We start from the raw sequence: 53,996 nt of genomic DNA, 5'->3' as shown, positions 1-53,996 counted from the left end.
AGCGTTGGTGTTCACCTCTTCCCATTTCGAACAGAGAAGTTAAGCCCAACTGCGCCAATGGTACTGCAGTCAAATGTGGGAGAGTAGGTCGCTGCCAACTTATTATCAAAACCCTTTACTATAATCAGTAAAGGGTTTTTTGTTTTTAGCCTTTTGAAAAAATAAGCGACGGTTTACAAACACTCATAAGCCAAGAAAAAGGCAAAATAAAAACGCTGCTTAAATTAAATCTCTTTAATTCGAAGCAGCGCTTAAACACAGTTCTAAAATTACGGTCAATTAAACTGGTTCTTATAATTTTTCCTCGATTTCTTTCCCTGAACATTCACCTCAGGTATTGAATCGCTTGGTACCACAACATATTTCCTGGTAGATTTTCTATTTGTCTTTTGATCTACCAATGCAATCTCTTGCGTATGTTTTTCCTTTTCTTGTCCTTGATGCCCATGCACCGGATGAAGGTGCTTATAGTCGGGATCTATTTCCTGAGCCACAATTTTACCTACAGAAAACAAAAGCGCAGCTAAAACGTATATTTTCTTCATCTATTAACAGATAATAGATGCAAGTATATAAAAGTGCTAAGTGAAAATACATGGCGGTAAATACTGATATTTAACTACGTATTTATTCATTAAAAATGGTTCGCCGAAAACCTGATTCAATTATTTGTAACGCCTGTTTATCGCTTGTAAAGCTTATTTTAAGTGTTTGTTAAAGTGGATTTATCTGATTAAGTTAACATACATTTTTTTTATATTTCAACAAAGGCTAACAATTATGGAGGAAGTATCGGATTTTTTTTCGAAACTGCTGTGGTCAGAATCATGGCCAGCACGCTGGTATTGCGGAAAATGGACAGATTTTCATGGCTGGCTGTATATCTTTTCTAGTCTGGCGATCTGGGCCGCTTATTTCGCTATTCCTTTCAGTCTATTTTATATGCTCAGAAAGAAAAAGGACGAAATCCCATTTGTAAAAATACTATGGCTGTTTATTTTATTTATCCTGCTTTGCGGCCTTACCCATTTGGTTGATGCAATTATATTCTGGGAGCCAGTATACAGATTAAGTGCTTTAATATTGTTTATAACAGCGATTATTTCATGGATAACCGTATGGGCATTATATAAGGTAATACCGCACGCATTAACACTTAAATCACCTCAGCAACTGGAGATCGTCGTAAACGAAAGAACGCAGCAACTTGCTGAGTCAAATCAAAATCTGGTACGTCTGAACAAGGACATGGATAATTTTATTTATTCTGCTTCACACGATTTAAAGTCACCGGTCAACAATATTGAAGGCTTGCTGCAATTATTAAAAGCAGAAATGAATCCGGAAAATAAAGTTGTAACCAGCCTGATTGAAAAAATTGAAAATTCAACAGCAAAAGTTAAAAATACGGTCATTAACCTTACCGACATTGTTAAGGTTCAAACCAATCCTTATGAAGACATTCAGGAGATCAATATTCGCGAAGTGCTGAAAGAGATATTGTCGGAAAATGAAATTCTCGTTAAGGCGAGTCACGCAAAGATTACGTTTACGTTAAATGTTGAGACAATTATATACAGTAAGCAGGCATTCAAAAGTATTATGTACAATCTTATCATTAACAGCATAAAATATAAATCACCGGACAGGAGCTTGAAAATTGAAATCATGACAGCTCACAATCCTGTAACCAACAGGAATGAAATCAGCGTAAAAGATAATGGATTGGGTATAGATCTTGATTTGTGCAGGGATAAACTATTTAAGCTGTTTAAACGTTTTCATGATCATATAGAAGGCTCTGGTGTAGGACTATATATTACTAATAAAATTGTAGAGGATAAGGGAGGCAAAATTGAAGTAGAAAGCGCGGTAAACGTCGGGTCTGTATTCAAAATAATATTCTAATTCATGAAAAAGTTCAAGTCTGTACTATTAGTTGATGATGATGATACAAGCAATTTCATCAGTGAGATCATTATAAATAAATCAAGTATTACCGATTCAATCAATACAGTTAAAAATGGAAACGAAGCTATGAAATTTGTTTCCAGCCATTGTCTGACGGAAACATGTGATGAAGAATGCCCTCAGTTAATCTTTCTTGATTTGCATATGCCGGTAATGGACGGCTTTGATTTTCTAAACGAATTAAAACTCAAAATGCCTGATCACACAAAGTGCTTTAAGATATATGTATTATCATCATCAAGTAATCCCATTGATATGGATAAAGCAAAGGAATATGATATTGAAGGATATATTCTTAAGCCACTGGACATGGATAAAATGCGCCGCTTATCATTAGCCAGCTAGTGAGACAGTCATAAAATACCTGAAAGCTATGGATCTAAATTAAGTTAAGATCCATAGCTTTTTTTATCAGCTCTGCTGAATTGTGCACTTCCATTTTTTTCATCAGATTAATTCTGTGTGTTTCAACAGTACGAACACTGATATGCAGTTTGTCCGCAATCAGCTTTGTACTTAAACCCATTGACACCTCACGTAAAATCTCCAGCTCTCTTTTGGTTAAAGCTTCTGATAATTGATTCCCTTTGATCAGTTCTGGATTCGCCAGTCCGTTCAGAATGATTGAATAAATATCAGCGGAAAAATATTTTTGTCCGGCACTAACAGCCTTCACCGCTTTTACAATTTCTTCGTGATCTGTATTTTTCAGAAGATAAGACAGCGCTCCTGCCTGAACACTTTTCAATACATATTCAGGGTTATCGTGCATAGAAAGTACGATAAACTTAACACGGGAATTATATTTTTTAACTTCAGTAATCACCTCAATTCCGGTTTTTTTAGGCATGGTAATATCTACGACAACAATATCCGGATCGAGTGTGTCTATAAACTGCACAAGTTCTTCCCCATCGGTTGCTTCACCTACTACTTCAAATTCATCGATCGATTGAAGCAGCGCTTTTATGCCATCCCGGATCAGCGTATGATCATCGGCTATTACAATGGAGATCTTTTTCATATAGTTATCTAATTAGAAGTATAGAGGTACAGTGATCGATACAGTAGTTCCGTTTTTATCAGATTTGATTGTAAAATTACCATCAATGAGTCTGGCACGTTCGCCCATGTTTCCGATTCCTTTCCCTTCGACTTTATTTTTCAAATCAAATCCCACACCATTATCCGAAATTTCCATTTCGATGCTGTCTGCTTTTTCAATCAGTGAAATGCGGATTTCGGATGTATTGGAATATTTAATTGCATTATTGATCGCTTCCTGGGCTATGCGGTACAGACTTACATTAATATCAAAAACATTCTTAGGTTTCTTCTCAAAAGCATACGAATCATATGTCAGCACAATAGGAATATGATATAGTTTTATCGAATATTCAACAAGTGTTTTTAGTCCGGCTGCAAGACCAAAGTCAATCAGCACAGCAGGCATTACGTTGTTTGAAATTCGCCTTAATTCAGTAATTGTATCATCAATGATATGTTGAATATCTTTTTTATTCTGTTGATCTTCTTTCAGCATACCAATGCGCAAACGTATTGCAGTCAGCATCTGCCCGAGTCCATCGTGCAATTCACGCGCCAATCGTTCACGTTCTTTTTCCTGTCCTTCGATAAGCGCACTTGTTTTCTGCTTGGTTAAAAGCTTTTCCTTTATTTTACTTTCAATCAGATCAACGCGCATTTTTAATAATGCATTTCCAAGTGTATCATCAGCACTTACTGCTCTGTAGTCGGCGGACAAATTTCCTTTACCGATTTCATCCGCAAAGGAAGCCGTTACTGCAATATGCTGCTGAAGATTAAGAATCGCATCTTCAAACCTGCCAATTTCATCACCGGAAAAATTTTGTTTCTGAAAGGATTGATTAAATTTCCCAAGAGAAATGGTATCAATCAACCGGGTTAAGTTATTGATCGGATCAACAATCTGTTTTACCAATATAAGCGTCACAACCATCAATACCAATGAAACCAATACTGCTATACCAATCATATAGTTCCGGATAACATTAACGCTTGCCATTGCTTCACTTACATCAATTTCAGAAATAAGCGCCCAATCCATTCCTGGAATATCTATCTTGCTTTGAACGCTGATAACAGGAATGTCTCTGTAATCGTTAATAATAGAGCCTTCTGCAAGTGTTTTACCTGAAAATGCATGCTGTGTTGCAGCAGTATTCACTTTAATTTTGCTTGGAAGCGTGTCTTCATAAAAACGTGATTCACTTCTCATGTAAAGATCGTTGCCAACCAGGTAAGATTCTCCGGTAGCACCCATTCCCGAACGGATTTCAATAATATCATTAATGTATGCGTGATTAATAAAATATATACCCCATACAGACGCACGTTTTAACTTAAACACACAAAGCAATTGTGGATGCTTCACGCCATATTGATTGGTGATATCACTAAAAAATAATTCATTGCCGGTTGCTGCATGATTCTCTTTAAATTTATGAAAGAGATCTTTGATAGCTGTATCAGCGAGATATTTAGACTTATTGGAATGCGCGTGCTTGATAATATTTCCGAGTGAATCCATAAATACTATGTCTTCATACACAGAAAGCATGGAGCTATTGTAAAGCGAATCGTTTGAATTAATGGAATAATTTTGATCAAGTATATGCAGGCCACCGATGATCTGTACCGGAAAATTATTCAATTCAAATTCGTCATCACGAATATCACGAACAACGCCTAATAAAAAATCTTCAATGGATTTCTTCTTGATCACATTCACAGCAACCAACTGATTGGTTGTTTTTTCAATAATAGTCTTTTTGAAAATGTAATATAAAATGGAAGACACTGTAAGCAATGTAACAATTCCTATTAGCAGATAGGAAATAGAAAGCTTCGTGGAAATCGGAAGTTTTTTTAAAAAGCTTATGTTAAAATACGCAGACAAACAGCAGTTTTTTAATTAAAGGTTCAGCAAAAAACCTGCGACTTAGTATATACCTATTTGATAATGAGATTAAAATAAGTATAACTACCGAATCGGAGGTACGGAATTACCTCAATAAAGATAACGAAAATACGCCATAACGCATAATAAAGACTCAGACAAAAGGGAGGTTATAGTCTGGTCAGATCAGCAAATACTGTACATATGCGGCAAAAGTGTTTGAATTAGGAAATGTTTTGTAGATTTAAGCAATCCCATTTTCAACATTGTCCTTATGAAAAAAGACCTTTCAAAATTAGTAAAGTATATCCATACACTTCAGGTTAAACCCAAACAGTCTGTGGATTTGAAGAAGCAGTTTCTAACAGATTATGATCACAAAATACTTACCAAGGAAGAAGGAGAGGAACTGCTGAGCTGGGGAATCGCCAAGCTGTCTGAAATGCAGGATAAACTGTATGCAGAGGGTAAAAAAAGTATCCTGTTAATTTTTCAGGCTATGGATGCTGCCGGGAAAGACAGTACGGTAAAACATATTATGACAGGCTTGAATCCGCAAGGCGTGAAGGTAACAAGCTTTAAGGTGCCTACAAAACTCGAGCAATCACATGATTATTTATGGAGACATTATGTAGCCTTGCCTGCAGCCGGCGAGATTGGAATATTCAACCGTTCGCATTATGAAAACGTGCTCGTTACGCGTGTACATCCGGAGTATATTCTTTCAGAATCTTTGTCTGAAATTGAAAATATTAAACAGATCAACCAGAAATTCTGGAACAAACGATTTGAACAAATTAATAATTTTGAAAAACATTTATCAGATAATGGCACGTTGATTCTAAAATTCTTTTTACACGTTTCGAAGAAAGAACAGAAAAGACGTTTTATTGAACGCATTGATGACCCTTCAAAGAACTGGAAGTTTGCTGTAGGTGATCTAAAAGAACGTGTGCACTGGAAAGATTACAGACTGGCTTACGAAGATATGCTGAGTAACACGTCAACAAAGAATGCTCCTTGGTTCGTTATACCGGCCGATGACAAATGGTTTATGCGGTTGATTGTAGGTAAGATCATTCTTAGTGAATTCGAGAAGCTAAAGCTAAGATATCCGACAGTAAGTCTGGAGCAAAAAGAAGCATTAGAAAAGGCAAAGGCAGAATTATTGAAAGAGAAGGAAGTGAATGAATGAGTTTTGGTTTCTATAGCTTCAAATAAAGAGAAGCATTCTGAATGCTTCTCTATTATTTGATTAGCTGTTTGAAAAATCCTAAGTGAAAAAATTTCAATTTAAAATCTATTCGGTTTTAAATACCTATTCCAAAAATGCCCCATTGAATAAGTGATACAAGATTACGGCATATAATTCATTTTTTCAACTTTTAGTACATGTATTATTTCTTGAAATACAATTACTTAACAATGGTTAACAAAATCGAAAAGTTGGTATTTGATTTTCAAAGGAGGTTTATATGGAAAAAGAATATTAAAAAACTCTTAAAAAAAATAAAAAAAGCCGCATGTAATTACATGCGGCTTTTTCGTAGAAGTAATACCTGAAATTACTTAGCTGCACTATACAAAGCAGCAACTTTAGACCAGTTTACTACATTCCAGAATGCAGCAATATAGTCAGGTCTTCTGTTTTGGTATTTCAGATAATAAGCATGTTCCCAAACATCAAGGCCAAGAATCGGAGTGCCTTTTACTTCAGCAATATCCATTAAAGGATTATCCTGGTTTGGCGTAGAAGTGATTTTCAATTCACCGTTTGATACGATTAACCAAGCCCAGCCAGAGCCAAAACGTGTTGCGCCTGCAGTTGCAAATTGTTCTTTGAATGCATCAAAAGAACCAAAAGCCTTATCGATAGCCGCTGCCAGCTCGCCAGTAGGTGCGCCGCCTGCATTTGGACCGATTACTGTCCAGAACAACGAGTGGTTGAAATGACCACCGCCATTGTTACGGATGGCAGGAGAATATTTACTGATATTTTTGCAGATAGCTTCGATAGATAAAGATTCAGCATCTGTACCCTTGATTGCGTTGTTTAAGTTTGTTACATAAGCATTGTGATGCTTGCCATGGTGAATTTCCATCGTAGCCTGATCGATGTTCGGTTCCAGTGCATTTGGTGCATACGGTAATGCAGGTAGTTCAAAAGCCATAATAGTATATAGGTTTAATTAACAAATACGTGATGAATACATAATTTAGAATTATTTTCTGAGTTTCCGAAAGAATTCAAGCAATAGCTTTTCACTTTCTTCAGAAAAAGGACCTTGTTTAACAATTGTTTTTGGGTGCATGTTTAAACCGTTAATAGAACTATAACCGCGTTTAATATCTTTTGCAGCATAAATAACGCTACCAATCTGCGACCAGGTTAATGCACCCGCACACATGACACAAGGTTCAAGCGTAATATAAAGAGAACAATCAATTAAATATTTTCCGCCCAGATGATTGGAAGCAGCTGTAATAGCAAGCATTTCTGCATGTGCTGTAACATCTGAAAGCAGTTCCGTCTGGTTGTATGCACGTGCAATGATTTGATTATTGCTTACTACAACGGCACCAACTGGAATTTCTCCTTTATCAAATGCTTTCTGCGCTTCTTTCATGGCTTCGCGCATGAAATGTTCGTCGCTGTGAATACTGAGCATTCGAATTTATTTTTTGTTTTTCGTACCTCTTTTTTTCTGGTCTTCCAAAATTTGTTCCGGAGTTACCAAGCCCTTAACAACCGGTTTCTCAGCAGATGGTATGGCGTTGCAGGCCTGCTTTGTATTTACATGTATAGACTGCATCATGGCTCCTGCTATCGGCTGATATTTTTCCTGAAATGCTTTAGAACAATAAAAGTTGAAGATCAATAAATGATTGGCATTATCCGGCGCCAGTTTTTCTTTATCAACTTCAGCTTCGCCTACAGTCTTGGCCAATATTGAAATGAGCATATAGTGATAGCCTTGTGTATTGTCAAAGATGGAGTTGTATTCATAACGTATATACGGACGTCCATTGATTGAAACAATGTCTTCCTGAATAAACATGACTGTATCGTATGAGTCAACAATGGTTGCATGGAAAATACCTTTAAGAATATTCAGGTCAAGCCCTCCCCAGCGTGATTTGCTGATGTTTAAACCAAAATCAACCGTACGGTCTAAATTGGTGTACATGGAAACAGGTTTTTTTGTAGAAGGATATTTATTTGCAATATCATCATCCGACATTTGAGTAAAATCCTTTGGCATCCCAACAGTAATACCATCAACCATCTTCTGAGTAACCAGCTTAGGTCCGCGCGCAGACATCAAAAATAAGGCAAGGCAAATAAATACAATATTTTTCATAGGTAAAGAATTAGCGTAGCAATGTACAAAAAACACTCACGTTGAGCGTAATTCAACAAGCATTTAATCATGGAATTTAAGTAAAAAAATGTTTTCAAAAGCACTGCTTATGTAATGTATTGATTAAGAGGTGTATTTTATAGGGCGAGAAAGGTAAACCGGAAAGGCTTAAATGCAGGTTTTCAACAAATATTCAGGGAAATTTTGTAAAAAACGCCTAACTTGTGAGCCTGTTTAAAATATTAACTAATAGGTATATGCTACGTTCTCATACGTGTGGTGAATTACGGATTTCAGATGTAAATAAAGAAGTAACCCTTTGTGGTTGGGTAGCGCGTGTGCGTGATAAAGGCGGAATGATATGGGTTGATTTACGTGATCGTTACGGAATGACTCAGTTGATTCTTGAAGAAGGTAAATCATCAAATGAAATTTTAGAAACATCCCGTAAACTTGGTCGTGAATTTGTGATCAAGGCTTCAGGAAGTGTCATTGAACGTGTGGCGAAAAATCCTAAAATGCCAACGGGTGATATTGAAGTTAAAATTTCAGCGCTGAATATACTGAACGAATCAAAGACACCTCCGTTTTTGATTGAGGATGAAACAGATGGCGGTGATGAAACAAGAATGAAGTACCGTTACCTGGATCTAAGAAGAGATGCTGTACGGAAAAATTTGGAGTTGCGCCATAAAGTTTCAAGAGAAACAAGAACCTATTTAGATGCAAACAATTTCCTTGAAGTTGAAACGCCTGTATTGATCAAGTCTACACCGGAAGGTGCAAGAGACTTTGTAGTTCCTTCAAGAATGAACCCCGGTCAGTTTTATGCATTGCCGCAATCTCCACAAACCTTCAAGCAATTGTTGATGGTAGCAGGCTTTGACAGATATTTCCAGATTGTTAAATGTTTCAGTGATGAAGATTTGAGTGCTGACCTTCAACCGGAGTTTACGCAGATAGATTGTGAAATGTCATTTGTAGAGCAGGAAGATGTATTGAACATGTTTGAAGGCCTGGTGCGTCACCTGTTCAAAACAGTTAAAGAATTTGATCTGCCTGAAGTGCCGCGCATGCTGTTTGCAGATGCAATGAAATACTACGGCAGCGACAAACCGGATATCCGTTTCGGAATGAAGTTTGTTGAGCTTACAGATCTTGTGCAGTCACAGGGCTTCCAGGTTTTTGATGAAGCAAATCTTGTAGTAGGTATTAATGCTGAAGGCTGTGCAGAATATACACGTAAAGAAATTGATGCGTTAACGGAATTCGTGAAGCGTCCGCAGGTTGGCGCGAAAGGAATGGTTTGGGTACGTTATGCTGCAGACGGCTCATTAAAATCTTCTGTAGATAAATTCTACTCAGCAGATGACCTGAAAAAAATCGCGGAACGTTTTAATGCGAAACCTGGTGACTTAATGCTGATCCTTTCGGGCAACGGAAATAAAGTACGTGGCCAGTTAAACGACTTACGTCTGGAAATGGGCAGCCGTTTAGGTTTACGTCCGAAAGATAAATTTGCAGCATTGTGGGTGATCGATTTTCCACTGTTGGAATTTGGCGAAGAAGAACAGCGTTGGTTTGCCATGCACCACCCGTTCACATCGCCGAAAGATATTGATGCGTTCATGAAGCTTCCGTTTGAACAACTGGGCAGCGTAAATGCAAATGCGTATGATTTAGTAATCAATGGTGTTGAAGTGGGCGGCGGTTCTATCCGTATCTATGATAGAACGGTTCAGAATAAAATGTTTGAAGTATTAGGTTTCTCTGAAGAAGAAGCGAAAGCACAGTTCGGGTTCCTGCTTGAAGCATTTGAATATGGTGCGCCTCCGCATGCTGGTCTGGCATTCGGTTTTGACCGTTTATGTTCAATCTTTGGTGGTGTAGATTCAATCCGTGATTTCATTGCGTTCCCTAAAAATAATTCAGGCAGAGATGTAATGATTGATTCGCCGTCTGTGATTGATGACAAGCAATTGAAAGAATTAAACATTGATGTAAAGCTTACAGCAAAAGCGTAACATTCATATCGGATAATAACATGCGAAAATAAAAGTCCCGTCCTGATAGCTATTGGGATGGGTTTTTTGTTTTTTATGAACAATAAATTAGGCATTGTAAATCAAAGATTACTTCAACAGTAATTTATAAAAAATCTTCATTGAAAATCTCCCTGTTCATACCGCCACTTACGCAGATCAATACACCATACCCTGCAACAGCTTATCTGAAAGGATTTCTGAATGAGACAGCATACAACAACTGCTCTCAGGCAGATCTGGGTTTAGAATTGATCTTAGAGATATTCAATAAAAAAACAATCAGCCGGTTATTTGATGAAGCTGCTTTACAAAAAGACCTGTCTGAAAATGTAAAAGATATTCTTGCACAGCGGTACCGATATGAATTTTGTGTAGATGCAGTTATTCGTTTCCTGCAGAATAAAAACATTACGTTGGCTCATAAGATTTGCGCCAGCGATTATCTGCCGCAGGCATCAAGGTTCAATACCCTCAATGAAGAAGTAGAAGAGTTATTCGGTAGTATGGGTATTCATGACAAGGCGAAGATGCTTTGTACGTTATTCATTGAGGATATCGGCGATCTGATTATAGAATGTATCTCTCCCTATTTCGGATTCAGTAGGTATGCGGAAGATATTGCACGGTCGGCAACTTCATTCGACCCGATTTTAAAATTACTTGAAGCGAACAATAATAGTATAGACGAAATATTAGCATCCATTGTTGATCGTCATATTAAGAATGAGCAACCTGATGTGGTGTTGTTTACCATACCCTTCCCGGGGAATGTTTACGGTGCTTTCAAGGCAGGGCAACATATAAAGAAAAACTATCCGCATATAAAAATCCTGATGGGCGGCGGTTTTCCCAATACAGAATTGAGAAGTTTGTCGGATCCGCGCGTGTTTGATTTTACCGATTTTGTCACGCTGGATGATGGTGAGAGGCCGGTACTGAATATACTGGAATACCTGGAAGGTAAACGTGAGCTCGCATTACTGAAGCGTACATTCATACGTGAAGGTGGGGAGGTAAAATATATTAATGGCTGCAAGGCTCCGGATATCGCACATAGTAAGGCTGGTACTCCTGACTATACAGACTTGTTGCTGGACAGTTATATCTCTATGCTGGAAATGGCGAACCCTATGCACCGGTTATGGAGCGACGGGCGCTGGAACAAGCTGACAGCAGCACATGGTTGTTACTGGAAGAAATGTTCGTTCTGTGACATCTCACTGGATTACATCGGCCGCTATGAACCTGCATCGGCAAGTATGTTGGCGGATAAAATCGAAACAATCATAGCACAGACAGGTACTACCGGTTTCCACTTTGTAGATGAGGCCGCACCACCTCTGGTGATGCGGGATTTGGCTCTTGAGCTGCTGGACCGTAAGCTGGATATTTCCTGGTGGGCAAATATCCGTTTTGAAAAAACCTTCACCGACGATTTATGCAAACTTCTGGCAGCATCAGGCTGTATAGCTGTTACGGGAGGATTGGAAGTAGCCTCTGATCGCTTGTTGCAGTTGATGGAGAAAGGAGTGAGTGTTGCACAGGTTTCTCAGGTTGCTTCAAACTTTACACAGGCAGGCATTATGGTGCATGCGTATCTCATGTATGGCTTTCCCACACAGACGGCACAGGAGACAATTGATTCCTTAGAAGTTGTCCGGCAATTGTTTGAAGCACAGGTATTGCAATCGGGCTTCTGGCATCGCTTTTCAATGACTGCCCATAGTCCGGTTGGATTGAATCCTGAAAAATATCAGGTTGTTAAAATCGGACCGGAAGATGGCACCTTTGCCAATAATGATTTGATTCATGAAGACCCGAACGGTTGCGACCATGATTTATTTTCGGAAGGATTGAGAAGATCATTATTTAATTTCATGTTACAGAACTGCCTGGATTGGCCAGCTAATGAATGGTTTGATTTCACAACACCGAAAACATCGTTGGCACCAAAACTTATTCAATCTTACATTAATGCCAGTGATGGCGATGATGAAGAGAAACTGAATTACAGGATTTGCTGGCTGGGTCGCGTACCAACGTTCACCGTACAAGGGAAAAACTGCAAGGTAGGAATTGAAACACCGCATGGTATGATTACTACCAAGCTTGATTTGAAGTCTGCGAATTTTATCGAACAGCAATTAACGAGAGATCTCGTTTCAATCAAATCATTGATTACGTTGAATGATTTTCTGGAAAAATACACTGAAGAAACCGGGCAGACAAAAGAAAATTTATTGCATTCAGAAACCTGGAGTGCTATACGGAATACGGGTTTGTTATTGCTGCGGTTTTGAATTTGAGATTTCATTCTGTTATAAAGAGTATATAAAATAAAAAGCCTCCCGATAGTTGTCGGGAGGCTTTTTATTTTATCAGCACTGATTAAGCCAACAATTTATCGTCAGCATCTTTTTCAGCTTTAGATCTTAAATCCAACAACATCGGCACCGCAATGAAGATGGTAGAGTAAGAACCGAAGATAACCCCGATCAGCAATGCAAAAGAGAAACCTCTTAATGTTTCACCACCGAAGATGAATAGAATCAATACAGACACCAATACGATAACCGTTGTCATGATGGTACGGCTAAGTGTACTGTTGATAGACGCGTTTAACATTTTCGCCATGTTCAGTTTGTGAGATTCTCTGTCGAATTCACGGACACGGTCAAAGATTACAACGGTATCGTTGATAGAGAAACCTATAATTGTAAGTAATGCAGCAACTATTACCTGGTCAATTTCAAAGTCAATATTGAACACACGCAGGATCGCGAATATCGCAAGAACCATAAGTGTATCGTGGAATAAGGCCACAACACCGCCCAGAGACAACTGCCATTTCTTGAAACGTAAGAAGATATAAAGGAAGATACCGATAAGTGATGCCAGCATGGCTTTCCATGAAGCATTTTTAATATCATCCGCTACCGTAGCACCAACTTTAGAAGAACTTAAAACTTCAAAGCTGTTTTCTTTAGCATAATTCTTAATCCCTTTGTTCAAGGCAGCAACTACTATTGTATCTGCTTCTGCAGATTCGTCTTCAACTAAATAACTTGTCGTAATTTTTACTTTTGTTTCTGAACCGTAAGTTTTCACTTCAGAACCAGCCCCTTCAAAATAATCATTCAAACCAGCTCTAAGGTCTGATGCTACAACCGGATTTTTGAATTCAACGATGTAAGAACGGCCACCCTTGAAATCCACACCAAGGTTCAATCCGCCTTGCATGATTGTAAGCACTAAACCGATAACAAGAATTGATGAAGAGAAGATATAAGCGATTTTACGCTTAGAGATAAAATCGAAGTTCAGGTTTTTAAATGCTTTCTTAGAAATGAATGTGTCAAAAGAAACAGCATCATCTTTTTTGCTGCGAGCCATCCACAATAAAATTACTTTGGTGATGTATACAGCAGTAAAGAATGAACAAAGTACTCCGATTACAAGCGTTGTTGCGAAACCTTTTACAGGACCTTCACCTAAGAAGAATAAGATAACACCCGTTAAGATGGTTGTAAGGTTGGAGTCAAAGATCGAGCTGAACGCTTTGTCATAGCCAAGTTCAATGGCAGCTAATAATGATTTGCCGTTGGCAAGTTCCTCTTTGATACGTTCCATAATCAGGATGTTCGCATCGACAGACATACCGATTGTCAATACGATACCGGCAATACCAGGAAGCGTAAGTACTGAGTTCAGCGATGCAAGGAAGCCCAATGTAAAGATGATGTTAAAGATCAATGCGATATCAGCGATCAAACCACCTTTGTTATAGTACATCATCAATAGCAATACAACAATTGCAATACCTGCAAACATAGATACTAAACCATCCATGATTGCTTCCTGTCCAAGTGTAGGACCAACTACAACTTCTTCAACAATACGTACAGGCGCAGGAAGTTTACCAGCCTTTAAGATGTTTTCTAAATCTTTTGATTCTTCTTGTGTAAAGTCTCCGGTAATGACAGAGCTACCATTCGGAATTTCTACCTGCACAACAGGTGCAGAATAAACAGAGTTATCTAATACGATTGCAATACGTCTTTTCAGGTTTGGATTTTGCGGAGGAGCAGTAGATGCTTCTTTTGTAATTCTTCTCCATGCCTGAGCACCGCTTGGGTTCATCTGCATAGATACTTCGTATCCTTTACCGGTTGGTGAAAGGTAAGATACAACATTTGTAATAACATCACCTGAAAGCGCTGCTTTACCATCGCGACCGATTTTTACCGGAACAAGTTCAATATATCCGATACCATCGTCAGAGATGTTTGCTTTTCTTTCCCAAACAAAACGTAAGTCGTTGCCAATAATAGACTGAACTTTTGGCATGTTCAGAATTTTATTGATTGTTGCAGTATCTTTAGTTTCATAGATCAAGCCACCTTGTGCACGGATCAGGCGGTAGAAGTCTGAAACTTTTGAAGTATCCTGTTTTACAGAATCCGCCTTTGCAGTTTTTGTTGAATCTGTATCTGAGTTTACTAATAATGAATTGTCTGCCTTCGCAGTTTTTGTTGCAGTTGTATCTATAACTGCATCTGCATCTTTTTGTTCTTCAGCAAGTGAAACCAGGTAGTCATTGATACGGTTTGTTTTTTCAGATATTTCATAAATCTGATAAACTTCCATGAACTCAAGTTTTGCAGTTCCTTGTAATAAGTTACGTACACGTTGTGTATTCTCAACACCCGGTAATTCAACAAGGATACGGCCTGTACCTCTGATGCGCTGAATGTTTGGCTGGATGGCACCGAATTTATCGATACGGTTACGAAGAATGTTGAATGAGCGGTCAACAGACAAATCAATTTCGTCGTTGATCATTTTTTCAACTTCTTTATCAGTTGAGTTGATCGTGATTTTATCTTTGTTTGCCGTGTTAGCAAAAATCTTATTCAGATTATTAGCACCTGCTAATGCACGGTATTCATCAAAGAATGATTGCTGGAATGTGTTTTGGCTGTTGCGTTGTTTTGTTTTTGCATTTTCAAGCGCTTGTTTGAAGGTCGCGTTTTCTGCATTCGAGCCTGCCATTGCTTTTAAAATTTCTACCGGAGAAACTTCAAGCACAACGTGCATACCACCTTGCAAATCCAGACCTAAAGCCATTTCGAATCTCTTTACCTGCTTGTAGGTAAATTCTGCACCTAGTAAATTATATACCGGTTTGTCGTAGATTGAATCAAGGTAAGCCTGTTTGATGTTGGGATTTATTTTCCCATCGGCTTGTGTTGCTGCATCAGCCGCATCTTTCTCAATACCTCTTGCTACAAAGGTAAATGAGATGTAAAAGAAGCTCAGTGCAGTAACAATTACTGTGAGCGCGATAATTAAATTCTTATTTCTCATTGTTAGTTAGTAAATATATTATTGTATTGGTAAAACTGGATTGAACCTTTTATGCAAAGGTGCTTACAAGCCATGCCATATGAGCAGACTTATGTAATGTTAAAGCGGGAAATAATACTATGGGGCCTGGGCCGAAATGGCAAAAGGGAAAATATTACTCAGATATGAATTCTGAAAGATTGCTGAAAGAACGCGGTGAACAACTTCAAACGGCAATCCAAAATGAACAAAATCAAAACCGCTGGAAATTAAATCCGTATTGCTTTCAAAAGAAAAAGACAAGGTGCTTGCAACATGCTGTCCGATGGTTATTGTTTGTTCGGCTTTAGTTGCGCTATTATCATCTTTAGGCGCTTTTTCAGCAACAGCTTTTGTATTCGCGTGAAGGATTGGCGAATAACAAACTGCTCCCAGCATTGTTAGAATCAATGCAAAAAGTAGCGTGAAATAATATGATGAGTACTGTTTTTTCATTTTTATAGCCTGCAAAGCTAAATAAATCAGAGCAGAACACAAATTAATAGGCTAAAATCCGATTTAACAATTCGTTGAATGTTTTTTCAAAGGAGTCATCATCGGTGACCTCATAATCCGCTTCCTGCTGATAAGGTAAAACATATTGATTATAAGAATCCCGGGCGTGGTTATCAAACCGGTACTCAATTTCAGACAATTCATAGCCCCGTTCCCTGATATCCCGTTCGATCCGGCGTTTGCGCTTTACATCAAACGGAGCGTCAATAAATACTTTTGCATCAATCCTTTCCCTGATTTCTTTATAATGAAACAGAAAAATCCCTTCTGCAATAATGACTGGCGCGGGTTCAATAATCCGGAAATCCAGCGATGGAGGAGAAATTTTATATTGATAAACAGGCTGTTCGATCGAAAAGCCATTTGTCAGATCCAGAAAATCATAGATCATTTTCTGCGTATTAAGCGCTTCGGGCAAATCGAAATTCAGATAGCCGTTTTCATCTTTTTTTTGCCAGTCGCGGGGTAAATAATAACTATCAAGGGTAAAAGACACAACCTTCCCTTCGGGCGCCCTGGCAAGAAGCATATCTTTTAAATATGTTTTACCCGATGCGCTTCCGCCACAAATACCAATCACCAATGGAGGTTTCATTTTGGATCTGCCAGATAATCATACAGTTTTGCTACAGCCAGAGCCCTGTGGCTGATCGTGTTTTTTTCTTCCATCGACATTTCTGCAAAAGAGGTGGCATAACCATCAGGTCTGAAAATCGGGTCGTAGCCAAAGCCCTTTTCCCCATGCCTTTCTGTTAAAATTACGCCGCTTACTTCGCCCATAAACTGCAGCTGTTGACCATTTAAAACAAGTGTTATACAGGTTTTAAAGGAAGCTTTACGGTTTTCTATGCCTTGAAGGGCCGTTAACAGTTTATTCATATTATCTTCCGGAGAGCAGCCTGGACCAGCATAACGGGCAGAGTAAACGCCGGGTGCCCCATTTAAGGCATCGACTAATAGTCCGGTGTCGTCTGCAAAGCAATTAACATGATATTTCTGAGCAACATACTGTGCTTTTTGGGCAGAATTTTCTTCAATCGTCGGACAGGTTTCCGGTAATTCTTCCCGACAGCCAATATCTTCAAGGGATAAAATAGTTATCTGCGGGTTGATTTTGGAGCGAACCTCTTCGAGTTTATGTTTATTGTTGGTTGCAAAGCAAATCGAAATCATAAGGCAAGGTAAATTTGAGCTCTAAATTCAGCATTTAGGTCACCAATTCCCAGAAAAGCGGACAGAAAACATACAAAAAGTCCCGTGACTGGCTTCGCTAAGAATTTATAGTTTAGCAAAGGCTTGGCAATTGTGGATTAAATCCGTAAGTTTGCGGTTCGTTAAAAATAGATGGACGGGATCCATCGACATGTTTCACAACAAAACATAATTGTTCTATGGCAGTTAGAATTCGTTTAAGCAAAAGAGGTAGAAAAAAATTAGCTCTTTATGACATCGTGGTTTCAGATTCAAGATCTCCACGTGATGGTAAATTCATCCAGAAGTTGGGTACTTACAACCCTAATACCAACCCTGCCACTGTGGTATTAAATGATGAATTAACATTTGACTGGGTAATGAAAGGTGCATTGCCAACAGATACAGCACGTACTATTTTATCAGAGCGTGGTGTTATGTTGAAAAAACACTTACAGGTAGGTGTTGACAAAGGCGCTATCACTCAGGATGCGGCAGATCAGAAATTCAAAGCTTGGGTTAGCAAAAAAGAATCAGCTAAAACTTCTGCGGCTAATGCTTTAGTTAGCAAAAAAGAAGCTGATAAAAAATCTCGTTTAGCAGCTGAAGTTAAAATTAAAGAAGCAAAAGCTGAACAGGTTCGTGCTAAAAAAATCGTAGCAGAAAACCCGGTAGCAGCAGCTGATTTAGCAGCGGCAGCAGATGCACCGGCAGAAGCAGCTGAGTAATTTAATACATTAAAACTATGAATCCGGCAGATAACATCCTTTGGGGAAACATCGTCAAGGTTCATGGGGTAAAAGGTGAGGTACTGGTTCAGGTATTTTCTGACGACCTTAGCGATTACGAAACATTGGAATCTGTTTTTGTTGAAATCAAACAAAAACAGATTCCTTTTTTTTTAAGCTCATTCAACTTTGCTACTCATAAACGTTGCATACTGTCATTTGAAGATATTGTAACGGTTGAACAGGCAAAACCATTGGTAGGAGCAGATATTTACATACCTGTTTCCCAAATGGCGGAAGCCGATGAAGGCAGACTTTCCTATCAGGCAATTATTGGCTTTGAAGTGATTGATTCTGTTCAGGGTAAACTAGGTACTATTTCTAATTTCTTTCAGAAAACCGGCCAGGATTTATTAATGATGGATTACCAGGAGGCAGAAATTCTGATTCCTGTAACAGAAGAAATCGTTCATTCGGTTGATGTCAAAACCAAGCAGGTGTTTACAACCCTGCCGGAAGGCCTGATCGAAATTTATCTTAACGAAGAAGACGCTTCAGAATCAGATGCGGATTGATATTATCACATGCTTGCCGAAATTGCTTGACAGTTTCTTTGGGCACTCCATTGTAAAGCGTGCTCAGGAAAAAAGAATTGCTGAAGTTGTAGTGCATGACCTGCGTGATTATACGCTGTTTAAGCACCGCCAGGTAGATGATTACTCGTATGGTGGTAGCGCCGGCATGGTATTAATGGTTGAACCTATTGACCGCTGCATTACTGCTTTAAAAGCCGAAAGGGGGTACGACGCAGTCATTTACATGACACCCGACGGTAAAACCTTTGACCAGCAGACAGCGAATCGTTTCTCCTTATTCAAAAATATCATTATACTTTGCGGGCATTACAAAGGTGTCGACGAGCGCGCACGACAGGCATTCATTACTCATGAGATCAGCATTGGCGACTATGTACTCTCAGGTGGTGAATTAGCCGCTGCAATCGTTTCTGACGCATTAATACGCCTGATTCCGGGTGTTTTGTCCGACGAAACCTCAGCTCTTACAGATTCCTTCCAGGACAGCTTATTGGCTCCGGCTGTTTATACCCGCCCGGCAGACTATAACGGAATGATTGTGCCGGAAATCCTGCTTTCGGGTAATGAAAAAGAAATTGAAAAATGGCGGTTTGAAAACGCCTTACAGCGGACAAAAGAAAGAAGACCAGATCTTTACGATAAGTTCGTTCGGGGAAATGACCCCGATGTCAAATAAAATTGTCCGGCTTATGCTGGTAATTTAATTTTATTCTTTATCTTTGCAGTCCTTTATTGGAAAAGATACTTAACTACTTACATATATGAGTAATCTACTTAAAATCGTTGAACAGGATTATTTAGCTGTACAAAAAGCACTTCCTGAATTCAAAGCTGGTGATACGATCAATGTTCACGTAAAAATTAAAGAAGGCGCTAAAGAGCGTATTCAGCAATATCAAGGCCTTGTAATCCAAAAAAGAAATTCTGGCAACGGAGCTTCTTTCACAGTTCGTAAAATTTCTGCAGGTATTGCAGTTGAACGTATATTCCCGACAATGTCTCCATTCATCGACAAAATCGAAGTATTGCGTGCAGGTTCTGTTCGTAGAGCCCGTTTGTTCTACCTACGCGACAAGTCTGGTAAAAATGCCCGTATCAAAGAGAAAAAGAAGCCAGTTGAAGCTGCAAAATAATATAACCGATCATTCGGCAAAAAGTCTTCCCGCCAATAGCAGGAAGACTTTTTTATTTACAAGCATTTTCGATCTAAAATAAAAAATCCCGATCCGATAGCTATCGGATCGGGATCGGGAAGATCTATAATAGATTTTTATTTTTTGATTCCGTCGAAGATTTCAAATTTACCTAATCCCCAGCGCTGTAATCTGTATGATACAGAGACACGTAATACACCTAATCCATATTGAACGCTGCGTTTAAAATTAATACTGCTCGCATCGTCAAAGTATTTTGTCGGACAGGTTACTTCACCGATCTCGTAACCTGCAAAGGCAATCTGTCCCAGCATTTCATTATCAAACACAAAATCGTCTGAATTTTTATGTAATGGTAAGCGTTCCAGGATCTCTTTGCTGAATGCTCTGTAGCCTGTGTGATATTCGGCAAGCTTTTGTCCCATCATAACATTCTGGAACAGCGTTAAGAAACGGTTAGAAATATATTTATACATTGGCATGCCGCCGCGAAGCGCGCCTTTGCCTAATATTCTGGAACCAAGCATTACAGGGAATAATCCGCGTGCGATCGGGTAGATCATGGCTTCCAGTAACAAAGGAGTATACTGATAATCCGGATGCAGCATTACCACAATGTCTGCACCATTCTTTAATGCTGCCTCGTAACAGGTTTTTTGATTACCGCCATAACCTTTGTTATTATCGTGGCGAATAACTGTGTGAATTCCTAACTTTTTTGCAACTTCAAACGTTTCATCTTTTGAGTGATCATCAACAAGAATAACTTCATCAACAATATTGAATGGAATTTCTTTGAATGTCTGCTCAACAGTTTTCGCTGCATTGTAAGCAGGCATCACGACAACAATCTTTTTATTATCGATCATGGCACAAGTACAATTAGTTCAAATAAAAAAGCCTTCGGTTACTACCGAAGGCTTCGACTCGAGTGGTGATGAGTGGGATCGAACCACCGACACAAGGATTTTCAGTCCTTTGCTCTACCAACTGAGCTACATCACCTTCCGTTATTAGGAGTGCAAATGTAGTTAAAAATTTTGTTTATTTGCAAGTATGATCCAGTATTAATTCAATATAAATTATGCACGTAGTCGCACAAATTATTTTCATCGTATTACTTTCCGCAGCCGGAGTAGGAATATATTTGAGTATCAGTAGAATCCGAAAAAGTATTTTATTGGGCCGCGACGAAGATCGTAGCGATAATAAAATGGCGCGGATAAAAAACATGTTGCTCATGGCACTCGGACAGAAAAAAATGTTCAAAAAACCGCTGCCCGCTATCCTGCATTTTTTTGTATATGCAGGTTTTTTGATCGTCAATATCGAAATGCTGGAAATTGTAATCGACGGAATCTTTGGTACGCACAGAATATTCGCTCCGTATTTAGGAAGTTTCTATCCGATCGTTATAAATATATTTGAGTTTTTAGCCCTGACGGTAATTATTGCATGTGCCGTATTCTTAATCAGACGGAACATCACACACGTAAAACGTTTCTCCGGGACAGAGATGACGAAATGGCCATTACTAGATGCGAATCTGATTCTGGGCATGGAAATCTTATTAATGATCGCTTTCTTAAAAATGAATGCTATGGATCAGGTGCTGCAGTCAATGGGCAGCGAGCACTACCTGCCAACCGGAACCTTTTATATCAGCTCACTGCTCACAGGATTTTATTCATCTTTCTCTGAGAACTTCCTGATCTTTGCTGAACGAGCCTGCTGGTGGTTCCACATCATCGGTGTTATGTTCTTTGCTAATTATGTATTCTACAATTCCAAGCACTTACATATTTTCATGGCATTCATCAATACATATTATGCTAAACTTACACCTGCCGGTAAGTTTACAAATATGCCTGAAGTAACCAAGGAGGTAAAACTGATGCTGAACCTGCCTGTTGAAGAAGCAACGGCTGATGCAGCACCGGGAAGATTCGGAGCAAAGGATGTAAAAGACCTGACATGGAAAAACTTACTCGATGCATACAGCTGTACCGAATGCGGAAGATGCACACAGCAGTGCCCGGCAAATATTACAGGCAAAAAACTGAGCCCGCGTAAAATCATGATGGATACCAGGGATCGTTTGGAGGAAGTCGGAAAAAATATTAAGCAGCATGGTGCTGATTACGATGATGGTAAATCATTGCTAGGAACATATATTTCAGAGGAAGAAATTCTGGCCTGTACAACTTGTAATGCATGTGTAGAAGCTTGTCCCGTGACAATTGATCCGGTTAGCATTATCATGCAACTGAGAAGATTTAAGTTAATGGAAGAATCTCAGGCGCCAGCATCCTGGAATTCGATGCTGTCAAATATTGAGAACAATATGGCACCATGGAAGTTCTCTCCGGCCGACAGGTTTAACTGGGCAGACAAATTAAAAGGGTAAGTATAATTTGTAATTGAATTTAACAAACTAAGAAACGAAAAGCATTAGGCCCTGGGCTTTCTGCCTTAAGCATAAAAAAAGATATGGAATACAAAGTACCAACGGTAGCAGAATTAAAAGCGCAAGGCAAAGACCCTGAAATCATTTTCTGGGTAGGATGCGCAGGTTCATTTGATGATCGCGTAAAAGCGGTAACAGTTGCTTTTGTTAAAATTCTAAATCATTTGCAGGTAAATTTTGCGGTATTGGGTACTGAAGAAGCGTGTACCGGTGATCCTGCAAAGCGTGCCGGAAATGAATTTCTGTTTCAGATGCAGGCAATGGCAAACATAGAAGTGCTGAACGGCTACGGAATCAAAAAAATCGTTACTGCCTGTCCGCATTGTTTCAATACATTAAAAAATGAGTACCCGGAACTGGGCGGCAATTACGAAGTGATTCATCACTCTCAACTGTTGCAGCAGTTTATCAATGAGGGCAAGATCAAAATGACCGAAGGAGGAGAGTTTAAAGGTAAAAAAATTACCTATCATGACTCCTGCTACCTGGGCCGTGCAAATAATGTGTACGAAGCACCGCGCAAGGTATTGGAAGTGCTTGATGCCGAACTGGTTGAAATGAAACGTTGTAAAACGACCGGTCTTTGCTGCGGAGCTGGTGGCGCGCAGATGTTTAAAGAACCTGAAAAAGGTAATAAGGATATTAATATTGAACGTACCGAAGAAGCATTGGCAACAGGAGCGAAAATCATTGCGGCTGCCTGTCCGTTTTGTATGACCATGCTTTCAGATGGTGTTAAGAATAAGGAACAGGAACACGAAGTAAAAGTGTTCGATCTGGCGGAACTTATTGCACAATCTAAGGGTCTTTAAGCTATGTATGTACCATTCGACAACTTATCTGACCAGTCGAGAGTCTGGATCTATGCTTCACAAACACCTTTTAACCCGAAGCAAACGGCGTTTATTTCTGAAACATTAAAGCCATTCACAGATGACTGGCAAGCTCATGGAACGCCTTTGAAAGCATCTTTTACAATCAGCCATAATCAGTTTATTATTATCGGAGTGGACGAATCTCACCATTCCCCAAGCGGTTGTTCAATCGATAAATCTGTGCAGATAATTAAAAATATTGAATCAGAACTGGGAATTGACTTGATGAACAGAATGGTTGTATACATACTCAAGGATAAGATGGTTCAGACAGCCATGCCGGAGGATCTGGGAATCTTGATTGCAGGGCATATTTTAACGCCTGATAGTCAGGTTTTTGATAATACAATTACGTCTTGTAAAAACTTCCGCAATAGTTGGATTAAGACGGCAAAAGAGACATGGATTCAGCGGTATTTTAAGCAGGAAAACGTTTGAAAGGCCTATTTCGTTAACATAAGTTTATTACTCGATTTTACTTTTTCTACTAGAAAGTTGTATTTTAATGTAAAAAAAAACTTAAATTGCTTTAATTAAAAGCATTTTGCATCCATACTATATCTTATAAGAATATCGTTTCATGAAGAGATTTATTCAGGCAATTTTTATCTTGGGGTTTGTAGCTTTTGTTGCATGTACCCCTAAAAGCGCTAAGTATTTTGCTCAAGCGGAAATTCAATACAAGCAGGCTGAATATCAGCATGCAATTGAAAATTACCAACAATCTTTAAGCGAAGGCGGTGACGTTGCTCAATGTAACTATTACATAGCCGAATGTTACAGACGTTCAAACCGTATTCAGCAGGCAGAACCATATTACCGTAAGGCAATTGAAGCAGGTGTGAAAGACGAAGAAGCACACTTTTTCTACGCAAATGCTTTAAAATCAGTTGGAAATTACGAAGGTGCTGCAACTCAATACAAGCAGTACATTAAAACAGGTTCTAATTTCGATTACATCAACAGAGCAAAAAAGGAACTTGAAAACCTGAAAGCTTTAGAGGAAATCGTTGCAAGACCAACCTATTATAAAATCGAAAACTTAAGTGCATTAAATACTCCTGAAGCAGAATATGCTCCATTCTTCTTCAAGGATAAACTTTATTTTACTACTTCAAGAGATGCTGAAAAAATGCACTCTGCCACAGGTACAGGTTTCACAAACATTTATGAGTTCATCTTTGATGGTGTTGAAAAGTTCTCCGGACAAGCAATGCCGTTACCTGACAATCTGAATACAGAAGGTGCTCACGAAGCATCTTGCATAATCACGAAGGATGGTAAAACAATGATCTTTGCCAGAGGTAACAGCGGTGCGAAAAAAGGTCCTACGGATGTTGATTTGTATAAAACAACTATGGGTTCTGATGGCAAATGGACTGACCCTGTAATGCTTGCTATCAGTGATGCAGATGCTTGGGATGCTTGCCCTGCATTATCACTGGATGAAAAAACATTATTCTTTGCTTCAAACAGAGAAGCTGAAGGCGCTTTAGGAAACGTTGATATCTATAAGGCTACACTGGACGAAAAAGGAGAATGGTCAAACCCGGTTAACGTTGGCGCACCAATCAATACCCGCGGGAATGATATGTATCCATGTGTAAACAAAGATGGTGTGTTTTACTTCTCTTCAGACGGACACCCTTCTTTAGGTTCTCTTGATATTTTCTACATTAAAAACGAAGGCGGGAAATTATCAATCGAAAACATCGGAAAGCCAATCAATACAAGTTATGATGATTTCGGTTTAGTTTGGAAAGACAGCCTGGATGGTTATTTCGCATCAAACAGAGTGGATGATGGGGCTAAAGGTGATGATGATATTTACTTCGTAAAAAATACTTACTGGGACAGAACAGCGAAGTACATTGTTGACGGTACTTCGTTCGGAAGATCTAAAGCAAATCCTAAATACATCCTGCCTGGAGCAACAGTTTACTTGTTTAATGAAGCTGGAGATACATTACAATCAACTGTTGCAGATGCAGATGGTAAGTTTCAGTTTACAGTTGAACCAGACAAGAAATATTTCTTAGTTTCTCACATGGATAAATACTTCTCTCACATCAAGGAAGAGTGGGAGCCGTTTACCATTGCTTCAGTACCATTTAAAGACTTAAAAATCGGCGAGAACGAAATCAAAAAATCTGCAGAAGTTATCCTGATCAAGAGAGAAAAAATTGTATTCGTTCGTAACATTTTATATGACTACGATAAGTGGAACATCCGTGAAGATGCTGCAAAAGAACTGGATGTAATTGTTGAATTGATGCAGGCAAACCCGGATATCCTGATCGAATTAGGGTCACATACCGATGAGCGTGGATCTGCAGATTACAACCGCGTCTTATCTCAGAAACGTGCACAGTCTGCCGTTGATTACATAGTAGCGCACGGTATTGCAAAAGAAAGAATTACAGCAAAAGGTTATGGTGAAGATGATCCTGCAATCAAAGGTGCTAAAACAGAAGAAGATCACCAGGCTAACCGTCGTACAACATTTAAAGTGCTGAACAACTTTAACGACGAATTGCAAATCAAATCACATTAATTTATTTTCAAACATTGTTTTAAAAGTCTCCCGATTAATCGGGAGACTTTTTTATTTTTACATATTCAAAACGGAATTATCATGAGTAGCAGCGACAGATACATGCAGCGCGGGGTTTCATCTCAGAAAGAAGATGTTCATAAAGCCATAAAATCCATAGATAAAGGCATTTATCCGAAAGCATTTTGTAAGATCATTCCCGATATTTTAGGGGGTGATCCGGAATACTGCAATATCATGCATGCAGACGGTGCGGGAACAAAATCCTCATTAGCATATGTTTACTGGAAAGAAACCGGTGATATATCTGTCTGGAAAGGAATTGCACAGGATGCAGTAATCATGAATATTGATGACCTGATCTGTGTAGGAGCTGTAGACAATATCTTATTATCATCTACAATTGGCAGAAATAAAAATCTGATTCCGGGTGAAGTGCTGGCGGCAATCATCAATGGCACGGAAGAAGTACTGCAGATGCTGCGTGATAATGGCATCGGAATTTACAGCACAGGTGGCGAAACGGCAGATGTTGGCGATTTAGTCCGGACAATAATTGTCGATAGCACGGTAACATGCAGAATGAAGCGACAAGATGTCATTTCTAATGAGAATATTAAGGCTGGCAATGTAATTGTAGGTTTTGCATCATACGGACAGACAACCTATGAAACCGAATATAACGGCGGCATGGGGAGTAACGGATTGACATCGGCAAGGCATGATGTATTTAACAATGTGCTTGCGCAGAAATATCCGGAAAGTTTTGATCCGAAGGTGCCTTCAAATCTGGTTTATTCCGGGGAAATGAATCTGACAGATCCTTACCTGAATCTACCTCTTGATGCCGGGAAACTGGTGCTTTCAGCAACAAGAACGTATGCACCGCTGATGAAAGAAATTATCAGCCGGTATAAAGGTAAAATCGACGGTGTTGTTCATTGTAGTGGAGGCGGGCAGACGAAGGTGCTGCATTTTACAGATGAAAAAACACACATCATTAAAGATAATTTATTTGATGTGCCGCCATTGTTTCAGCTGATCCAGGGCCAAAGTAATACACCGTGGGAAGAAATGTACAAGGTATTCAACATGGGACACCGTCTGGAAATATATACCGATGCGGCAAATGCGGAAGGCATGATCGCGATTGCAAAGAAATTTAATATTGAAGCAAAAATAATAGGCAGGGTAGAAGCTCCTGTAGCTGGTAAAAGGCTTACCATTACAGGTCCGCAGGGAACAGAATACACCTACGCATAAGCAAAAGAAATAAATGAATATACCATTTTATAAATATCAGGGTACAGGAAATGATTTTGTATTGATTGATAATCGTACAAATATCTTTGATAGAGAACGCCGGGATATTGTTGCACAAATTTGCCACAGAAGATTCGGAATTGGTGCAGACGGCTTTATTTTATTGCAGAATAAAGAAGGCTATGATTTTGAAATGGTATACTACAATGCAGATGGCAACGAAAGTACCATGTGCGGAAACGGCGGCAGATGTATTGTGCAGTTCGCTTATGATCTGGGTGTAATCGGCGCAGAGACAAGATTTTTAGCTGTTGATGGTCCGCATGATGCACAGGTGAAGAACGGTTTGGTATATCTGCATATGATTGATGTTCATGCCGTGAATGATCTCGGATCTCAGGCATTCTTCCTGAATACAGGCTCTCCGCATTATGTAAAACAAGTGAAACAGATAGAACAATATCCGATTTTCGAACAGGGTAAGTCAATACGTTACAGCGAAGCGTTCAAACCGGGCGGTACGAATGTAAACTTCATGGAAATGCAGAATGAAACCTTGTTTGTACGCACATACGAACGCGGTGTTGAGGATGAAACTTATTCCTGTGGCACAGGTGTAACAGCCGCCGCCATTGCAGCATCTAGAATGGGCGCGCGTGTGCCCGTTACAGTGAAAACACTGGGCGGAGATCTGCAGGTTTCCTTTACACAGGCAGGAGAAAATCAGTACACGGATATATATCTGATTGGTCCGGCCAAAAGGGTATTCGAAGGGCAAATAGAGGTTTCCTTTTAGAGACTAAATCAGTTATAATTCGTACATTTAAAAACGCTATTTGTTTCTTTTAACCATACCTCAAATAGTTACTTAAGTAAGATTTCAATTAAGTTTTATAAATAACATGTTAGGCATTTTAACAAAATTATTCGGCACAAAATCCGGCCGTGATATTAAAAAATTACAACCTGTAGTTGAACAGATCAACGCAGAGTTCGAAAAACTCCGCGCATTGAGCGATGATCAATTGAGAGCTCAGACTGAAAAGATCAAAGGTATTATCAATGCAGACCTGAACGATATTGATAAGCAGATAAAAGGCCATCATGAAAAAGTTGCTTCTAATCCTAATTTGACAATAGATCAGAAGGAGGTAATTTTCCAGGAGATCGATAAATTAGAGCTGGAAAGAAATAAAGAATTAGAAAAGTCGCTGGAGAAAGTATTGCCGCAGGCATTTGCTGTTGTTAAAGAAACTGCCCGCAGATGGAAAGAGAACGGCAAGCTTACGGTTACAGCGACTCCAATGGATATCGCAATTGCTGCTAAAAAGAAAAACGTTCAGATCAATGGCAATACTGCTGAATGGAGTAGCAAATGGATCGCAGCAGGAACAGAAGTTACCTGGGAAATGCAGCATTTCGATGTACAGTTGATCGGTGGTATGGTATTGCACCATGGTAAGATCTCTGAGATGGGTACAGGGGAAGGTAAAACGCTTGTTGCAACATTGCCTGCCTATCTGAATGCATTAGCCGGCAGAGGCGTGCACGTAGTAACAGTGAACGATTACCTGGCAAAACGTGATAGCGAATGGATGGCGCCATTATTTGAATTTCACGGTATCAGCGTAGATTGTATCGACAAGTACCAGCCAAACTCTGAAGCAAGAAGAGACGCATATCGTGCTGATATCACATACGGAACAAATAACGAATTCGGTTTTGACTATCTGCGTGATAACATGGCTACAGATAAGGATGACCTGGTACAACGCGGACATCATTATGCAATGGTCGATGAGGTCGATTCAGTATTGATTGATGATGCGCGTACACCATTGATTATCTCCGGCCCGGTGCCGAAAGGCGACCAACACGAATTTGCTGAACTGAAGCCACGTATACAGCGTGTGTTAGAGGAACAAAAGAAATTGATCAATAACTTCCTTGTTGAAGCAAAGAAATACATTGCAGCCGGTAAAGAAAAAGAAGCCGGACTGGAATTGTTAAGAGCATACAGAGGCTACCCTGGCTATAAACCGTTGATTAAGCAACTGAGCGAAACAGGTGTAAAAGCAATTTTACAGAAAGCTGAAAACGAATACATGGCAGAAAACAATAAACGCATGCCGGAAGCGGATGCTCCGTTGTATTTTGTTATTGATGAAAAACACAATCAGGTTGATTTTACTGAGAAAGGTGTTGACTTCATTACCGGTGAACAGGAAGATGCAAACCTGTTCGTGCTTCCTGATATAGGTTCTGAATTGGCTAAGATCGAAAAAGACAAATCGATCTCTGACCAGGAACGGATGGAGCAGACCGAAAAACTGTTGAGCGAGTATTCCATCAAACAGGAACGTATTCATACACTACAGCAGTTATTAAAAGCATACACCTTGTTTGAAAAAGATACCGACTATGTGATCATGGACGGCAAGGTGAAGATTGTTGATGAGCAGACAGGTCGTATCATGGATGGACGTCGTTACTCTGACGGCTTGCACCAGGCGCTTGAAGCGAAAGAAAACGTACGTGTGGAAGAAGCTACACAGACATATGCAACAATCACTTTGCAGAATTACTTCCGTATGTATCACAAACTGTCTGGTATGACAGGTACTGCCGAAACAGAAGAAGCAGAATTCCAGCAGATCTATAACCTGGATGTAGTAGTGGTGCCTACAAACCGTCCCATTGCACGTCAGGATGAGCAGGATAAAGTATACAAGACAACACGTGAAAAATATAATGCAGTAGCGGAAGAAATTGTTGAGCTTACTCAAAAAGGCCGTCCGGTATTGGTGGGTACAACCTCTGTAGATATTTCAGAGTTGTTGAGCCGTATGCTGAAGATGCGTAACATCAAGCATCAGGTATTGAATGCGAAGCTGCATGCGAAAGAAGCAGATATCGTTGCAGAAGCAGGTAAACCGGGTACTGTTACGATTGCTACCAACATGGCGGGTCGTGGTACCGATATTAAATTAACCGCAGAGTCAAAAGCTTCCGGCGGTCTAGCGATCATCGGTACAGAACGTCACGAATCAAGACGTGTGGACAGACAGCTGCGCGGTCGTGCCGGTCGTCAGGGCGATCCGGGTTCTTCTCAGTTCTTTGTCAGTCTGGAAGACAATCTGATGCGTTTGTTTGGTTCTGATCGTATTGCGAAATTCATGGATCGCATGGGATATAAAGAAGGTGAAGTGATTCAGCATTCTATGATCTCAAATTCCATTGAACGTGCACAGAAAAAAGTTGAAGAGAACAACTTCGGGCAACGTAAGCGTTTGCTTGAATACGATAACGTAATGAACTCTCAACGTGTAGTGATTTACAAACGTCGTAAAAATGCATTGTATGGCGAACGTTTAAAGCTGGATATATTAAACATGATCTTCGATCTGTGTGAAGATATAGTTTTAGGGTCGCAAGCGACGAAAGATTACGACAATTTCAAAATGCGTGCGATAAGTATGTTCGGCGTTATTCCGGATATTACGAAAGAAGCATTTAATCAGTCTGCAGGAAATGTGCTTGTTAAAGCCTTGTACGATGAAGTACTGACTCACTACGAACAGAAAATTAAGCTTATCAAAGAAAAAACAATGCCAACGTTCACGGAGTTGATTACGAGCCGTGGCGACAGCATTGAAAATATTGTGATTCCATTTACGGATGGCAAAAGAAATATTAACATCATTGCTCCGCTGAAAGAGCTTGCGCAGCAGGATTCGCAGACACTGGAACAATCGATAGAACGCTATATCACACTTTCTGTAATTGATTTACACTGGAAAGATCATTTGCGTGAAATGGATGAACTGAAACAGTCTGTACAGAATGCAGCTTATGAACAAAAAGATCCATTGTTGATCTATAAGTTTGAAGGCTTTGAGCTGTTCAAGAAATTTGTTTATACAGTAAATGCAGATATCGTTTCGTTCTTGTTCAAAGCAGACATTCTAAAACAGGATCAGAATAATATTCCTGTAAGAGAGATGAGACAGCAACCTGTACAGCAGCAGCCAAAATATAAAGAAACGAAAGACGAAGCAGGATCTGCATTTGGTGGCGGCAGCGGTGCACAACAGCCGCAGGCGGAAGCTCCGGCGCCGCCGAAAGCTGAACCGGTACGTTCTCAGAAAATAGCTAATAGAAACGATAAAGTTTCTGTTCAATATATGGACGGAAGCGTTAAGCGTGATATAAAATACAAAGCTGTTGAAGACGATTTGTTAAATAACAAATGCGTACTGATAGAAGAATAGTGGTACGTTTAAGATCCGGTATAAAATGAATGCTGTTATGAAAAATTCACTCAACTTCATTTCTGTGGTTTGTATAATTGCGTTGAGCTCTTGTGCAGCGATGTCGCAAAAACACAAAGGAAATGTGGAGCCTTATTATGAAGATTTGAGTGCCGCTCGTCCGACTTTTACCAATCCGGATACGATCAGTGCAAAACAGACAGTTAAAAATCCGGTAGCAACGACGTTTCCAAATGATCTTTCTAAAAAGGCTAAACTCAGATCAGATTCGCTTGCAGTAATTAATAAGAATAATGTTGTGCAGGGATACCGTATTCTGATCTACACAGGTTCAAGCAGTGAGGAAGCATTAAACATACGCAAACAGGTATATGCAGTTGATTCGGACATGAATGTATATACTCAATACAAGCAACCTAGTTTCCGTGTAAAGGTTGGCGATTTTACAGATAGGGTAGAAGCCAGTTATATATTAAGCGATTTAAAGGTGCATTTTCCGAATTCGATGATTGTACCCGATCAGATAAATTTGATTCGTTAAAATGGAAGTTAAACAACGTATACAGCAATTAGCTGCGAGTATTTCAGAAGAGGTTATCGGATATAGAAGATATATTCATGCAAATCCGGAATTGTCGTTTGAAGAATACAATACTTGTAAATACGTTTCGGATCTGCTGACATCTTTTGGCGTTAAGCATGAAGTAGGTATTGCCGGCACAGGCGTTGTTGCGTTGATCGAAGGAAAGAATCCTGCTTCAAAAGTTGTAGCGTTGCGAGCAGATATGGATGCGCTTCCGATCGAAGAAAAAAACGATGTTCCTTATAAGTCTACAAACATCGGTGTTATGCATGCCTGCGGACACGATGTGCATACATCTTCCTTACTGGGTACAGCAAAAATATTAAGTCAGATCACCGACCAGTTTGAAGGGACAATCAAATTAATTTTTCAGCCCGGTGAAGAAAAATTTCCGGGCGGAGCTTCTTTAATGATCAAAGAAGGCGTTCTTCAAAATCCAGCTCCAGCGAATATCATTGGCCAACACGTAATGGCTTTGATTCCTGCCGGTAAGGTAGGCTTTAGAGAAGGCATGTACATGGCCAGTGCCGATGAGATATACATTACTGTTAAAGGTAAAGGTGGCCACGCAGCCATGCCTGATAAAAATGTTGATCCTATCCTGATTGCATCACACATCATTGTTGCTTTGCAGCAGGTGATCAGCAGAAATTGCGATCCGCGGATTCCGGCAGTTTTATCTTTTGGTAAAATTACGGGCATGGGTGCAACCAATGTAATTCCTGATGAAGTGAATATTGAAGGCACTTTTAGAACCTTGAACGAGGAGTGGCGCGCAGAAGCAAAGAAGCGTATCAGAAAGATGGCGGAAGGCATTGCAGAGTCCATGGGCGCAACATGTGAGATTGATATTAAAGATGGTTACCCGTTTTTACAGAATGCTCCTGCGTTGGCGAAACGCATGAAAACAGCAGCAGTAGAATTTCTAGGTGAAGAGAATGTAGTTGATCTGGATTTGTGGATGGCAGCAGAAGATTTCGCATATTACTCGCAGGAAATTGACGCTTGTTTTTACCGTTTAGGAATCCGTAACGAAGAACGTGGTATAACGTCTGGTGTACATACACCAACATTCGATATTGACGAGAAAGCCTTGCAGACAGGCACAGGCTTGATGGCCTGGCTGGCAGTTGAAGAACTGAAGGCATAAACAAACAAAATAAAAAAACAAAAAGAGGGATTTGAATATATTTCAAATCCCTCTTTTTGTTTTTTTATTTGACCATTCTCAGATATAAATCTTCTACCTTTTTTCTTGCCCAAGGAGTTTTGCGCAAAAAAGCAAGACTTGATTTGATGCTTGGATTAATATTGAAACAATTGATATTAATAATCTCACCCAATTCTTCCCAGCCGTACTCGTCTACAAGTTCATTCAAAATCATTTCAAGCGTTTTACCATGCAATGGGTTATTCGGTTGTTCAGATACCATAGATATAATAAGCCTTTAATGATTTTTTTGATGACGTATAGTTAGAGAGAAGGTCAGGCCGGAAGCCTGTAATAACAAAAGCAGGGCGCCCCCCTGCTTTTTTAGATAATACTCTTATTCACAATCGGCCTGCCTATAAAATCAATGGGTTTGTTGATCTCTACCCAAGATTTACAGCCACCGTATTCGGGTAGCAAATCAAGCTGGAAAGATGCGCCAAATTCAAATACCTGCACAATTAACAGATGAATGCTGTTACCCCAGCGCTCAAAGCGTTCTTTAATTATTTCTTCTTTCCAGGCGTGAAAGGGTTGAAGTTTCTTTACTGTTTCCCAATCCGTGAGCACCTGTACATCGGCGACCTGCACGTAGTATTTAATATCCACCTTGTCAGGTATCGTATGAAATCTTGTGTCACTCAAGAATGGCCGCCAATCGGGCTTGATCATTTCATCGGCCTGATGAAACAGCGTAGGGAACAGGATAAACTGTTTTCCTTTCAATTCAAAATCACCGGAGCCTTCTTCATGAATACCGCCCTTGCGCAGTATAATGCTCTGGCGTCCTTTGCCGAGCGCATCTACAATACAGGCCCATTCTTTAAATGCTAAAGCCATTATTTTGTTTTTAAACTTTTTTCGTATTGAACAATGAAGTCATCAATGTTTTCATATCCAATGCGTTTTGCAATAATGATCTTATTCTGGTCCAGTACATATAACACAGGAGTTGCATAGATGTCGTATGTGATTTTGAAGTCGGTATGTGTTTTGGAATCACGTACATTCAACCATTCGCGGATATTTTTTGCACGAATGAATTTCAACCATTCTTCATCTTTGCGCTCAATATTTGCGGCATATACCTGAATGCCTTTTGAACGGTTTTTTAACCACCATTCATAGAGCTTCGGTGTTTCCTGCTGGCAGTGGCCGCACTGAGAGTCCCAGAAGAACAGAATGGTATATTTTGCTTTTACATCGTACAGATATCTGTATGTGCCTGTTGTATCGGTCATGTATAAGTTCGGAGCTTTTTTGCCTAATAGCAACGGGTCCAGAATTTCAACACGCTCTTTTATTTTTTTAACCGTTTCTGGGCTTGCCCAGAAACATTTGCCCTTCAGATAATATTCTTTGCCAAGGTGTACAAATACAGCATCCATGCCCATTACCTGAGAAGTCTCGTATTTGTAAGTGTAATCACGCACAAAGTATTCAAACAGATCTTTTGCATTGGCACATTTTGCCAGTATCATATCAATCTCTTTTATGATTGAATCAGGACGCTGAACAACCAGGTTTTTAAAATAGTTATCTACTTTACTTACCAGTACCGGCGTACGGATCAAGCGGTCATCATTAAAGTTTACATTGTCGAAATAATGTTTCTTGTAATAATGGTACTGCCACGTAGAATCAATGGACCCGTCTGAACGCTTGGGAGCCGGCGGCACATCAATATCTTTGGTTGTGTTTAATATAGAAGTGAATAAGCTTTTTGGATTGTTCTTCAAAAAGGTCTGAATATAATTCAGCATAGTTGAGTCGATCGCAAGTAACTGGCTGGTAATGGATTCTTTTTGCTTTTCAGAAGCGCTTTTCATTAATGCATTTAATGAATCAGCTTTTTCTTTCTGGCGTATGAAAAATTTCTGGTAATCATAAAAGGCTGTATTGTCTGGAGAGTTTTTAAATGAAGCGCCCTTTACAAGATTATCGTCGGCCATATTCAGGCTCATGGAAAAGCTTTTTGGGCTTAAAATAAAATCAAATATTTTTTGACCTGGCAGGAGTAAAAAGTACATGCCTTCTTTTAATTGAGTGGTATCGCTGAACGAAACCATGCCTTTCGCATCTGCTAAAGCGGTATCCTGGTAATATCGTTTATCGGCATAATAACGGGCAAGGTAGACAGTATCGGCTTGTTTGATTCCTTTAATATGAACTTTTATATCGTACGCCGGAGGATTTCCGGAAGCGCCCCAAGAGGCTGAAATAGAACTTAAAATAAGCAATAACGACAATAAAGACAGTTTATACATACTCATTTCAAATAGGGAATAGTTAATAATGTAAAAGTTATTTCAATTTTTATACCAATTATTTAATGGAAGTAACTGGTTATTGAATGCAAAAAGGCAGCCAAGCCGCCTTTTTGCATTCAATACAGTTTCAAATTTTAGAATTTCAAACCTTTCTTCAGAGCGTCTGATGCCGCTTTCTTGGCAGAATCTTCAGAAGCTTTTTTCTTTTGTTCAAGAATCTGCTTCTGTTTTGCCATTTCGGCATTTGCTGCGTCCTGCTGTTTTTTAAGTTCTGCTTCTGCCGCATCCTGTTGTTTTTTCAACTCTGCCTCCGCAGCAGCTTTTTGTTTTGCTGCTTCTTCTTCAGCCTGGGCTTTTGCCTTGTCAACTTCAGCCTGTACTTGTTTTGCCTGTTCGCTGTTTTTGATTTCAGATATAGCAGCGTCTTTCATGGCAGTTTTATCAACTTCACCAAAGTTGGTTTTTACAATAGATACTTTTGTTTTATCATAAGGGCCCTTAACATTCAGGTCAATGATGATGTTTTTAGGCATAGTAACCGCGCTGCTTCCTACAAGGCCGCTTAGTGCTTTGTTCGCTTCAGCACCAAGTGCACCTGAAGGTGTATTCAGCTGCATGTCATAATCAACGCTGCCATCTAAATGATTCTCACCTTTTGTTACCGCAAGCTTCGATTCACCGGTTGCAATGTTGAATGGAGCAACGATTAAAGCGCCGTTCTGGATCGTATAATTAATTTTCAGATCCTTAATCTCCATCGGATCCATGTTCTTCATTTTAGTAAGACTTGCAATTGAGCCAAGAACGGGGTTGCTAAGAATTTTCACAGAGCCTGAGCTTAAAGAACCCTTACCGTTAAGTGTAGAATATACCGGCATCATTTCTTTATCCAGCAAACCATCCATAATAATAGCCATGTTGATTTTTCCTTCAACATAGTGTGCTATCGGAGCCATTTTCTTAACGGTGTTGAATGTCTTATAAGCTTCTTTTGCTTCAACATCTTTCATGTTCATATCCATCTTGAATGATGGTTTGGTGATATCCTGTGTATTGTATTCTCCACCCATCAGGAACGTGCCGCCAACAGAGTTGAAGTTCAGGTTATTCATTTTAACAATGCCATCTTTAACAATGATTGCGCCTTTCATGTTTGTCATATCCATGTTGCTGTACAACACCTGGTCCATCGCAGCATTGAAGGTGAAGTCAATATTCTTAGGAACCTCAACAACTTCCATCGGAACTTCTTCTGCAGGCGCAGCTGTAGCCGGAGCAGGATCATCAGTCATCCATTCATTTACATCAAATTTCCTGGATGCCATGGTCATAACACCATGAATGGTTGAATCCTTGCCGCCAAACATATAGCCCATGTAATTTGACATATAACCAGTGATATCATAATCGCTTTTGCCTAACAAACCTTTCATGGAAGCAATGTTGAAACGATCAGGAGTAAGTGTTAACAAGCCTGATTTCATTGTATAACCCTGAGGTAGATCAGTGCTTTTGTAAACAAGGTCAGAGATTTCAAGGCTACCGCTTGTCTGCGTATTTAAATAGTTGCCAGCCTGCACTTCAGATAAAATACCTTTTGTAGTCATATCTGCAACCATACGACCTGTAAGCGTAGTACCTTCGATCGGATAAATTTTCGTCATCTTTGCTAAATCAATGATACCTTTAAGCGAAGCCTCATAATTCGGGTCATCAAAGTTTTTAACAAAAGCTTTCATTTCGAAAGGTTCGCCGTCTAAAAGCAATTTGAAGTAATCCAACAGGAATGTTGATGTTTTCATATCACCATCACTTGCTGCCACAGCAGAAACGTTGATGTTTTCAATTGGCTTAGGGAATTCAGAAGATTTTACATAACCGTTGGTTAAATCCATTTTAGCAGTAACCATCGGCATTAGTTTAAGGCTATCACTGTATTTACCTTTTGCTTTCACATCCATGCCGAATAAACCTTTCAATGTAGTTCCTTCAATTGGGTAAAACTTGGAAACATCATCCAGTTTAACTTTTGCAAGTATGTTGGCATCGATGTCATATGGATTCATGCCGTTCATTAATACTCTGGCGTCTACAGGGTTCTGACCCATTTCCATATGGAATTTTTTCAGGTCCACGATGGTGTGGTCCATGATGCCGTCTTTGTCGTCAACATGCAGATCCATATTGATATTTTTAACCGCTTCAGGAAGATCAGGGTATTGGAAGAAACCATCTTTGATCAACATGTTCAAGCCAAAGCCCGGCATCGTTGTTTCATTGTAGATACCCTTAACATATCCGTCAAAGCCAATAGTACCGTCTGTTTTAACAGTTTCGAAATCCTTGTTATATACAGCAGGAACAAGTGAAAGCAGATTCTTGAAATTAGTTTCTTTTGCTTTATAAGTAATATCCATTTTGATATCATCCGCTGGCATTTCAATCGCGCCATCAAATCCTAATTTGAAATCGTTGACAGCAAATTCGTTTTCAAGGAATTTGTAAATAGATTTTCCAAGGTCAATGTTCATGGTCGCATCAGCTACAACTGTCTGGCCATTGAGGTAAGTTGTTCCATCATATTCAACCAATACATTTGTTGATTTGGTGTAGGTTTTTAAATCATAGATATCGGCATTGATATCGCCGCTGCCTTTATGGTCAAAATGTTTTAATTCAGCATACATCGGCATGGTTTGGTCGTCATAGATGATGGTGCCGTCTTTGATTTCCCATTTCTCAATGCTGATTTTCATTGTACTAGGCTCTTCCGGTGCTTCAGGAGCTTTTGTAGTTGTATCCGGATAAGTTATATCCCAGCTGAATGCGCCGCTTTTGTCATAGATAGTAACAACCTTAGGTTGATCCAGGAAAACCCCTTTTACTTTGATCTGGTCTCCCGAAATTACACTCATAACATCAATCGTAAGACTGAATTCCTTTGCAGCGAATAATGTGTCGCCTTTGAATGCATATGCGTTAGACATTAAACCAATGTCATTGATAGATACGGTTAGGTTTGGGAAGTGACTGAAAAGTGACAGGCTGAATGATTCGGCATTATACCAAACCTGGCCGTTTATATTTTTTTTGATTTGATCATCAATAATACCTTTGATTTTGTCTTTGAAAAGAAATGGCAGGATGAGCATTGCCAATAATAAGACACCTATGGATATACCAGAGATCTTCAGGAATTTTTTCATACTAGAATTTTAGTTGATGTTAAATAAGATCTTGAAAGAAATATAAAGTCTGTTTAATACGTAATGACAAACGAAATTTAGTAAAAAATCGTGCTTTTATGCTAATAAATAAAGTTTAATTGTACCTGAGGACAGGGTTATTTGTAAAATTCCCTGATTACCACATCGAGCTTTTCTATTTCAGTTAAGAAGCCATCGTGACCATATAATGAATCTATACAGATATAACTGGCACCTGGTATTTGGCTTGCCAGAAATTCCTGTTCAATAACCGGAAATAAAATATCAGAAGAAATACCTACTACAAGGGTTTTGGCAGAAATCTGGCCCAATGCATCAGCTACACTTTTTCGGTTCCGGCCAACATGATGGCTGTCCATAGCCTTGGATAAATACCAGTATGAATGACAGTTGAATCTTTTTACAAGCTTGTCTCCCTGATAATGCTGATAAGTGATTGCTTTATAATCGTCCGTTTTGCTGGAGTCTTCTTCACGCTGTGTCTGTTCGTAGGTTTCGTAACTTCTGTATGAAAGCATGGCAATGGCACGCGCTGTTTTTAATCCTTCACGGCCGGCATCTAACGATTGGTTTCTCCAGGTTGGGTCCATGTCAATGGCCATACGCTGCGATTCGTTAAAGGCAATGCCCCATGGGGAATGAAATGCGTTGGTTGACAACAGGATCAGGTGACTAAAAAGCGAAGGCTTCTGGATAGCCCATTCCATGGCCTGTTGACCGCCCAAAGAACCTCCTACCAATGTATGTATTTTCTTAATCTGCAGATGCTCTCTTAATATCTCATGAACGAGTACCATGTCGCGTATGGTAACCACAGGAAAGGAAAGAAAGTAAGGAGTATTGGTTTCAGGATTCGTTTCGGTTGGTCCGGTAGTGCCGTAACAGGAAGAAAGAATATTGGCACAGATAACAAAATGCTCTTCCGGGTTATATAAGTAATCAGGCCCAACAAGACCTGGCCACCAGGATTCAACATCAGAATTTGCGGTTAGTGCATGGCATATCCAGATCACATTAGAGTCATCCTCTTTGCGCGCACCCAAAGTGGAATATTGTATTCTTACTTCGGGTAGTATCGCTCCTGATTCTAATACAACAGGAGACTTATGCGTATAAATGTGATACTCCATCTAGTGTTGAATAATTAAAAGTTCAACGCATGGAAGAAAATCTGCCAATACACGTGTAATTCTATGAGATAATACGATAGCTTGACCTGCTTCAAGCAAATGTGTTTGTGTCATCATGTAATTAATTTATATGTCCTGTTTATTCAGGTCAGGAATTAGCACCTTTCTGGAATTGCTCCCGGAGGTTGCTAGAGGTTCAAAGAGCCTGTTCTCTCCCCTCTTCTTTATAAATCAATTACCAGGTAATTGATTTTGAGTAGACAAAAATAGGCATGGGATTGAAAAAAACAAACTTTTATTTTGCTGATTACTCAAATAAGGACTTTTTTATAACAGAATAGCCGCGTTAGTCAATTATATCAGGCTATAAAACTTAGACTTAGCCAAATATTACCCAATTGCACCTTCATTCTTACATGTATCAGGAAAGAATGATTAAGGGAACAACTTTACACAATCCATTGCCGTTATAATTAATATATTAAATAATTATGTTGAATTGTTGTTAGAATATTCATTTATTGCAGATTGTATTTCTACGCAGAGGAGTAATAGAGGTGAATCTGGAATTTTAACCGTTACGATACAGAATGATTCAACTCAAGTTAAAAAGTGAAATGACTCAATATAAAAACCCAAATTATTGGTTCTTATTATTATCCGCACTAGTGATGATTGCAATTGGTGTTGCGAGTTATTTTATTCCGGAAAAAATTCCATTGTCTGCTAATAATTTACCAATCAAATTATACAGGCTGAATTATGGGGTGCTGGCATTAATGGCTTTGTTATCTAACAGTCTTGTGATTGTACGCAGTTATCTGATCGTTACAGGATGGATAATGATTTTTTTCGTGGTTTCTACCTGGGTTCATTTTCCTATTGCAGGCATGTTTGAGTTTACGAAACAAGACAATATTCTTCATTCGAATATTGGGGTTATATCTATTTTTATCGGAGTGATTTACGGGGAATCTTCAGACCCGGAAAAATCCTTATAAGATATTCAGGGTCTGCTCTTTGATTTTTTCCAGTTCTTCTTTCATCTGTACAACATAACGCTGAATATTTGCATCGTTTGCCTTAGAGCCGATTGTGTTGATTTCACGTCCAATTTCCTGAGCAATAAAACCAAGCTTTTTCCCACTTGATTCAGGCAAGTCCATCGATTCTAAAAAATAATTCAGGTGACTTCTTAAACGAACCTTTTCTTCACTAATGTCAAGTTTTTCAATATAAAAGATCAGTTCCTGCTCAAACCTGCTTTTGTCAAGCTGTTCGGTTTTGCTGAATTCATCAAAGTGCTGACGGATTCTTAAACGAATAGCTTCTATACGCTGTGGATCAAATGTTTCTACTTTCTCTAAACACTCTCCAATCGTTTGTATATATTCCTTGAATTTTATTGACAATGTCCGGCCTTCATCTTTTCTGAATTCGTTACACTTGGTAATTGCGTCATTCAATACTTTCTGGATAAGCAACCAGTCTTCCGTAGTGTCAACATTTTCAGATTCCGACTCCATAGCCTTTGGCATCTGGAGAGCCAGCTTAAATAAATCTGAAGAGTCAACAACACCAACGGTGTCTGCTGTTTCTTTCAAATCTTTATAATACAAAGCCACTAGTTCGCGGTTAATAAAAACTTTTGGCTTAATGCCCCCTTTTGATTGAACATCAATGCTTAGGCCTACCTTGCCTCTTTCGATGGTATTGTTCAGTAAATTACGGATATCCAGTTCTCTGTCAGAATACTCTTTTGAAAGACGAAGGTTTAAATCTAAAAATTTAGAGTTCAGGGATTTTATTTCTACTGTTACTGAAATCTTATCGTTCTCTGCAGTTTGAGAACCGTAACCAGTCATCGATTTAATCATAAGAATATGTTAAGAGTATTTTGTGCAATATAGTGAAAAGAGAAAAACAATTCTAAAAATCAACAAGAGCCTTAAGGTTGAAAAAGAGAAGGTGCTCAAACGGAGCACCTTCTTGAATAAATTAAACCAATTTATTAGCAACTAAATATTCAGCAATTTGAACTGCGTTGGTTGCCGCTCCTTTGCGAAGGTTATCCGCAACGATCCAAAGATTTAATGTCTTAGGTTGAGACTCATCTCTTCGGATACGGCCAACAAAAACTTCATCTTTATTGTGTGCATCCATTGGCGTTGGGTATTCCAATTTAGACGGATCATCTTTTAAAATAATTCCCGGAGCTTTAGATAACAAAGCTTTTACTTCGTTAACATCAAAATCGTTTTCAAATTCAATGTTTACAGATTCAGAGTGGCCGCCGATCACTGGTACACGAACAGTAGTAGCAGTTACTTTAATGTTGTCATCGCCCATGATCTTGTTTGTTTCCTTGATCATTTTCATCTCTTCTTTTGTATAGCCGTTATCCTGGAATACATCGATATGCGGCAACAGGTTCAAGTCAATCTGATATGGATATGCTTTCTCTCCGTTCATAACACCTTTACGCTCATCAAACAATTGATCAACGGCCTTTTTACCTGTTCCGGTTACAGACTGGTAAGTTGAAACAACTACACGTTTGATTTTGTATTTTTTGTGCAATGGTTCTAATACCACTACCATCTGGATGGTAGAGCAGTTAGGGTTTGCGATGATCTTATCTGTTTTTGTAAGAACATGCGCATTCACTTCAGGAACAACTAATTTTTTAGTTGGATCCATTCTCCACGCAGAAGAGTTATCAATCACGGTTGTGCCGGCAGCCGCAAATAATGGAGCAAGTTCTAATGAAGTACCTCCTCCAGCTGAGAATACAGCAATTTCAGGTTTCATTGAAATAGCTGTTTCAGCAGTTACAACCTTATACTTTTTACCATTGTATTCAACCTCTTTACCAACTGATCTTTCAGAAGCTACAGGAATTAGCTCTGTTATAGGGAAATTACGTTCTTTAAGAACGTTAAGCATTTGGGTTCCTACCAAACCGGTAGCACCAACTACAGCTACTTTCATTTTATTTACTTTAGTTAAATAATTAACACTTTTTAAAAACGGTCGCAATTTACCACTTTTTTTCTCCTAATTTTAAAGATTCAACCGATGTTTTTTAAACTACACAAAAAGTAGTATTAACCTTACTTATATCTGGCTATGAAGGCATTAATTTTTATCATCCTGGGGGTATTTTTTGTGGTCCCGCAATATTTACATGCACAAAGCTACACTTTTACCGAGGGAACAATACCTGTCGACTGGTTTGGTCAAAAAACGTATTTTGAAATAGATACAGATCAGCAGTTGCATCTGAATGCACCATCCGGTACAAAAGATGCACATGTTGCCTGGCCTTTTTCAGGAAAGGAAAACTGCGTGTGGGAATTTTTTCTCCGGTATGATTTTGCTGCATCGACTACGAATTATGCAAGCTTCTATCTGTGTTCAGAACAGGAGGATTTCGCTGCTGCAACGAATCGTTCGTATTACCTGAAGATGGGCGGCGCCACCGGTTCAGCCGATAAAATAGAATTGATTTATCAGGATGGTTCTGCTAAAACTACTGTGCTTGAAAGCCGTGCTGGCATAATGGGAGCGAGCACTGTTGCCATACGAGTACGTGTAAACAGGAGCAACAGCGGCTCCTGGAAATTATATACAGATGAATCCACTGGCAGTAACTTTACCAAAGAGGCGGAAGGGGCACATATAGCTCCATATACTTTTTCATATTCCGGTATTCGTTGCATCTATTCTTCCACACGGAAAGATAAAATGTATTTTGATGATATCAGAATCTATGAACCATTCGCACTTACCGGTTATTCCATTTCAGGTGAACGCAGCATAATCCTGAGTTTTTCAAAGGAAATTAAAATGCCTGCGTCAATGATAGAAATGATGATCGAAGATATATACACGGTTTTTGTGCATGAGAAGCAAATAGAAATAACAGTATCCAAAGATATACAACCAGGCACTTATGTTATTTCCGCCCATACACTCAGCTCAGTTGATGGAGATACTTTGTTGGATTCAATGATTAAAGTGATCAAGCAACCCACGTATTATACCGGGCAAATCCGTTTTACGGAATGGATGAGTGACCCCAGCCCAAGCTACGGACTTCCCGAAATAGAGTGGATTGAACTATTCAATACTTCAGCAGTTCCGGTTGATTTATTCGCATTTACACTTTCGGATCCGTCTGCCGGTATAAAGCTGCCGCAGTACTTGCTTGCGCCGGATGCAGCAGTGATTGTATGTGCGAGTGACGGCTGTAAGCTATTCGATAATGATAATTGCATTGAAGTACCTTCTCTGCCAAACCTGAGTAATACCGCAGATTCATTATTTCTGTATGCGCATGACACTTTGCTGATTGATTATATACATTACGCGCTTACTGATATGCCGGATGATTACAGGAAAAATGGCGGTTACAGCATCGTTCGGGTGCAGTTACCTGCTGCGTGCATACTTACGCAGCAGCTAAGTTTTTCTGATGAACAGACTGGCGGTTCTCCCGGCCGTGTAAATCAATTTATGAAACCGGCAAGCTTTTCAATACCAGTCAAAGCTGAGTATGTGAACGAAAAACAGCTCAGATTGGAACTTCCTGTAATGGCTTGGGCGCAGAGCAATGGTTTTCAACCTGGAGAGATAATAGCATCTGTACAAATTATACCTTCAAAATTTTGTACCGGAATTTCTCTTCTTCTTAACACGGATATTGAAGAGGGAGATGCTTTTACGATCCAGATAGACTCCATGGAAACCTGTCTGCATTACCCCGTGTACCTTGGGAAAAGTGTTGAAGTTATTCGTCCCAAATCAATTGAAAAAGGAGAAGTGTTCATCAATGAGATTTTATACAATGCTGTTTCGGGAAGCGTTGATTTTATGGAGCTTTTCAATACTACAGATGCATATATTGATTTGAAAAATACGCATTATGTGAATGCGATGCAGGGAGGGACAATACAGCATTTTGCCATCACGGAAAGTCTTGCAATTGCACCTCACGGTTATGTTGCGTTGACCGCAGACACAACTGTGCTCATACAGCAGTATATGTCTGCAGTAAGGGAAAATTGTTTGGAAAGAAGTAATTTCCTGTCGTTCTCTGATGACGGAGGGGAGATGTTTTTCTTAAACAGCAGTTCCGATACACTGGATTACATTGAATATGGTGACCGGTTTCAAAATCCTTTGAATAGAAAGGATGAAGGAATTTCTCTTGAAAAGATCCGGTCGCACGATGCAGCTTTTACGGCATCAAACTGGACTTCTTCTGCAGTTGGTGCTACTCCGGGATATCAGAACAGCCAGACATTGGGGAGCGAGCTACTTTCATCTAATATATTTTACTGCAATCCATGTCATGCAACAGTGAATCTGAATGGTAACAATGATTACGTTCATCTGCATTTGAACCCGATGGTTGAAGGAGCTTTTGCGTCTGTTAGTATCTATACGATAACAGGCGAATTGGTTGATAAGTTATGTGTAAATCAACTGCTTGGCACTTCAAATACCTTTAACTGGTATGGACAGCAGCAATCAAGCGCTCCACTGCCTGATGGTATTTACGTTGCTGTTGCTGAATGGTGGTCGCCAGCGGGTGATACACACACGGAGAAAATTGCCATAAGTACTTCACAGTATTGAAAATATATCGCACTTTGTGGATAAACGACACGTGTAACTATGCTTTTTTATATTATTTTTGTATAGGTTTTTTGGGTAACACGTTAATTAAATCACATTAAGGGTTTTATGAGTGCGAGTAAAAAGAAGTCTATTACAAAAAAAGTTGCCAAACCAGCTAAAGCTGCAACGAAAAAAGCAGCAGCAAAAAAAGCAGTAGCTAAGAAACCCGCCACCAAAAAAGCGGCAGTCAAAAAGGCCCCGGCGAAAAAAGCGGCAGTCAAAAAACAACCAGCTAAAAAGAACGCTCCTGCTAAAAAAGTTGTTGCAAAAAAAGTAGCAAGTAAACTCGCCGCCAAAGCTGTTACCACCCAAGCTGAAAAAATTGTTGCCAAGCCAGTCTCCCAAAAGAAAGAAGTGAAAAAAGACGATAAGGAAAAAGCATCAAAGAATGCTGCGCCAAAAACATCACAAAACATGCCCTTGCTGAAACAAGAGCCTGCATATCTTCAAAGAACCATGAATGCGCCTAAAGACGACAGGACGCATTATTCAAGAGAAGAACTGAAAGAATTTGAAACAATCATCGTTGAGAAACTTGAAACTGCGCGCAAGCAATTTCAATTTGCAAAAGAGGTATTGAATCGCAAAAATGATGAAGGTACTGACAATACGACCGGCAACATCAAAATGCTTGAAGATGGTGCTGATGTGTTGGAAAAAGAAAGTTTCAGTGCTTTTGCCGCCCGTCAGCAGAAATTTATTCAGCAGTTGGAAAATGCCTATGCACGTATTCAGAATGGCACTTATGGTATCTGCATCGTGACAGGCAAATTAATTCCTAAAGAAAGATTGAAACTTGTGCCGCATACACAGCATACTATTGAAGCGAAAGAACAAAGAAAATAATTCCATAAAATGAATTTCCTGCAAAATCATATTGAGAGCATTATTTTCTGCGCAACAGATCCGGTAAAACCTGATGAGATCCGTCAGTGTATGTCCGAGATGTTTGAAGCAGAAATTCCATTGGACGATATCTTAAATGCCGTTGATGGATTGCTGTCAAAATATGACGATGAAATTTACCCTTTCCAGATCCTGCAGATTGGCGGCGGTTATCAATTCATGACCAAGCCTGCTTATCAATCAAGTCTGGGTATCTTTCTGAAACAAAAATCCAAAAAACGATTATCTACTTCGGCATTGGAAACAATGGCGATTGTTGCCTATAAACAACCAATTACGAAAGCTCAGATTGAACAGATTCGTGGTGTGAACTGCGATTATGCCATGCAGAAGCTTCTTGAGAAGGAATTGGTAGAAATTCAAGGAAAATCGGATGGCGTTGGTCGCCCTATTCTATATGGCACCAGCCAGAAGTTTTTAGAGTACTTCGGAATTAATAATATAAAAGATTTACCTTCTCCTAAAGATTTCAGTTCTGAAGTGAATGAAATCGGAGAAGTGAACGACCCTGAATACAACGCCCTGGCAAGTCAGGCGATCGCTGAAATTACCAGCGAAGAAACGATAGAATCTATTTCGGATGAAATTCCGGAAGAAGAACCTGGAGACGATTTGCCGGAAGATACAAGTACAGAAAATGAGCAAACAGAGAACGAATAATAACAAGAGGCCCGCTAATAGCAGGCCTGCTTCGTCTAAAGGCAGACCGGATTCATCCGCCGGCCGTGGCCCGAAAAAAAATGCAGACGCAAGATCTGCGTCATCCCGTAATGAAGAAGGACGTTCATCACGCTCGGGCTTTGATAAAAAAGCTTCTTCAAAAAGACCTGCATCTTCAGCAGGTAGAAGCGGTGACTTTAAAAAAGGCCCTAAAGAAGAGAAGGATTTGTATGGTTCGAAAAGAACTACTCAATCAAGACCTAAGAAATTTGAAACTTCGAAGAGAGAAGTTGGCAGAGGCCCATCGGGCCGTAAACCCGCTAAAAAATCATATACCGACGAAGAAGAAACGTTCGTCCCATACAACAAACGTTCGGATGATACCAAAAGCCCTTATATAAAAAGAGGTCCGTCTCCATCAAGTGAGGATACAGGTTTTGATTCAAGAAGCGCCGCTGGAAGCCGTTCTTCAGCGGCGAAGAAAAGCGCTGGTCCGAAAAAAGATTCTGACAGCAGAAGAGGTGCAGCTAAAGCTCCGGTTAAGCGTGCAGCATCTGGAAGAAGCGAGTCAACTGATTTCAAGCGTAAATCTGCCGGACCGGGAAGATCATTCGGCACCAAAGATTTTGAAAACAAATCACGAGGCAGAAGAAACAGTTCTGACGATGACTTTGACACAGACTTCGACGATGATTTTTCAGAAGAAAAAAGTGCAAAGAAATCAAAACCTAAGTTTGATAACGATAAGGTTAAGAAAGGCCGTAAAGCTTACGAAAATAAACTGGATAAACTTAGCAAGCCTAAGCCAAACGCAGCACCGGTAAGTGCACCCGATTCTTTCGAAATTCGTTTGAATAAATATATTTCCAATTCAGGTGTTTGCTCCCGTCGTGAAGCTGATCAGCTAATACTGGAGGGAACGGTAAAAGTAAACGGCGTTGTTGTAACAGAACTCGGTTATAAAGTGAAGCCGGGCGATTCTGTTAAGTACAACAACAAAGTACTTAACCCGGAAAAATCAGTATATGTGTTGCTGAACAAACCGAAAGATTTCATCACTACTATGGAAGATGAAAACGATCGTAAGACAGTAATGCAGTTGGTTGCAAATGCAACGAAAGAGCGTATCTACCCGGTAGGAAGACTGGACAGAAATACAACAGGCTTACTTCTGTTCACTAACGATGGCGAGCTTGCACAGAAGTTAACGCACCCATCCAACAAAGTAAAAAAGATCTACGAGGTAGAAATTGATAAGCCAATCACGGCAGAAGATTTTGACAAAATCGTTGATGGTAAAATTCACCTGTTTGATGGTCCGGTAAAAGTAGATGAGGCTGCGATCATTTCTCCGAACAAAAAAATAATCGGAATTGAAATTCATGAAGGCCGTAACAGAATTGTTCGTCGTATTTTCGAATCTTTAGGCTACGTGGTACAAAAACTGGATCGTGTGATGTATGCAGGTTTAACAAAGAAAAATATTCCCCGCGGATCCTGGAGATACTTAACGGCAACCGAAGTAAATAAAATTAAATATTTAGATTGATCAACTTCATATAATAGAAGTTTAATGAATAATTATCATGAAAGAATTATCAGACGTTATACTTGATCGCATTGACGCTATTTGTGAAGAGGCAGATTTACTTTTTGAAGAAGGCAAAAGTGAAGAAGCCATCGCAAAATACCAGGAAGCCTTAACCTTGCTTCCGGAGCCTATCGAAGAATATGAACCTTCAGCATGGCTCATTTCTTCTATCGGAGATGTATATTTTTTTGATGAAGAATACGAAAAAGCAGTTGCTCAGTTTGAGCATGCCATGAGCTGTATAGATAGCGAAGACAATCCGTATCTGTTATTACGTGCCGGACAATGTTATTTCGAATTGAACCAGATGCAGGAAGCGGAAGATGTTTTGCATGAAGCATATTTAATCGAAGGCGAAGAAATATTTGAAGAAGAAGAACCTAAATACTGGGAATTTCTGAAAAGCAAAATAACAATCGTTGATTAAAAGATAATCATTTCGTTAAATTTCATATAAAACGACCTGCTCTTCCCGGACAGGTCGTTTTTGTTGGGAAGACTTTGTATTTATTTCTTAAAATAAAACGTATATTAACTACGGGTTATAAACAATAAAATTATGCCGGTAAGAATAATATTGAAAGCTCTTCCCTGGATATTAATATGTGTTCTGGGATTATATATTTATATCAGCTCACGCGCTGTCTTTAGCAGTGATGAGGAAGACAATATTGAAGTTACAAACAACGTCATCCTGGAAAAAATAGAACTGTTGGGCAAACTGGAGTTATGCAAATTCTATATCAAAGACATTGTTGAACATAAGGAAATAAAACCCTGGTATGATAAAGACTCAAAAGTAGTATTGATTATTTCTGGTGAAGCAATCGGTTGTGTTGATTTAACTAAAGTAGATTCGTCAGCGATACAGATTACAGAAAAGCAGGTACTCATTACATTGCCACCAGCAGAAATCTGTTCGTTTAAAATAGATCATCAGTCATCTAAAATTTATGATGTCGAAACCGGCTTTTTTGAAGAAGATAAAAATGTTATTGATAAAGCATATCAGCTGGCAGAGAAGCAGATTCTGCAGTCTGCGAAACAAATGGGGATTGAAAAACAGACACGTATAAACGCTGAGATTATATTGAAACCTTTCTTAGCAGGAATAACAGCTAAGGAAATCGTATTCAAATAAATTTATAAATGAATTCTTCTGAAGAATTCCCATAATACAATACCACCTGTAACAGAAACATTGAAGGAATGCTTGGTGCCGAATTGAGGAATTTCAATAGAGTGCTCACTCATTTGAATAGCATCTTCCGTAACGCCATATACTTCATTTCCGAATATTAAAACGAATTTGCCAGTTTTATCTATTGGGAAATCATGAAGCAGGATACTCTTATCGGTTTGTTCAATGGAAAGGATTTTATAACCCTGAGTTTTTAGTGCAGGCAAAACGTCTGTCGCTGATTTAGTGTATTCCCATTCGATGGATTCTGTAGCACCCAAGGCTGTTTTATGAATCTCCCTATTCGGCGGAGTTCCTGTAATTCCGCATAAGAATATTTTTTCAATCTGAAACGCATCAGCTGTTCTGAAAAAAGACCCGACATTGTGCAGACTACGCACATTGTCCAGCACAATAATAATGGATGTCTTTTTGGTTTTTTTGAACGCTTCAACCGACATACGGTTTAATTCGTCCATGGATAGCTTTTTCATGATAAAATCAGGCTCAAGGTCAGATCAGTATTGAATTTGGTGTGAATAACTCAATTGGCAAATCCAGCACTCAATGAGTAAATTTAACTTTAAATACCAGGGCATTTAATTCCTAATAATGCAAGAATCAAATCTACGCATTTGAAATGAATTTCAGTATTGTCGTTAAAGACTTCAGGAGAATTCCCCATCGGTTCAGTTAAATAATTTCATTATAAATCGAATATTGTTTTGAGCAAGACAAAAGAAGCCGCAGAAACACCATTAATGAAGCAATACAATGCAATCAAGGGGAAGTACCCGGGCGCACTTTTATTGTTCCGTGTCGGCGATTTTTACGAAACATTTTCTGAAGATGCGATCAAAGCAGCTAAAGTATTAGGCATAACATTAACAAAAAGAGGAAACGGTACGGCTTCCGAAACAGCACTGGCTGGGTTTCCACATCATTCTTTAGATACCTATCTTCCTCGTTTGGTGCGCTCCGGCTTACGTGTTGCCATCTGTGACCAGTTAGAAGACCCTAAATCCGTTAAAGGAATTGTGAAGCGGGGCGTGACAGAACTGGTAACGCCGGGCGTATCCTTCAACGACCATGTACTGGATGTAAGCAAGAACAACTATCTGGCATCCGTTCATTTCCAAAAAGATGTTTTGGGTATTTCTTTCCTGGATATTTCAACAGGAGAATTTTTAACGGCACAGGGCGACAGGCATTATATCGATAAGTTATTACAAAGCTTTTCACCTTCAGAGGTGTTGTTTTGTAAAAATAAAAAAGAATTATTCAATGAATACTTCGGTGATCGTTATAATACCTTCACACTGGAAGACTGGATATTCGCGTACGATTTTACCTATGATTTATTAACCCGTCATTTTCAAACAACCTCATTGAAAGGATTTGGTATTGAGGAAATGACAGAAGGCATTACTTCAGCAGGAGCAATTCTACATTATCTGAATGAGACTGAGCATAAAGAAGTAGGCCATATCACCCGCGTAAACAGGATTGAAGAAGAACGTTACGTTTGGCTGGATCGTTTTACCATCCGCAACCTTGAATTAGTAAATGCACAGCAGGTTGAAGGTGTTCCATTGATTGAAATTCTTGATCATACGAAAACGCCAATGGGTGCACGTCTGTTGAAGAAATGGCTGATACTTCCATTGAAAGAGCTTACACCGATTCAGGAACGTCTGGATACGGTTGAGCTTCTTGTAAAGAATAATGACCTATGTACGGCTCTTGTAGATGAACTTAAGCCAATCGGTGATCTGGAGCGCTTGATTTCCAAAGTAGCAGCACGCCGCGTAAACCCCAGGGAAATGGTTCAACTGAAGCGTTCGCTGGAACATCTTACACCGATACAGAAGATTCTGAAGGAACAGGATCAGCATGTGTTATTGAAACTGGCTGAGCAGATCAATCCTTGTGAATATCTTATCGGCCGGATTTTAAATACCTTAAAAGATGATGCACCGGTTTTAACCAACCAGGGCAGAATTATCCGTGATGGCTGCAATGCTGAGCTGGATGAGTTGCGCGCGATTGCATATACAGGCAAAGATTATTTGTTGCAGATTCAGCAAAGAGAAATTGAACGCACAGGAATCAGCTCATTAAAAATTTCATACAATAAAGTATTCGGTTACTACCTGGAAGTAACCAATACACACAAAGATAAAGTGCCTGCAGACTGGATCCGTAAACAGACATTGACTGGCGCAGAGCGTTACATAACAGAAGAACTTAAAGTTTACGAAGAGAAGATTTTAGGCGCGGAAGATAAGATCAATATTATTGAACAAAAGATGTTTCAGGATCTGGTAATGGAAGCGGAAAGCTACATCAATCCAATCCTGCAGGATGCACGTATCGTTGCACAGATTGATTGTCTTTGTTCTTTTGCACAAACAGCTGTTGCCAACAATTATTGCAAGCCGGTTGTTGAAGACAGTGCGTTGATTGATATCAAAGCTGGCCGTCACCCGGTTATTGAGAAGCAGTTACCGTTAGGAGAAAGCTATATCCCGAATGATATTTATCTGGATGATGAAACGCAACAGATCATGGTTATTACTGGTCCTAACATGGCCGGTAAGTCAGCCTTACTCAGACAAACAGCTTTGATCGTATTAATGGCGCAGGCAGGTTCTTTTGTACCTGCAACAAAAGCTACGATAGGTACTGTCGATAAAGTGTTTACACGTGTAGGCGCTTCAGACAATCTTTCAAAAGGTGAATCGACCTTCATGGTTGAAATGAATGAAACAGCCAGTATATTAAATAATCTGAGCGGAAGAAGCCTTGTATTAATGGATGAGATCGGTCGTGGCACAAGTACCTATGATGGTATTTCAATTGCATGGGCCATTGTTGAGTACCTGCACAATCATCAGAACTTCAGGCCGAAGACATTGTTTGCAACGCATTATCACGAATTGAATCAATTGACAGAAGATCTGAAACGCGTTAAAAACTTTAATGTATCTGTCAAAGAAGCGGGCAACAAAGTCATCTTCATGCGTACGCTTAAACCCGGAGGTAGTGAACATAGCTTTGGTATACATGTCGCGCAGATGGCTGGTATGCCTACGAGTCTTGTACTGCGCGCCAATGAGATCATGGGACATCTTGAAAAAGAACATGTGCGCGAAGAGCATGAAGATAAATTAAGAGAGGTGCCGAAGTCTACGATGCAGATGAGTTTATTTGAAGCTGCCGATCCTGCGTGGGATTCAATTAAGAAAGTATTAATGCAAACAGATGTTAATATTATGTCGCCTGTTGAAGCCTTATTAAAACTGAATGAATTAAAGCAGATGATTAAGTAGGCAGCAATAAATATTTTTAAGAATAAAGTTTAAAAAAGTATTACTGTAACATCTTGGAAACGAACTTTATTGAAAAAAATAGAAAGAAAAGTAAAAAAAGTGGATTTCGGCGCTTGCATAATTAAAGCAAAGTGTTACCTTTGCATCCACATTAACACAACGCGAAAGTAGCTCAGTTGGTAGAGCACGACCTTGCCAAGGTCGGGGTCGCGAGTTCGAATCTCGTCTTTCGCTCTTAATTAAAAGAACCTCTTTAAAGAAGAGGTTCTTTTTTTAAAGCCTGATTGCTCGGATGGTGGAATCGGTAGACACGCAGGACTTAAAATCCTGTGAACCTTAAAGTTCGTGTGGGTTCAAGTCCCACTCTGAGTACAAAAGACTCTCTGAATACAGAGAGTCTTTTTTGTTTTATGTGATATATATAGAATGATTGACTTAGTATATAAATTACAAATCAAATGGGCATACTCTTAATATTCTATAATAATGCGAATGCAATTTTTTAAACTATTAATATTAAGAGAGCAGTTATCATATTCTCCGAACCAAATGAATAAACTTTTAAACAGATAAAGACAAATCATTATAAGATCACAGTATTTTTTGAAAAAAATATCGAATGCTATTTGCCACATTATCAAATGTTAAATATTAAAAATAGTCCTTTCATGAAGTTTAAAGCACGTTTTTATTGAAAAACTTTCGTATGATATTTGGATAATGCGATAAAAAGTATCACCTTTGCAACCCGATAAAACGCGAACGGTGTTTTGGAATAGGATTGAAAGGTTAAGAGTTAAATTTTGAAATAAATTTTTAAAAGGGTTTGTTTTAAAAGAAAAAGGTTTTACCTTTGCAACCCGTTAGAGAATAAACGTGAGGATAATAAAGCGAGACGGAAGG

General features: G+C 39.3%; 45 protein-coding genes, 3 tRNA genes, 1 rRNA gene and 1 riboswitch. Of the genes, 29 read left to right on the top strand and 20 right to left on the bottom strand.

Annotated elements, in window-relative coordinates; translation table 11 throughout:
- A 5S ribosomal RNA gene (gene rrf / locus ACTHJT_RS05440) occupies nt 1–100 on the top strand; the annotation flags it as partial.
- 175 nt (nt 101–275) lie between these two features.
- Here the strand turns inward: rrf and ACTHJT_RS05435 are convergent.
- On the bottom strand, nt 276–545 hold the full coding sequence (locus ACTHJT_RS05435; protein WP_440236960.1) for a hypothetical protein: 270 nt from the start codon (nt 543–545) through the stop codon (nt 276–278).
- Nucleotides 546–780: 235 nt separating this feature from the next.
- Here ACTHJT_RS05435 and ACTHJT_RS05430 point away from each other — a divergent pair, with 235 nt between their 5' ends.
- Both ACTHJT_RS05430 and ACTHJT_RS05425 read left to right on the top strand, forming a co-directional pair.
- The gene (locus ACTHJT_RS05430; protein WP_440236958.1) at nt 781–1,908 is read left to right on the top strand and encodes a sensor histidine kinase; all 1,128 of its coding nucleotides are present in this window, start codon (nt 781–783) and stop codon (nt 1,906–1,908) included.
- 3 nt (nt 1,909–1,911) lie between these two features.
- A complete protein-coding gene (locus ACTHJT_RS05425; protein ID WP_440236954.1) occupies nt 1,912–2,316 on the top strand; it encodes a response regulator in 405 nt (134 codons plus the stop codon).
- A gap of 34 nt (nt 2,317–2,350) precedes the next feature.
- Here ACTHJT_RS05425 and ACTHJT_RS05420 read toward each other — a convergent pair whose 3' ends face one another.
- Both ACTHJT_RS05420 and ACTHJT_RS05415 read right to left on the bottom strand, forming a co-directional pair.
- Complete coding sequence (locus ACTHJT_RS05420) at nt 2,351–2,995, bottom strand: response regulator (protein ID WP_440236951.1); 645 nt, start codon at nt 2,993–2,995, stop codon at nt 2,351–2,353.
- A gap of 12 nt (nt 2,996–3,007) precedes the next feature.
- The gene (locus tag ACTHJT_RS05415; RefSeq protein ID WP_440236949.1) at nt 3,008–4,912 is read right to left on the bottom strand and encodes a sensor histidine kinase; all 1,905 of its coding nucleotides are present in this window, start codon (nt 4,910–4,912) and stop codon (nt 3,008–3,010) included.
- Between the two features lie 274 nt (nt 4,913–5,186).
- On the opposite strand from ACTHJT_RS05415, the gene ACTHJT_RS05410 reads away from it, so the two are divergent.
- Nucleotides 5,187–6,107 carry a polyphosphate kinase 2 family protein gene (locus tag ACTHJT_RS05410; protein ID WP_440236947.1) on the top strand — a complete coding sequence of 307 codons (921 nt, stop codon included), beginning with the start codon at nt 5,187–5,189 and terminating at the stop codon, nt 6,105–6,107.
- A 370-nt stretch (nt 6,108–6,477) separates the two neighbouring features.
- Here ACTHJT_RS05410 and ACTHJT_RS05405 read toward each other — a convergent pair whose 3' ends face one another.
- From ACTHJT_RS05405 to ACTHJT_RS05395, 3 genes are read right to left on the bottom strand one after another with little or no spacing between them, the layout of a single operon-like run.
- Nucleotides 6,478–7,083, bottom strand: coding sequence for a superoxide dismutase (locus ACTHJT_RS05405; RefSeq protein ID WP_440236944.1), 606 nt, complete (start codon nt 7,081–7,083; stop codon nt 6,478–6,480).
- 51 nt (nt 7,084–7,134) lie between these two features.
- Entirely contained in the window at nt 7,135–7,581 is a 447-nt protein-coding gene (locus ACTHJT_RS05400; protein WP_440236941.1) for a nucleoside deaminase, read from the bottom strand.
- A 6-nt stretch (nt 7,582–7,587) separates the two neighbouring features.
- Nucleotides 7,588–8,274, bottom strand: coding sequence for a hypothetical protein (locus tag ACTHJT_RS05395; protein ID WP_440236938.1), 687 nt, complete (start codon nt 8,272–8,274; stop codon nt 7,588–7,590).
- Nucleotides 8,275–8,531: 257 nt separating this feature from the next.
- On the opposite strand from ACTHJT_RS05395, the gene aspS reads away from it, so the two are divergent.
- Together aspS and ACTHJT_RS05385 are read left to right on the top strand one after the other, a co-directional pair.
- Entirely contained in the window at nt 8,532–10,298 is a 1,767-nt protein-coding gene (gene aspS / locus ACTHJT_RS05390) for an aspartate--tRNA ligase (RefSeq protein ID WP_440236935.1), read from the top strand.
- A 140-nt stretch (nt 10,299–10,438) separates the two neighbouring features.
- A complete protein-coding gene (locus ACTHJT_RS05385; RefSeq protein WP_440236933.1) occupies nt 10,439–12,619 on the top strand; it encodes a B12-binding domain-containing radical SAM protein in 2,181 nt (726 codons plus the stop codon).
- An 88-nt stretch (nt 12,620–12,707) separates the two neighbouring features.
- Here the strand turns inward: ACTHJT_RS05385 and secDF are convergent, their stop codons facing one another.
- The 4 genes from secDF to ACTHJT_RS05365 all read right to left on the bottom strand — a co-directional run bounded on the left by secDF (nt 12,708) and on the right by ACTHJT_RS05365 (nt 17,393).
- The gene (secDF, locus tag ACTHJT_RS05380) at nt 12,708–15,686 is read right to left on the bottom strand and encodes a protein translocase subunit SecDF (RefSeq protein WP_440236929.1); all 2,979 of its coding nucleotides are present in this window, start codon (nt 15,684–15,686) and stop codon (nt 12,708–12,710) included.
- 117 nt (nt 15,687–15,803) lie between these two features.
- Entirely contained in the window at nt 15,804–16,160 is a 357-nt protein-coding gene (locus ACTHJT_RS05375) for a hypothetical protein (RefSeq protein ID WP_440236926.1), read from the bottom strand.
- A 43-nt stretch (nt 16,161–16,203) separates the two neighbouring features.
- Complete coding sequence (locus tag ACTHJT_RS05370) at nt 16,204–16,815, bottom strand: uridine kinase family protein (protein WP_440236923.1); 612 nt, start codon at nt 16,813–16,815, stop codon at nt 16,204–16,206.
- Entirely contained in the window at nt 16,812–17,393 is a 582-nt protein-coding gene (locus tag ACTHJT_RS05365) for a non-canonical purine NTP diphosphatase (protein WP_440236920.1), read from the bottom strand. The genes ACTHJT_RS05370 and ACTHJT_RS05365 overlap by 4 nt, the downstream gene beginning before the upstream one ends.
- A gap of 218 nt (nt 17,394–17,611) precedes the next feature.
- Here ACTHJT_RS05365 and ACTHJT_RS05360 point away from each other — a divergent pair, with 218 nt between their 5' ends.
- The 4 genes from ACTHJT_RS05360 to rplS all read left to right on the top strand — a co-directional run bounded on the left by ACTHJT_RS05360 (nt 17,612) and on the right by rplS (nt 19,868).
- Nucleotides 17,612–18,139 (top strand): 30S ribosomal protein S16, encoded by a 528-nt coding sequence (locus ACTHJT_RS05360; protein ID WP_440236918.1) that lies wholly within the window; start codon nt 17,612–17,614, stop codon nt 18,137–18,139.
- Nucleotides 18,140–18,156: 17 nt separating this feature from the next.
- Nucleotides 18,157–18,714, top strand: a complete 558-nt coding sequence (rimM, locus tag ACTHJT_RS05355; RefSeq protein WP_440236915.1) for a ribosome maturation factor RimM — start codon at nt 18,157–18,159, stop codon at nt 18,712–18,714.
- Entirely contained in the window at nt 18,704–19,411 is a 708-nt protein-coding gene (gene trmD / locus ACTHJT_RS05350) for a tRNA (guanosine(37)-N1)-methyltransferase TrmD (RefSeq protein ID WP_440236912.1), read from the top strand. The genes rimM and trmD overlap by 11 nt, the downstream gene beginning before the upstream one ends.
- A gap of 85 nt (nt 19,412–19,496) precedes the next feature.
- On the top strand, nt 19,497–19,868 hold the full coding sequence (gene rplS / locus ACTHJT_RS05345) for a 50S ribosomal protein L19 (RefSeq protein ID WP_440236909.1): 372 nt from the start codon (nt 19,497–19,499) through the stop codon (nt 19,866–19,868).
- 137 nt (nt 19,869–20,005) lie between these two features.
- Here the strand turns inward: rplS and ACTHJT_RS05340 are convergent, their stop codons facing one another.
- Both ACTHJT_RS05340 and ACTHJT_RS05335 read right to left on the bottom strand, forming a co-directional pair.
- Entirely contained in the window at nt 20,006–20,758 is a 753-nt protein-coding gene (locus tag ACTHJT_RS05340) for a glycosyltransferase family 2 protein (RefSeq protein ID WP_440236907.1), read from the bottom strand.
- Between the two features lie 63 nt (nt 20,759–20,821).
- Nucleotides 20,822–20,894, bottom strand: a tRNA-Phe gene (locus tag ACTHJT_RS05335).
- Nucleotides 20,895–20,973: 79 nt separating this feature from the next.
- Between ACTHJT_RS05335 and ACTHJT_RS05330 the strand changes: the two genes are divergently transcribed.
- From ACTHJT_RS05330 to ACTHJT_RS05290, 9 genes are all read left to right on the top strand, one after another.
- On the top strand, nt 20,974–22,296 hold the full coding sequence (locus ACTHJT_RS05330) for a 4Fe-4S dicluster domain-containing protein (protein ID WP_440236905.1): 1,323 nt from the start codon (nt 20,974–20,976) through the stop codon (nt 22,294–22,296).
- 83 nt (nt 22,297–22,379) lie between these two features.
- Nucleotides 22,380–23,168, top strand: a complete 789-nt coding sequence (locus ACTHJT_RS05325; protein WP_440236903.1) for a (Fe-S)-binding protein — start codon at nt 22,380–22,382, stop codon at nt 23,166–23,168.
- 3 nt (nt 23,169–23,171) lie between these two features.
- Nucleotides 23,172–23,669 carry a hypothetical protein gene (locus ACTHJT_RS05320; protein WP_440236901.1) on the top strand — a complete coding sequence of 166 codons (498 nt, stop codon included), beginning with the start codon at nt 23,172–23,174 and terminating at the stop codon, nt 23,667–23,669.
- A 142-nt stretch (nt 23,670–23,811) separates the two neighbouring features.
- Nucleotides 23,812–25,785, top strand: coding sequence for an OmpA family protein (locus tag ACTHJT_RS05315; protein ID WP_440236899.1), 1,974 nt, complete (start codon nt 23,812–23,814; stop codon nt 25,783–25,785).
- A gap of 81 nt (nt 25,786–25,866) precedes the next feature.
- Nucleotides 25,867–27,048, top strand: coding sequence for an AIR synthase related protein (locus ACTHJT_RS05310; RefSeq protein ID WP_440236896.1), 1,182 nt, complete (start codon nt 25,867–25,869; stop codon nt 27,046–27,048).
- Nucleotides 27,049–27,061: 13 nt separating this feature from the next.
- Nucleotides 27,062–27,844, top strand: coding sequence for a diaminopimelate epimerase (gene dapF / locus ACTHJT_RS05305; RefSeq protein WP_440236895.1), 783 nt, complete (start codon nt 27,062–27,064; stop codon nt 27,842–27,844).
- A gap of 106 nt (nt 27,845–27,950) precedes the next feature.
- Nucleotides 27,951–31,319, top strand: coding sequence for a preprotein translocase subunit SecA (secA, locus tag ACTHJT_RS05300; RefSeq protein WP_440236892.1), 3,369 nt, complete (start codon nt 27,951–27,953; stop codon nt 31,317–31,319).
- A 37-nt stretch (nt 31,320–31,356) separates the two neighbouring features.
- Entirely contained in the window at nt 31,357–31,860 is a 504-nt protein-coding gene (locus ACTHJT_RS05295) for an SPOR domain-containing protein (protein WP_440236890.1), read from the top strand.
- 1 nt (nt 31,861) lies between these two features.
- Entirely contained in the window at nt 31,862–33,052 is a 1,191-nt protein-coding gene (locus ACTHJT_RS05290; protein ID WP_440236888.1) for a M20 metallopeptidase family protein, read from the top strand.
- Nucleotides 33,053–33,116: 64 nt separating this feature from the next.
- On the opposite strand, the gene ACTHJT_RS05285 is transcribed toward ACTHJT_RS05290, so the two are convergent.
- From ACTHJT_RS05285 to ACTHJT_RS05265, 5 genes are all read right to left on the bottom strand, one after another.
- The gene (locus ACTHJT_RS05285) at nt 33,117–33,335 is read right to left on the bottom strand and encodes a VF530 family DNA-binding protein (protein WP_440236886.1); all 219 of its coding nucleotides are present in this window, start codon (nt 33,333–33,335) and stop codon (nt 33,117–33,119) included.
- A 101-nt stretch (nt 33,336–33,436) separates the two neighbouring features.
- On the bottom strand, nt 33,437–33,952 hold the full coding sequence (locus ACTHJT_RS05280) for a DUF1802 family protein (protein WP_440236884.1): 516 nt from the start codon (nt 33,950–33,952) through the stop codon (nt 33,437–33,439).
- Nucleotides 33,952–35,379, bottom strand: a complete 1,428-nt coding sequence (locus tag ACTHJT_RS05275; RefSeq protein ID WP_440236881.1) for a redoxin domain-containing protein — start codon at nt 35,377–35,379, stop codon at nt 33,952–33,954. Before ACTHJT_RS05275 ends, ACTHJT_RS05280 begins: the two co-directional genes overlap by 1 nt.
- A gap of 137 nt (nt 35,380–35,516) precedes the next feature.
- Nucleotides 35,517–38,588, bottom strand: a complete 3,072-nt coding sequence (locus tag ACTHJT_RS05270; protein WP_440236879.1) for an AsmA-like C-terminal region-containing protein — start codon at nt 38,586–38,588, stop codon at nt 35,517–35,519.
- 137 nt (nt 38,589–38,725) lie between these two features.
- The gene (locus ACTHJT_RS05265) at nt 38,726–39,739 is read right to left on the bottom strand and encodes a homoserine O-acetyltransferase family protein (RefSeq protein ID WP_440236876.1); all 1,014 of its coding nucleotides are present in this window, start codon (nt 39,737–39,739) and stop codon (nt 38,726–38,728) included.
- A gap of 123 nt (nt 39,740–39,862) precedes the next feature.
- A riboswitch (SAM riboswitch) is annotated at nt 39,863–39,972 on the bottom strand.
- Nucleotides 39,973–40,329: 357 nt separating this feature from the next.
- Here ACTHJT_RS05265 and ACTHJT_RS05260 point away from each other — a divergent pair.
- Nucleotides 40,330–40,740, top strand: a complete 411-nt coding sequence (locus ACTHJT_RS05260; protein WP_440236874.1) for a hypothetical protein — start codon at nt 40,330–40,332, stop codon at nt 40,738–40,740.
- Here the strand turns inward: ACTHJT_RS05260 and ACTHJT_RS05255 are convergent.
- Nucleotides 40,735–41,616 (bottom strand): YicC/YloC family endoribonuclease, encoded by an 882-nt coding sequence (locus ACTHJT_RS05255; RefSeq protein WP_440236872.1) that lies wholly within the window; start codon nt 41,614–41,616, stop codon nt 40,735–40,737. The two genes, ACTHJT_RS05260 and ACTHJT_RS05255, sit on opposite strands and share 6 nt — an antisense overlap.
- A gap of 121 nt (nt 41,617–41,737) precedes the next feature.
- Nucleotides 41,738–42,730, bottom strand: a complete 993-nt coding sequence (locus ACTHJT_RS05250) for an aspartate-semialdehyde dehydrogenase (RefSeq protein WP_440236869.1) — start codon at nt 42,728–42,730, stop codon at nt 41,738–41,740.
- A gap of 138 nt (nt 42,731–42,868) precedes the next feature.
- Here ACTHJT_RS05250 and ACTHJT_RS05245 point away from each other — a divergent pair, with 138 nt between their 5' ends.
- The 6 genes from ACTHJT_RS05245 (at nt 42,869) to ACTHJT_RS05220 (ending at nt 49,722) form a co-directional block, all read left to right on the top strand.
- Entirely contained in the window at nt 42,869–45,382 is a 2,514-nt protein-coding gene (locus ACTHJT_RS05245; protein ID WP_440236866.1) for a hypothetical protein, read from the top strand.
- Between the two features lie 498 nt (nt 45,383–45,880).
- On the top strand, nt 45,881–46,270 hold the full coding sequence (locus ACTHJT_RS05240; RefSeq protein ID WP_440236966.1) for a TraR/DksA family transcriptional regulator: 390 nt from the start codon (nt 45,881–45,883) through the stop codon (nt 46,268–46,270).
- A gap of 9 nt (nt 46,271–46,279) precedes the next feature.
- Nucleotides 46,280–46,990 carry an SMC-Scp complex subunit ScpB gene (gene scpB / locus ACTHJT_RS05235; RefSeq protein ID WP_440236864.1) on the top strand — a complete coding sequence of 237 codons (711 nt, stop codon included), beginning with the start codon at nt 46,280–46,282 and terminating at the stop codon, nt 46,988–46,990.
- Nucleotides 46,968–48,539: a pseudouridine synthase gene (locus ACTHJT_RS05230; RefSeq protein WP_440236862.1), complete on the top strand. Its 1,572-nt coding sequence runs from the start codon at nt 46,968–46,970 to the stop codon at nt 48,537–48,539. The genes scpB and ACTHJT_RS05230 overlap by 23 nt, the downstream gene beginning before the upstream one ends.
- A 37-nt stretch (nt 48,540–48,576) precedes the next feature.
- Complete coding sequence (locus ACTHJT_RS05225; RefSeq protein WP_440236861.1) at nt 48,577–49,008, top strand: tetratricopeptide repeat protein; 432 nt, start codon at nt 48,577–48,579, stop codon at nt 49,006–49,008.
- Between the two features lie 132 nt (nt 49,009–49,140).
- Nucleotides 49,141–49,722, top strand: a complete 582-nt coding sequence (locus ACTHJT_RS05220; RefSeq protein WP_440236859.1) for a DUF4230 domain-containing protein — start codon at nt 49,141–49,143, stop codon at nt 49,720–49,722.
- Between the two features lie 2 nt (nt 49,723–49,724).
- Here ACTHJT_RS05220 and ACTHJT_RS05215 read toward each other — a convergent pair whose 3' ends face one another.
- Nucleotides 49,725–50,255 (bottom strand): RNA methyltransferase, encoded by a 531-nt coding sequence (locus ACTHJT_RS05215; RefSeq protein ID WP_440236858.1) that lies wholly within the window; start codon nt 50,253–50,255, stop codon nt 49,725–49,727.
- A gap of 267 nt (nt 50,256–50,522) precedes the next feature.
- On the opposite strand from ACTHJT_RS05215, the gene mutS reads away from it, so the two are divergent.
- The 3 genes from mutS to ACTHJT_RS05200 all read left to right on the top strand — a co-directional run bounded on the left by mutS (nt 50,523) and on the right by ACTHJT_RS05200 (nt 53,465).
- The gene (mutS, locus tag ACTHJT_RS05210; RefSeq protein ID WP_440236963.1) at nt 50,523–53,093 is read left to right on the top strand and encodes a DNA mismatch repair protein MutS; all 2,571 of its coding nucleotides are present in this window, start codon (nt 50,523–50,525) and stop codon (nt 53,091–53,093) included.
- A 161-nt stretch (nt 53,094–53,254) separates the two neighbouring features.
- Nucleotides 53,255–53,327, top strand: a tRNA-Gly gene (locus ACTHJT_RS05205).
- A 52-nt stretch (nt 53,328–53,379) separates the two neighbouring features.
- Nucleotides 53,380–53,465: transfer RNA gene (locus ACTHJT_RS05200), tRNA-Leu, on the top strand.
- Nucleotides 53,466–53,996 lie beyond the last annotated feature (531 nt).

The sequence above is a fragment of the Cytophaga sp. genome (assembly GCF_051961495.1).
In the GTDB taxonomy this organism is placed as follows: Bacteria; Bacteroidota; Bacteroidia; order Cytophagales; family Cytophagaceae; genus Cytophaga.
The sequence above is the reverse complement of the archived record's forward strand: the minus strand, read 5'-3'. Positions and strand labels throughout refer to the sequence as shown.

What these genes read in the sequence shown, in the direction of transcription:
- ACTHJT_RS05435 (WP_440236960.1), bottom strand. Translation starts at nt 545, where the DNA reads ATGAAGAAAATATACGTTTTAGCTGCGCTTTTGTTTTCTGTAGGTAAA.
- ACTHJT_RS05430 (WP_440236958.1), top strand. Translation starts at nt 781, where the DNA reads ATGGAGGAAGTATCGGATTTTTTTTCGAAACTGCTGTGGTCAGAATCA.
- ACTHJT_RS05425 (WP_440236954.1), top strand. Translation starts at nt 1,912, where the DNA reads ATGAAAAAGTTCAAGTCTGTACTATTAGTTGATGATGATGATACAAGC.
- ACTHJT_RS05420 (WP_440236951.1), bottom strand. Translation starts at nt 2,995, where the DNA reads ATGAAAAAGATCTCCATTGTAATAGCCGATGATCATACGCTGATCCGG.
- ACTHJT_RS05410 (WP_440236947.1), top strand. Translation starts at nt 5,187, where the DNA reads ATGAAAAAAGACCTTTCAAAATTAGTAAAGTATATCCATACACTTCAG.
- ACTHJT_RS05405 (WP_440236944.1), bottom strand. Translation starts at nt 7,083, where the DNA reads ATGGCTTTTGAACTACCTGCATTACCGTATGCACCAAATGCACTGGAA.
- ACTHJT_RS05400 (WP_440236941.1), bottom strand. Translation starts at nt 7,581, where the DNA reads ATGCTCAGTATTCACAGCGACGAACATTTCATGCGCGAAGCCATGAAA.
- ACTHJT_RS05395 (WP_440236938.1), bottom strand. Translation starts at nt 8,274, where the DNA reads ATGAAAAATATTGTATTTATTTGCCTTGCCTTATTTTTGATGTCTGCG.
- aspS (WP_440236935.1), top strand. Translation starts at nt 8,532, where the DNA reads ATGCTACGTTCTCATACGTGTGGTGAATTACGGATTTCAGATGTAAAT.
- secDF (WP_440236929.1), bottom strand. Translation starts at nt 15,686, where the DNA reads ATGAGAAATAAGAATTTAATTATCGCGCTCACAGTAATTGTTACTGCA.
- ACTHJT_RS05375 (WP_440236926.1), bottom strand. Translation starts at nt 16,160, where the DNA reads ATGAAAAAACAGTACTCATCATATTATTTCACGCTACTTTTTGCATTG.
- ACTHJT_RS05370 (WP_440236923.1), bottom strand. Translation starts at nt 16,815, where the DNA reads ATGAAACCTCCATTGGTGATTGGTATTTGTGGCGGAAGCGCATCGGGT.
- ACTHJT_RS05365 (WP_440236920.1), bottom strand. Translation starts at nt 17,393, where the DNA reads ATGATTTCGATTTGCTTTGCAACCAACAATAAACATAAACTCGAAGAG.
- ACTHJT_RS05360 (WP_440236918.1), top strand. Translation starts at nt 17,612, where the DNA reads ATGGCAGTTAGAATTCGTTTAAGCAAAAGAGGTAGAAAAAAATTAGCT.
- rimM (WP_440236915.1), top strand. Translation starts at nt 18,157, where the DNA reads ATGAATCCGGCAGATAACATCCTTTGGGGAAACATCGTCAAGGTTCAT.
- trmD (WP_440236912.1), top strand. Translation starts at nt 18,704, where the DNA reads ATGCGGATTGATATTATCACATGCTTGCCGAAATTGCTTGACAGTTTC.
- rplS (WP_440236909.1), top strand. Translation starts at nt 19,497, where the DNA reads ATGAGTAATCTACTTAAAATCGTTGAACAGGATTATTTAGCTGTACAA.
- ACTHJT_RS05340 (WP_440236907.1), bottom strand. Translation starts at nt 20,758, where the DNA reads ATGATCGATAATAAAAAGATTGTTGTCGTGATGCCTGCTTACAATGCA.
- ACTHJT_RS05330 (WP_440236905.1), top strand. Translation starts at nt 20,974, where the DNA reads ATGCACGTAGTCGCACAAATTATTTTCATCGTATTACTTTCCGCAGCC.
- ACTHJT_RS05325 (WP_440236903.1), top strand. Translation starts at nt 22,380, where the DNA reads ATGGAATACAAAGTACCAACGGTAGCAGAATTAAAAGCGCAAGGCAAA.
- ACTHJT_RS05320 (WP_440236901.1), top strand. Translation starts at nt 23,172, where the DNA reads ATGTATGTACCATTCGACAACTTATCTGACCAGTCGAGAGTCTGGATC.
- ACTHJT_RS05315 (WP_440236899.1), top strand. Translation starts at nt 23,812, where the DNA reads ATGAAGAGATTTATTCAGGCAATTTTTATCTTGGGGTTTGTAGCTTTT.
- ACTHJT_RS05310 (WP_440236896.1), top strand. Translation starts at nt 25,867, where the DNA reads ATGAGTAGCAGCGACAGATACATGCAGCGCGGGGTTTCATCTCAGAAA.
- dapF (WP_440236895.1), top strand. Translation starts at nt 27,062, where the DNA reads ATGAATATACCATTTTATAAATATCAGGGTACAGGAAATGATTTTGTA.
- secA (WP_440236892.1), top strand. Translation starts at nt 27,951, where the DNA reads ATGTTAGGCATTTTAACAAAATTATTCGGCACAAAATCCGGCCGTGAT.
- ACTHJT_RS05295 (WP_440236890.1), top strand. Translation starts at nt 31,357, where the DNA reads ATGAAAAATTCACTCAACTTCATTTCTGTGGTTTGTATAATTGCGTTG.
- ACTHJT_RS05290 (WP_440236888.1), top strand. Translation starts at nt 31,862, where the DNA reads ATGGAAGTTAAACAACGTATACAGCAATTAGCTGCGAGTATTTCAGAA.
- ACTHJT_RS05285 (WP_440236886.1), bottom strand. Translation starts at nt 33,335, where the DNA reads ATGGTATCTGAACAACCGAATAACCCATTGCATGGTAAAACGCTTGAA.
- ACTHJT_RS05280 (WP_440236884.1), bottom strand. Translation starts at nt 33,952, where the DNA reads ATGGCTTTAGCATTTAAAGAATGGGCCTGTATTGTAGATGCGCTCGGC.
- ACTHJT_RS05275 (WP_440236881.1), bottom strand. Translation starts at nt 35,379, where the DNA reads ATGTATAAACTGTCTTTATTGTCGTTATTGCTTATTTTAAGTTCTATT.
- ACTHJT_RS05270 (WP_440236879.1), bottom strand. Translation starts at nt 38,588, where the DNA reads ATGAAAAAATTCCTGAAGATCTCTGGTATATCCATAGGTGTCTTATTA.
- ACTHJT_RS05265 (WP_440236876.1), bottom strand. Translation starts at nt 39,739, where the DNA reads ATGGAGTATCACATTTATACGCATAAGTCTCCTGTTGTATTAGAATCA.
- ACTHJT_RS05260 (WP_440236874.1), top strand. Translation starts at nt 40,330, where the DNA reads ATGATTCAACTCAAGTTAAAAAGTGAAATGACTCAATATAAAAACCCA.
- ACTHJT_RS05255 (WP_440236872.1), bottom strand. Translation starts at nt 41,616, where the DNA reads ATGATTAAATCGATGACTGGTTACGGTTCTCAAACTGCAGAGAACGAT.
- ACTHJT_RS05250 (WP_440236869.1), bottom strand. Translation starts at nt 42,730, where the DNA reads ATGAAAGTAGCTGTAGTTGGTGCTACCGGTTTGGTAGGAACCCAAATG.
- ACTHJT_RS05245 (WP_440236866.1), top strand. Translation starts at nt 42,869, where the DNA reads ATGAAGGCATTAATTTTTATCATCCTGGGGGTATTTTTTGTGGTCCCG.
- ACTHJT_RS05240 (WP_440236966.1), top strand. Translation starts at nt 45,881, where the DNA reads ATGAATGCGCCTAAAGACGACAGGACGCATTATTCAAGAGAAGAACTG.
- scpB (WP_440236864.1), top strand. Translation starts at nt 46,280, where the DNA reads ATGAATTTCCTGCAAAATCATATTGAGAGCATTATTTTCTGCGCAACA.
- ACTHJT_RS05230 (WP_440236862.1), top strand. Translation starts at nt 46,968, where the DNA reads ATGAGCAAACAGAGAACGAATAATAACAAGAGGCCCGCTAATAGCAGG.
- ACTHJT_RS05225 (WP_440236861.1), top strand. Translation starts at nt 48,577, where the DNA reads ATGAAAGAATTATCAGACGTTATACTTGATCGCATTGACGCTATTTGT.
- ACTHJT_RS05220 (WP_440236859.1), top strand. Translation starts at nt 49,141, where the DNA reads ATGCCGGTAAGAATAATATTGAAAGCTCTTCCCTGGATATTAATATGT.
- ACTHJT_RS05215 (WP_440236858.1), bottom strand. Translation starts at nt 50,255, where the DNA reads ATGAAAAAGCTATCCATGGACGAATTAAACCGTATGTCGGTTGAAGCG.
- mutS (WP_440236963.1), top strand. Translation starts at nt 50,523, where the DNA reads ATGAAGCAATACAATGCAATCAAGGGGAAGTACCCGGGCGCACTTTTA.